The following is a 55617-nucleotide window of genomic DNA, read 5'->3' as shown; positions in this document are numbered from 1 at the left end:
AAACCACGCCTGAAAGTCCGCCCTCCCCGCCTGGGCGGCAACAAATCCATGGGCGTATTTGCCACTCGGGCAACGCATCGACCCAATGGCATCGGTCAATCGGTGGTCAAACTGGACAAGGTCGAAGCCAATCGGCTGTGGATCTCCGGCATCGACCTACTCGACGGGACGCCGATTCTCGACATCAAACCCTACGTGCCTTACGCCGACATCATCGATACGGCGTCCAACAGCATCGCCAGCGCCCCGCCATCGCTGATTCCCGTCCAGTGGACAGACTCAGCACTGCAACAGGCTCACGGCCACGCTCAGCGGCTTGATGAGCCCTTGGTCGAGCTGATCGAGCAATGCCTGGCACAAGACCCACGCCCGGCGTACCAGATTCCTACGCCAGAAAGGGAATACGGCGCGCAGTTCTGGGATGTGGATGTGCGCTGGCATTACCCGACGCCTGACCTGATCCGCGTCCTCGAAGTCATTCCCGTCTCCAATCAGGCATAAAAAAGCCCCCATTGCCTGCACAGGCAATGGGGGCTGATCATTCCCACGCTCCGCGTGGGAATGCATCCAGTGACGCTCTGCGTCACCCAAACAACGGCTTACTTCTCGACGAATGCACGCTCGATCAGGTAATCACCCGGCTCGCGCATCCGCGGCGAAACTTTCAGGCCGAAGCTGTTCAACACTTCGCTGGTCTCGTCGAGCATGCTCGGGCTGCCGCACAGCATGGCGCGGTCGTCCTGCGGGTTGATCGGTGGCAGACCGATGTCGCTGAACAGCTTGCCGCTGCGCATCAGGTCGGTCAGGCGGCCTTCGTTCTCGAACGGCTCGCGGGTCACGGTCGGGTAATAGATCAACTTGTCACGCAGCGCCTCGCCGAAGAACTCGTTCTGCGGCAAATGCTCGGTGATGAACTCGCGGTAAGCGACTTCATTGACGTAACGCACGCCGTGGCACAGGATCACTTTTTCGAAACGCTCGTAGGTTTCCGGGTCCTGGATGACGCTCATGAATGGCGCCAGACCGGTACCGGTGCTGAGCAGGTACAAATGTTTGCCAGGCTTCAAGTCATCCAGTACCAGGGTGCCGGTAGGCTTTTTGCTGATGATGATCTCGTCGCCTTCCTTCAGATGCTGCAACTGGGAAGTCAGCGGGCCATCAGGCACCTTGATACTGAAGAACTCGAGATGCTCTTCCCAGTTCGGGCTGGCAATCGAGTAAGCGCGCATAAGCGGGCGGCCGTTGGGCTGTTGCAGGCCGATCATCACGAACTGACCGTTCTCGAAGCGCAGGCCCGGATCGCGGGTGCACTTGAAGCTGAACAGAGTGTCGTTCCAGTGGTGAACACTGAGGACACGCTCGTGGTTCATGTTGCTCATGTACGTGGGACTCCTGGAGATTTGCCTGCGCCGATGATGTGCGCAATTGCATCGCATTCTAATGGCAGCGACAATATCTGTTAAATGGATTATTAAGATAAGGGTTATCGGTTATATCGATATGCGATTTACTCTCCGTCAACTTCAAGTATTCGTCGCCGTCGCCCAGCAGGAAAGCGTATCTCGTGCTGCCCTGACGCTCAACCTCTCGCAATCGGCGGCGAGCACCTCGATCACCGAGCTAGAGCGTCAATGCAGCTGCCAGCTGTTCGATCGCGCCGGCAAACGGCTGAGCCTCAACGCCCTTGGCAAACAACTGTTGCCGCAGGCGGTGGCTCTGCTCGACCAGGCCAAGGAGATCGAAGACTTGCTCAACGGCAAGTCCGGTTTCGGCTCTCTGGCGGTCGGCGCGACCCTGACCATCGGCAATTACCTCGCCACCCTGCTGATCGGCAGCTTCATGCAGCGCCATCCGGAAAGCCAGGTGAAGCTGCATGTGCAGAACACTGCCAACATCGTGCAACAAGTCGCGCATTATGAAATTGATCTGGGTCTAATCGAGGGCGACTGCAGCCATCCGGACATCGAAGTTCAGAGTTGGGTCGAAGATGAGCTGGTGGTGTTCTGTGCGCCTCAGCACCCCTTGGCCAAACGTGGCATCGCGACCATGGAGGAGCTGAGTCATGAGGCGTGGATTCTCCGCGAACAAGGCTCGGGCACACGGCTGACGTTCGACCAGGCCATGCGACACCATCGCAGCGCGCTGAACATTCGCCTGGAACTGGAACACACCGAAGCGATCAAGCGCGCGGTGGAATCAGGTTTGGGGATTGGCTGCATTTCGCGCCTGGCGCTGCGCGATGCGTTCCGCCGCGGCAGCCTGGTGCCCGTGGAAACACCGGATCTGGACCTGGCGCGGCAGTTCTATTTCATCTGGCACAAACAGAAATATCAGACATCGGCGATGCGCGAATTCCTCGAACTGTGCCGCGCGTTCACCGCCGGGGTTCAGCGCAGCGACGAGATCGTCCTGCCCACCATCGCTTAAAGCAGAATCACCGCCCACACCAGCGCGATCATGCTCAACGCCACGAATTGAGCAGCGCTGCCCATGTCCTTGGCGTTCTTGGACAGTGGATGCAACTCAAGGGAAATGCGGTCGATGGCCGCTTCCACCGCCGAATTGAGCAGCTCGACGATCAAGGCCAACAGGCAGACCGCAATCAGCAGCGCCTGCTCGACACGGCTGACGTTGAGGAAGAATGACAACGGAATCAGGATGGCATTAAGCAACACCAGTTGCCGGAAGGCTGCTTCACCGGTGAAGGCCGCGCGCAGGCCGTCCAGGGAGTAACCAGAGGCGTTGAGGATGCGTTTGAGGCCGGTCTGGCCTTTGAAAGGTGACATAAAGTAGGCAACTGACCAAAAAGGAGTGGGAAAGCTAGATGAAGCAAAGTCAAAAAAGCGTGAACACGTAGCGCCTTAGTTGCTCGAAATTGACTCAAGTTGTTGCAAGAGCAGCGCTGCCTGAGTCCGGGTCCGCACATTCAGCTTACGGAAAATGGCCGTGACGTGGGCCTTGATCGTCGCTTCGGAAACGCTCAACTCGTAAGCAATCTGCTTGTTCAGCAAACCTTCACAGACCATGGTCAATACCCGGAACTGCTGCGGTGTCAGGCTGGCAAGGCCTTCGCTGGCAGCCTTGGCTTCGGCGGAAACGCTGACCGCTTCGAAGGCCTGGGGCGGCCAGAAAACGTCGCCATCCAGCACCGCGCGTACGGCTTTCTGAATGACGCTCAAATCACTGGACTTGGGAATGAAACCGCTGGCGCCGAATTCACGGGACTTCACCATGATCGATGCTTCTTCCTGAGCCGAGACCATCACCACCGGAATCTGCGGGTACTGCCCACGCAACAGCACCAACCCGGAAAAACCGTAAGCCCCCGGCATGTTCAGGTCCAGCAATACCAGATCCCAATCGGCCTTTTCGTCCAGACGGGTTTCCAGCTCGGCAATGCTCGCCACTTCCACCAGACGGACATCCGGGCCCAAGCCCAGGGTCAACGCTTGATGCAGGGCGCTACGAAAAAGAGGATGGTCATCGGCAATCAGGATTTCGTATGTGGCCATTTTTCAAATGATCCTGTTTTTTTATGGGATGCCTGATGCATTCAGGCCTCGCCAAAACAACTCGAGGTGCAGCCACGCAGCAGCACCAACAGGGCACGTTCAACGCCAATTACGTAAAAAAAGCAGCGTTTCAAACCTTGGCCGCGCCCTAATCGGCGCCAAGCATGCCCAGCGAAGCCGGGGTGGTCAAGTTGCATGGCCCTGCCAGCAAGCGTGGTTCTTTTGCAGTATGGGCGATGCTCAGCAAACAACAGGCGCCGAGTGTTGTACGAAGGGCATCAGCTCGGCGTGGGCCGGTGTTGCAACATTCATCTCCAGCTGATGTTTAGCGTCCAGGTAATGCTGGCTGAACACATCAAAATAAGCGTCCAGCGCAGAGGCAGCGTCTGTATCACCGGCAAGATCGAGGCACAGCGCCGCCACTTCGGCCGTGCACAGGTGCTCGCTGCGAGTGGACCTGCGCAATCGGTATCGTGAAAGCTTCTCGGGAAGCAGGCTCAGAATCGGGAACGCATCAAAATAGGGACTTTTGCGGAAAATCTTCCGGGCTTCGGTCCAGGTGGCGTCCAGCAGAATGAACAATGGGCGCTTGGTGCTATCAACCTCGACGCTGTGGGTAACTCGCTCGGGCTCGACGTATTCGCCAGGAAACACCAGATAGGGTTGCCATTGCGGGTCCGCCAACAGCGCCAGCAATTGTTCATCGATTTCCGTGCGCGACCAGATGAATGCGTGGTTGTCGCGCACCACATCGGCAATCAGCCAACCGGTGTTGCTTGGTTTGAACACTTCTTTATTGGTCATGATCAGGCACACCCCGCTACGGGTGTCGACCTGCGGGCGCCAGGCGCACAGGCAGTGGCTTTCGATCACACGGCAGGCACGGCAACGGGTTGCTCGCCAGCCACGGGCCTGAATCGGCTTGATACCCTCTTCCTCTCGCTGATCGCGCAAGCGGGCTACGGCGTTGGGGGCGTGGTTCATCGTGAGCAACACCGGCAGACAGGAAAACTCGACACAAACGGCACTCGGCAAGGCAATAAAGGCCAGCAGTTTACCAGAGCGGCCAGCGCAAGCCTGTACCGTCCAGGCGGGCTCCCCTATAATTCGCCGCCACTGAACGCACAGTCACGTGGCTGGTCGAACCACCAGTCACTGAACCAGGAGAGTTTCATGCTGCGCCTTATCGTTCCCACCGCTGCCATTCTGCTGGCGTCGTCCTTCAATGCTCAGGCTGCTTCCTTGAGTGAGCAGAATCTGAACAGAGAGCTGCGAAACGTCGCCGTACAAAGCAGTGTCGGCACGCCACGGGCGATCAACGAAGACCTTCTGGATCAGGGTTATACCGTCGAAGGCAATCAGCTGATCAATCATCTGAGCGTTCAGAGCAGCCACGCCGACAAGATGCGCGCCGATCCGAAAGCCGTGTACTTCCAGCTTGGCGCCTCCGTCTGCCGAAACGACGGGTTCCGCAAGCTGATGGCCAAGGGCGCGATCATGCGTTATGACTTCACAGAAGTGAAAACCAATCGCCCGGTCGGCTCTGCAAGCTTCCAGGAATCGGATTGCCCGAAAGCCACACCGGCCAAGAAAAAGTAATCAACGGGAATTGGCGCGCCGCTGTTCATCCTCGGCGCGCAATTCTGCCAACAACGCCTGCAAGTAGCGCGAACGTCGCTCCCCGCCCTCCAGACGCCGGCAGCACTCCTCTTCGAGACTCAAATGATTGGTCTCGGCTGATAACTTCAGCAATCGATACAGTTGCGCATCGATTTCCAGAGTGACTCTGGGCATGGTTTCCCGCCTCCCTGCACGCATTGATCGTCGTTGATCACGCGAAAAATCCTTGAATTGCTTGAACGCTGCGTCCTGCCATTGACGCAAAGTTGTCGTGTCACGCCTGTAACTTAGTAAATCAGAGCGCAGGACATACGGCTTGCGTTCAGACGAGCGGTGAAAGCACCTTGCAAATCGTCAATAAGCGGTTGCCAGGAAAGACTTTGCGGCGCAATGATCAAGCAGCAAAAATCGTTGCGAGGGTCTAAATTCAAAGTGTTCATGTGGTTTTTTTCAGGGCAGAAAAGGGGCTGCCCATTGCGTGTCTTATTGTGCGAACGTTTCTTTCATTCAAGGGATAAGCAGAGCCCGTATGGATGGCTCGATTGCAATCGAGTCAGGTGGAGCGCCCAGGCAAGGGCTTGGGCAGACAGCGACACAAGGGGTGTCGCGGCGCCGACGATTGTTTTGTCGGGCCAAGGGTTCTGTGCAGAAGGAGAAGTTGAATGCCTTACCAACCGAATGACCTCCTGAGCCGTCATTTTCAAGAAAGCGGCCACGACCTCACCAGCAAGGTCGAAGAACAACTCAACCTGGTTTCACCCAACAGCCCCAACATCCCGATTTACCGCGACATGATCCTGACTGTGCTGCGCATGGCCCAGGAAGATCACAACCGCTGGAATGCCAAGATCACCCTGCAAGCCCTGCGCGAACTCGAACATGCTTTCCGTGTAATGGAGCAGTTCAAGGGACGACGCAAAGTCACTGTTTTCGGCTCGGCCCGCACGCCGATAGAACACCCACTGTATGGTTTGGCCCGAGAACTTGGCGCCGCTCTGGCGCGCTCGGACATGATGGTCATCACCGGTGCTGGCGGCGGTATCATGGCGGCGGCCCACGAAGGCGCCGGTCTGGAACACAGCCTGGGATTCAATATCACCCTGCCCTTCGAGCAACATGCCAATCCCACGGTCAATGGCACCGGGAATCTACTGCCCTTCCACTTTTTCTTTACCCGCAAGCTGTTCTTCGTCAAGGAGGCCGATGCGCTGGTCCTGTGCCCAGGCGGTTTCGGTACGCTGGATGAAGCGCTGGAAGTGCTGACCCTGATCCAGACCGGCAAAAGCCCGCTGGTGCCTGTGGTGCTACTGGATGCGCCGGGCGGCAAGTTCTGGCAAGGCGCGCTGGACTTCATTCATCAGCAACTGGAGGAAAATCGCTACATCCTGCCAACCGACATGAAGCTGTTGAGCCTGGTCTACAGTGCCGAAGAGGCTGTGGAGCAGATCAATCAGTTTTACAGCAACTTCCACTCCAGTCGCTGGCTCAAACATCAGTTCGTGATTCGCATGAACCACAAACTCAGCGACCGGGCGCTCGAACACATGCAGGAGACATTCGCCGACCTGTGCCTGAGCGACCATTTCCATCAGCACGCCTACAGCGGTGAGGAACACGACGAAGCACAGTTCAGCCATCTGGCGCGACTGGCCTTCACCTTCAACGCCCGTGATCATGGCCGTCTGCGGGAGCTCGTGGACTACATCAACCTGCCGGAAAACTGGGCCCAGTCCAAACCCCAGGCGCAACAACGCACACGGGAACCGTCCAAGGTAACGTGAGGCAAAAAAAACGGCCCGCTATCGAAATAGCGAGCCGTTCATTCAATCGTCCATCCCTCGGCCGCTGAACAAGCGGCTGATCATTTCCATGGAATACCCCCGATAACTCAGGAACCTGCCCTGCTTGGCACGTTCCCGGGGATCTATCGGTAAGTGCCCGGAGAATTTTCGCCGCCAGGTGTCTTCCAGTTGTTCCTGCCAGTTGATACCGCTCTCGCGCAAGGCGAGTTCGATATCGGTACGTTGCAGACCGCGCTGGCTCAACTCTTCGCGAATTCGCAAAGGGCCATAACCGGAACGGGCGCGGTAGGAAACGAAGCTCTCGAGGTAACGGGACTCGGACAACAGGCCCTCTTCCGTCAAACGGTCGAGTGCTGTGTCGATCATTTCAGGGAGGGCGCCGCGCTGACGCAGTTTACGCGTCAGCTCGACTCGACCATGCTCGCGTCGCGCGAGCAGGTCCATTGCGGTTCGCCGCACCGCGACGAGTGTATCGAGTACGGCGGTCATCGGATCAATCAGATATCAGCGTCAGCCAGGTCATCAGCCGTCTCTTTGACTGGCGATGCTTTGACGTCCGGCGCTGGGGTCAGCAACTTGTCACGCAGTTGCTTCTCGAGCTTGGCGGCGATTTCCGGATTGTCCGCCAGGAACTTGGCCGAGTTGGCCTTGCCCTGACCGATCTTGGTGCCTTCGTAGGCATACCAAGCGCCGGACTTCTCGACGAAACCATGCAGCACGCCCAGATCGATCATCTCACCGTTGAGGTAGATGCCCTTGCCGTAAAGAATCTGGAACTCGGCCTGACGGAACGGCGAAGCCACCTTGTTCTTCACGACTTTGACGCGGGTTTCGCTACCGACGACTTCATCACCTTCTTTCACTGCGCCAGTACGGCGGATGTCCAGACGAACCGATGCGTAGAACTTCAGCGCGTTACCACCGGTGGTGGTTTCCGGGCTGCCGAACATCACGCCGATTTTCATACGGATCTGGTTGATGAAGATCACCAGGCAGTTGGCGTTCTTGATGTTACCGGTGATTTTACGCAGCGCCTGGGACATCAAACGGGCTTGCAGGCCCACGTGCATGTCGCCCATTTCGCCTTCGATTTCAGCCTTCGGCACCAGAGCGGCCACGGAGTCGACGATGATCACGTCTACCGCGTTGGAACGCACCAGCATGTCGGTGATTTCCAGGGCTTGTTCGCCGGTGTCCGGCTGGGAAACCAGCAGGTCGTCGACGTTGACGCCCAATTTGCCGGCGTACTCAGGATCGAGGGCGTGTTCGGCGTCGACGAATGCGCAGGTCGCGCCGGCTTTTTGAGCCTGGGCGATCACCGACAGTGTCAGGGTGGTTTTACCGGAGGATTCAGGACCGTAGATCTCAACGATACGGCCTTTTGGCAGACCGCCAATGCCGAGCGCGATGTCCAGACCCAGAGAGCCAGTGGAAATAGCCGGGATCGCCTGACGGTCCTGATCGCCCATACGCATTACGGCACCCTTGCCGAATTGACGTTCGATCTGACCCAGGGCCGCAGCCAAGGCTTTCTTCTTGTTGTCGTCCATTAAAGTCCTCACGTAATCAATAAGGCCTGACGGCCAACACCTGTATAAGTAGCCAGTATTATTCCACAGCGTTTCAGGATCGCCTACCCCTGATTTGAGATTTCTCCAGCGGCATGGCGCAGCAGCCCCTCTAGCGCGGCCTTCACCGTTTGTCGGCGGACCTCGTCACGGTTACCGGGAAAGTACTGCACCTCGCTGAACACCTGCTCACCGACGCCCCAGGCCAGCCACACCGTGCCCACGGGCTTGCTCGGCGAACCACCATCCGGCCCGGCCACACCGCTGACCGCCACGGCAAAACGCGCCCGGCTTTTTTCCTGCGCGCCGCGGACCATGGCCTCGACCACCTCGCGACTGACCGCCCCGACAGTTGGAAACAACTCGGCCGGGACATCCAGTTGCTGGGTTTTCTGGCGGTTGGAGTACGTGACATAACCGGCCTCGAACCACGCCGAACTCCCCGGAATACGGGTGATCGCCTCGGCAATCCCCCCACCGGTACAGGATTCGGCGGTAGTGACGTGGGCATTGAGAACCTGCAAGCGTCTGCCAAGTTCAGCGGCCAGCTGAGTGATATCTTTCACGGCTCTCTCCTGATCGAGCGGAATGAGGCCTACCGTACACGAGCCGATCACGCTTGCAAGGTTCAGGATCGATCAAAATGTTAGCGAGCGAGGGCTCTGACATAGGCCTGACATGCCTGCAGGGCAATCAGTCCGCTATCGCCTGCGTCGGTGATGGCGATAATTCGTTGAGCATGCGCCGGGTCAAGTCGGGCTCGCGGGGCGCCATGATCCACGCCGCCGGCGCTGGAGGCGGCTGGCACTGCACAGGTTGAGGCAGCGTCGTTGGCATCAAGGAGGACTGACAAGCGCATATCAGCAGTGGCAAGACGATCGCGCAGGCGATCTTGATCACGTTCGGCATCGCTAAGCGCTCGATAATGGGATTGTTCACTGGCCGACAGCCGTTGTTCCAGAGTCAGACGCTTGTCCTGCTCGGCCTGTTGCTGGGTGGCGGCGGCCAGAGTCTGTTGGTTAAGGGTCTCGGCGTGCAGCCTGGCCTGCTCCGCCAGTTGCCGGCCGTAACGCCAATCCTGAAACTGCCAGGCCAATGACGCCGAACAACCGGCCAGCACCAGCAGACCGATCAGTCGCCAGCCGATCAGACCGAAGGCTGGCATAGCACCGCCCTCGCCCGCGCCCAGATTTCCAGACGATCCTGCAAGCCGTTCAACCCACCGTTGATACGGCGGGTGATGCTGTTGAACTGATCGCGGTCAGCCAATTCATTCAAACCGTTCTGCTCCCAGAACCATGCTGCTGATTCGGCCGCCCATTGGGGTTGTTCCAACAGTTCAGGCAGAGACAGCAGACGTTCATCGCCGAACAGACCGAGGCTGCATTGACGGTAGTTGTTGCGGCCGGTGATCTGGATCAGGCCACGGCCACGGTATTTTTGACCGTCGCCGTCGGGTTCTGGAGTGTTGCCCAAGCGGGCGGCCAGAGTGCCGGTGTCGTATTTGCTCAGGTATTGAATGCTGCCCAGTTCACGTACGTACTGCAACTGCCCCGACTCGTGACCGACTTGCGCGAGGAAGGCGGCGATGCGTTTTGGGGTGTTGATGTTGCGGTGAGACATGGCGGTGTTCAGGGCGGAAATGAAAACGCCCGCTTGGTGGCGGGCGTTGGGGAGTATCTGCAATAACTTCTGTTGGGTGAGGGACATCACTCATGCTCCGCTGAGTGTTTGTGCCAACCAATCCGGGGCCAACGGTCTACTGGTCTCTTTTGGAAAACCAGAGGTAATGGGCCAATCTCGCAACTCCTGTCGATAATTCAATAAGTCATGGAAATCATCAGTGGTCAAAGTAAGCGGCACACTAGCGGCCTCCTCGTCCCGATCCCGATCAACTAGCCATTGAGTGGCCATGAGTTGTTCATCACGCCACCTACGCGCCGATGCAATCAGCTCAAACTCGGTCGCCGGAGTGGAATCGATCAGAATCGGTAAACCATCGACATCGTGACTGCGATCTTTGCCAGGCTTCGGGTCACCAATGACTGCCAGAAAGCGCTGCTGAGTGATAGGCACCGCATCGTTTGGCATCTTCGCATGCAATCCAGACAAATAAATACAACCCGTGGATTGGCTATAAAAACGTTCCATTAACCCCCCTTAACGCCCTATAGCGATGGCACCGAAACCGCATGGCAGTATCGATGAGTACAAAGTGAACCCCGTCAGAGTCTTAGGCCCCAACGATACACTTGCCGGAGCGGAACCATTAAGGGTTGTAGGAAACACTCCAAAACAGGCATTTGGAAATGCAAGCGTAAAACTTGAATAAGCACCTTGAATGCCAAGTGTTGAAGTTCCGATCCATTGAATGATCAGACCTCCAAGCCATGATGGAAAAACGATATATCCGTTAGTCGTGAGACTGATTGCAAAACCGAAGCGCAAGTTTTTTGGCGTTACTATCGTTACATCGTTCACCCCCTCATTGGTTTGGGACTGACTTGCTATTCTCGCCACACCCGCAATGGTCTCGGTTGCCTGCTGAACATTTTTAGCGATTGCTTGAAAGACTCTTAAGGAAGTCATCCGTTTTGCATTATCGATGCCTGTCTCTGCCTCCTGTTGGGACGCGACAGGGATAATGCTGTCTGTCACTTTAATGGCGATCGCCGCGTTCAGTTGAGTGTTGTCCTGCTCATCGGGCACAAGCCCGGCAGATTGAATGACACTAATCATTTCTTCACTGACTGCATTGCCCCACTGCGCGGGAATCAATGACCCGGCCGATCCGATTATGGGGTTCTCATTCACAAACTTCCCATTCACCAAACCTGCACTGGGTACACTCTTTGGATAATCCATTCATTCGATCCTCAATTAAAACTTGAAGTTTCTGACAAAACACATGCCAGACAGCCTGGCGCCTCCGGCCGGGCCGCTATAGCTGGAAAGTTTTCAGCGGCAGGCCAGTCGCGCAACGCTTGTCGGTACTCAAGCAACTCCAAGTGCTGTTTCACCGTGAGCGTTGTAACGCGTCCAAGCTCCTGCTCATCACGATGGCGCGTCGTCAGCCATTGACTGCTCGCAAGAATGGATTGGCGCCAGTCCCGTTCCTGCGCCCATGGATCTTCGCTCTTTGTATCCGATGTATCAGCCATACCTGATGCACCCAATACAACGGGAAGCTCGAAGGTCTGTCCTATATCGCTAATCGAAGTGCCTGGCTTTACATCAACACCTTCGGGTACACGTACCATCGAGGTCAGAAAATCCGGAGCAAATAATTGGTTGATCTCGTAGTCGCCCGTATCAACCAACTCAACAATAGTCCCATCTTCTACACGTGCATAAACGGCCATTATTCGTACTCCCAGATTTCACAAAAGGCATTGCCACCGGGTCCACTCAGGCACGAGGCCGAAGCATTGGTCGAGCAGCTGCCACTGCCTCCTGAACCTCGCGCGCCGGGATTACCATTGCCGTTCACGCCCGTGAAAGAGCCACCACCGTCAAATGGACTGGCGCCTCCCGCCCCAGATAGAAGTCCCCAGTTGGTGTTGCTCATCGCATAACCACCGTGAATACCGCGAGCGTTGGCCAGATTTCCTCCTGTTACAGCCAGTCCTCCCGCGCCTCCCTGAACAAATCCGGAGGTGTTTGCTACAAACGTCAGAATTTGTCCGCCATAACCTCCCGCCGCGCTCATGTAGGACCCGAAGGAAGCGCCGCCTCCCGCAGCCCCCATCGCATTGCGCGCGGCACCTCCGGATCCCAATGTAATAGGTATCCCGGCCAACATTTCCGCGTTCACGTCATAGAGACTTTCGGCATAGGCACCTGAGCCACCACCACCGCCCAAACTTTGATAAGTCGCCGCGACAGGCGGGCAGCCGGCCCCGGAACCACCGGCGCCCACCAACCGCACGCGAATTCGTTTGGCCTTGGGATTGGGGCGGTAGACCGTGATCCCAACAGTATCGAATTGCTTGACCGCCAACAGTCGGCCTACGGCATCGGTGATGCCGTAACCACTTAATGTGGTAGGGGTATTGTTCATCTTGGTGAAATCGACCAATGCGCCAATCGCCAGCACCAATTGGTCATTTTTGGCTTCGTCAGGTGTCAGCCCCGCAGCCTTGATGACGTTCAGAATCTCTTGTGTCACGCCATTTCCCCAGGTCGCGGGAATCAGCGATCCCGGTGTCCCGACGATGGGGTTTTCATCGACAAACCAGCCATTGACCAAGCCGACGCTGGGCACGTTTTTTGGATAATCCATACGTCTTTCGTTCCTCTGAAATAACAAATGAACCGTGTCGATGCGGTGGTCGATGCAATCGCACCCACGGTCTCTTCAAAAAAAAACCCACAAATACGTGGGCCTGAACAGGGAGAAGTGAATGGCTCTCGCCTAGCTGACGAATTCACGAATAGCCACCAACGCTTCATCGCCAACACTACGGGCCAGATCCATCTTGCCCTTGGCTGCGTGCGTGCGGATTTGCGTTTTGGCCTTGAGGCGCAATGTGCGCAGGGTCAGTAAGTTGTCGCTCAGCTGCGCGGCTTTGCTCAGTATCTGCTCAGCGGCCTGCTTGGCCGTCCGGCCTTTAACGATCCATGCAGAGACGGCCAGCGGCACGTCTTTTTTCGGGTAACCCGCATCCTGAAAGGCTTGGGCGTCGACGGCGGCCTGGGCGTATTCCATGGCTTTGAGAGGATCACCGGCCAGAGCAGTGCGCGCGCTGTCTGCGGCAGCATCGACTTTGGCGCACAGGCGTTCGGTTTCCTGTTGTTCCAGCAGGGCGACTTTCGCGGCGTCCAGCACCCATTGTTCACCGTCCCAGTCATGGGCGGCAGAAGGCTGTGCAGGACGCAGACCGTCCTCGAACTGATGTAGCTCTTGAATAACGTTCATCGAATCAACTCCCAGGAAAGACTGACATTGACTGCTGCCGAGAAGTTGACCGCGATCCCAGTGGCGTAATCAGACACGGGGTGGTTCTTGATCCCCATACTGAACAGCAATTCATCGCTGACGGCGCTGGTCGAACCGAGCATGTGTTCGGCCTGATAGGACTGCCACAACGAGCGCAATTGCAAATGGTCGAAACTGGCGGTCAGGGTCGTGACCGTGGCGTCGTTGACAAAGTTATTGGTAAAGATCACGCACGGCATCGGGTTCGTCCAACCACCATCGTGATTGGAGCTTGTGGTCAGCGCCGGTGAGAGAAAGCAGTAGTTGCCACCAACCCAACCCGTTGGCGCAAACGACACCCCAGTGATCTCGGTCGCCGAAGGCGTCGGGTTCCCCACCACCAGACGTGCCGCCCGGGCATGAGGATCCAGAGGCAGGTAAACCACACCGCTGCCGTTGACGGTTTGCGTCCACGCCAATCGGTTACGGTTGTAGATCGGCCTGACGACCGGAACGGACCCTGGTGCGCCCGTCATCACCCAGGCAATGCAGATGTCCAGCGGCGTGGATTGAAAACCGCCCCCCGCTCCGCCATTGACAGCACCCTTCAGACCTTCGGGCGCAACGTCATAGATTGTTCCTCGTTGCATGTAGAACGTCAGCGCACCACCGATCACCTGCGCACGCAGGAAGTAGCTGGAGGTCGCCAACAAATCACTGCTCCACGCTTGGGTGGTAAACGTCCGCGCCCTGCCCAACTGCCCCGCGACGACTTCCTGGCCAATGCTGACCAATACCCCCGCCGGAATCGACACCCGGCCGCCGCTGGTCGAAACTGCCGCCGGGGTTACCGGCAAACGCCCATCCGCCGTAGCCACCGTGGCCGGCGGCAACGAGCCGATCGGCAATGCCGAATCCAGATTCCAGCCCTTGGCGGACACGCTCTGAATTGCTTGCAGCAACTGATCGTACTTCGTCTCGTCCGGAGTCAGATCCCCGGCCTTGATGACGTTCACAATTTCCTGCGTTACCCCATTCCCCCAGTCCGCCGGAATCAACGATCCCGGCGTCCCGGTCAACGGGTTCTCATCGACAAACTTCCCATTCACCAACCCGGCGCTGGGCACACTTTTCGGATAATCCATCTCTCTATTCCCTAGTCATAATTGATGTGCACCTTGGTATGCGCCGGTGCGCTGCGGTGGATCAGGCATTCCAGTGCCGAGCCCGGGTTCACGCCGAAGCGCTCGCCCCAATAACTCGCGCCAAAACGTCGTCCCAGCAACAATCGCCCACCTGTATTGAGCGTCCACATGAACTGCGCTTCCCAAGTGCCCCAGTGCGCCGCACCGAAACGCGAGCGCCCCATGCGCGGGGCTTCCAGTTCGGTGATGGTGGCGTTCGGGTAGCCTTGGCTTTTGGCGATTTCGAGGTAGTAGCCGACGGCCTGGCTACCGACCGCGAGCAGGCGTCGGCGTACCGCAAGACGGCGGTCGTCGAACAAAGGGGTGGCGCCCAGGCAGGGGTCGGGCAGGTTCATCACCCGCTCCCAGTCCGGCACCAGTTCGCTGACGCCGGCCGGGTCCATTTCGTTGAGCAGGTCGGCGGCTCGGGCGTCGAGTCGTGCCAATTCCTGGGCGACGCCTTCGAGCACTTCTTCAAGTTCCGGGACTCGCTCGGGGTCCCACGCCGGACCACTGGGCAGCAGGCTGCGCAGTTGGGCGTGGTATTGCGCGGCGGTTCTTATGCCCCCCATACGCAACCTCCAAAGGTCAGCAGCTCATTGCGCTCGGTTTCGACATCAGCGACAGGCGAGGTGAGTACGTGGTCGTTTTCGCCGCTGGTGCTGCTGATCGCTTCACGGATGTGACTGATCAACAACTTCTGGCCGAGGTCTGCTTCGCGGTTGTGCAGGTCGCGCAGCTGCGCTTCGACGGCGGCGCGTATGGCGGTGGTGTCGGGGGTCAGCGTCAGGTGATAGACCACTGGCACTTGAACCGGTCGCTGCACATGCACCTCGGCGGTGACCGGGCGCAGAGGCTCGATGTAGGCCTGGACTTCGGCCAGTTGTTCGTCGTTCGGCACTGGTTGCGGGTCGTCGTCACGCATGATGAACAGGCTGACTGTACCCGGCCCCAACAAACCGCCACGGCACCAGACACGGGTCACGCCGGGGCATTCCAGGGCCCAGGTTTCATAGTCTTGCGCTGAACCGCCATGAGGGATGATGCGGTAGGAGCGGATCACCCGCGAACGCAGCGATTCCAGGCTTTCCCGCGCCACACCGCCGCTGAGCCCCGGCGCCAGGACCGTGAAGCTATTGCCGACGATACCCGCAATCGGCTGCACCGGAATCAGCGTCATGCCAGCCTCGGCGTTGCCCAGGCTGCCGGCCTCGAGCGCGGCGATGGTGGTGCTGTTGAGGCCATTGCTGGTGGTGCGTGCGGCGGTCACTTTGTAGGTGCGACCGTCGCTCGACTGCAGCAGGGTGTCGACGTCCAGCACGGCACCGGCGCTGGCGGTAAAGCTGACGCTGCCGCTGGCCGCTTGTGCGGCTTTGCGCGGCTGATTCAGACGCAGTGCGGCGATCCGTTCGAGGGTCGATTCATCGGCCTTGTCCGGGAGGATCTGCTCGGCGATCCAGTCCAGATAGCCATACAGGCCATAGGCGGCACCACCGAGGGTGCGGGCCAGCACTTGCGCATCGGACTGGCGCAGCGAATCGCTGGCCAGGTCGCTTTGGGTGCGCTTGATCAGCACCGGCAGCGAAGGGGTTTCAAACGGCATAGATCACCTGCCAACTGTTATCGGGGTTGATGTCCAGGCGCTCGCCGTCGGCCAGGGTCAGGACCGTGCGCAGGTTCAGGCGCTGGGCGTCGAGGCGTTCGCTGATGATGTCGATGGCGCTGCAATGGCCGTCATCGATCAGCCATTGCAGGGCTTCGCGGGCATAGAACTCGGCGTCCATCTGGGTCTGGCGGGTCAGCTTGACCCGGCGCAACAGCCACAGCCGCGAACCGATGCGGTCGTCGGCAACGGTAGGAAAAGTGTCGCCCCACCAGCCGAAACGTTCTTCGTCGTCGAAGGCATCGTCATCGGCGGCGCGGCGCCAGGTGAACAGGCTGATCAGCACTGAACGGGTCAGTGCGGCGTGGAGGTTTTGGCTGATCAACATCATTGCCCTCCTGCCGGTACGCCGGTCTGGCCGTTGCCTGCTTGAACGCCGACATGCACATGTTTGATCTGGCTGATGCCGCCGGCAATCTGGTCGCCCTGGGAGACGATCTTGCCGGTCTGGTTGATGACCGGCGTGTCGATGTTCACCGCGCTGCTGGCGCGGATGTTCAGGGTGGCTGTTTCGATGTCGATGACCCGCCCACGCTTGAAGTGAATTTTGTCGCCTTCGTCGGTGTAGATCGCCACTTCGCCAGCGGCCAGGGACTGGAGACGGTAGCGACGGTCGGCGACCACCAGCACGATGGCATGGGAGCGATCACCGCCCAGAAAGGTGGCGATACCTTCGGCACCGGCCAGCGGATTGCTGGTGAAACCGTAGGGTTCGAAGTGCTCCATGTCGTCGTTCACTTCGCCGGCGGTGAGGCGCATTTGCAGTGATTGAAGCTTGGTGGCCGAGTTGGCGAGCACGACAGTGCCGCGCGCCAGGAGGCGTGTCAGTAGGCTCATTGGGGGTCCTTCAATGATCAAGTCGAACGCGGAAAACTGTGGGAGCGAGCCTGCTCGCGATAGCGATCTGTCAGTCAATATCAAAGGTGAATGTCAGACCGTAATCGCGAGCAGGCTCGCTCCCACATTGAGTCACCGTCGTTCACAACATGGGTATGCACATAAGGTGCGCGTCGGGCTCAGGTTTTCTTCGCAGGCTCGGGATTGGCGTCGAAGGTATGCGGCGGTGCGACTTGCAAGGTGGTGACCGAGCCTTGCGCCGACAGCGAGTAGGTCACCTTCGAGATCAGCATGTCGTCATCGAACCCGAGTACCGGATCCTTGACCCTGACCAGCGTGTTGTGGCGCCACAAGTCGCCGTTCGACTGTCGCCAGCCTTGCACCTGATAAGTGGTGGTCAACGCCTTGCCCACGCGAGTGGCGGCTTCCCAGTTGGCCCGTTGCAACGCGAGTTCGGGATTAATCTGCATGCCTTCGTTGATCACTGTGACCCGCCGACGTTTGTAGCCCAGGTCGGCGGACACCGATTCAACCTCGCTGACTGCTGCCCCGCTCTTCTTGTCAGTGCCCTTGTGCTGGCCGATCACCCGGTATTCAGAGAACACCTGGCTGTAATCCATCGGCGCATTGGCCGACAGAATATTTTTGCCCAACTCCAGCGCATCGATGGCCCGGCCACCACTGCCGGGCCGGGCCAGCACCAGCCGGCCCTGGGCATCATCGGTAGAAAATACCCGGAACAAGGTCAGCAAGCGGTCGATGGATTGAAACACCGTTTCCCCCGGCACGATGGTGTGACTGCTGAGTCGGGCGGTTTCGGGAATTTCGCTGACCACAAAGACCTTGTAGGTGATCGCCAGCGCTTCGACGATGCTCAACAGCGATTGCTCATGCCATTGGTTCGGGCGGTTGGTCGCTGCGCAATCCACCAGATCCTGGGTGCAGGAACTGCCTTCGATGTTCAGGCTGATCTGCCGTCCGTCATAACTGATCGGGGCCTTGAACACATACCCGGTCAGCACCAGATCCTGGCCGATGCGCACTTCACAGGCGTCACCGGGCTGGATCCGTTTGTCTACGGTCTGCCCCGGCCATTGCCAGGTGATGTTGAGTTTAAAGGTGCGGAACTGGCGCTCCAGATCCGCAGTGATTTCCACGCTTTTCCAGCCACCGTATTCCAGGCCGCCGACGGTCAGGGTGACCCGGTTATCCATGTCGTTCATGGTTCACTTCCCGGAAACTTTCACATCGTTGGGCGGCAGGAACAACGGATGGGCAACACCGTTGCGCTGAGTCACTTCCGTGACCCGTGTGGCATCGGCAAATTGCCGATAGGCCACAACGACGGCAGGCAAGCTCTCTTGAAAAGATTTGCTGACCAGCCGCACGCCGGACGACGCCACCGCCTTGAGGTGCGCATTCAACGTCTGCTTCACATCGTTGATGGCCTGATAGTGCGTGGGACTGGCCTTGTTCAGTGCCAGTTGGATCGCTTCGTTCAACTCCTTTTGCAACAACTGCAAATCGTCGGTGACCGGCACTTCCTGACGGGTGACCGGCTGCAGCGTCTGATGATCCAGCGACGGCTGCGAGGTCAGTTTCACCGGTGTCGACGCCACTGGCATCGAGGCGACCCATTGCGCCACCTTCACCAGCAGCATGTCTTGCACCAGATCAGCCATGGCTTGCGCCGCGGCCGTGGTGTCCTTGCCGGTGGTGAGCTTCGGTGCATCAGCCTTGCGGATGGCTTCGATCTGCTGGGAAACGTTGGCAATCACGCCACGATAGCCCTCCTTTGCGAAGTCCTTGAGTTCCTGAATGTCGCCGAGCAAGCCCTTGAATTCCGCCACCACTTCCTTGGGCAACTCCTTGACCGCTTTGACCAGCTCGCTGATCTGCCGGTACTCCTCGATCAACGGTTTGAGCTGTTCCTGGATCACTTCATAGACCCCGGTCAGGCTGTTGCGCAGATTGGCGATGCCGATCCGCGCGGCCTTGATCAGGGTCATGGCCTGTTCGAAACGCGCCACCGCCGAGCCCAGCAACGTGTCCGCCGATGACAGCAGCACCTTTTGCGTGCTGACCGTGGCGGTCGGAAATTGCAGGGGTTGATCGGGGTAGAACTTCAGGGCAAAGGTCACCAGCCCGCCGTCCTGGCGGGTGTGGGTCATGTCGCATTCACCGACCTTGACTTGCATCCGCCCCAACCACGGGTGGACCAGTTCACCACTGCCCTGCTCCAACGCCTTGAGCAACTTGTCGCGCTGCTCCAGGCAATCGGCGCCGACGATGAAGGCCGTCAGGTCGTGGATCTTCGCCTGCTGCCCAAGGCCCTCGAAAAACGGCTGGTCACGTTGTGGATACTCATGCAACTGGCCCTTGTGGCCGACCGGAGTTTTCGCCTGATCGACCCAAAAACCGACACCCCGAAAGGATGCCGGCAACAAACGGTCACGCCAGTTCATTGGAACCTCCCAGAGACAGCGAGCGATAGCCGATGCGCGAATTGAGCGACAGCCCCGGTTGATTGGTTTGCGGTTGATCGGTGCGCAGCCCGGCCGGCGCGTTTTCGAAGCGCACGGTCAGGCCGCCTTCGAGTTGCGTGCGGTTGTTGGCGGCGGTTTGCTGGATCAGGGTGCTTGAGGTTTGTGTCAGGGAACCGGAGTGCATTGGCGACTTGAGCGGCAAACTGCCGGGAGCCGTCAGCGCGCTTGAGGGGGGCTCGGAAACGTCACCAAAAAATGCCGCCGCTGGCGCAAATTCACCCTTGCCTTCGGCATTGGTTTTATTTTGCGCCTCGGTAAAGCCTTCGACCTTGCCGGTAATTTTGGCGATAAAACCACCAAAGCTCCCGCCCAGCATCTCCTGGATCGGCGCCAGAATGGCCCGGAGCTTTTCCGCTTTTTCACTGAAAAACTGAACCACAGATGCCCATGTTTCGCTCAGTGCGTCCAAGGGTGACCAAGTGAACAGGCCGCCGAGGTAGGAAAAAAACGCCTGCGCCCCAAGCTTGATTGACTCCCAGTAGCCCGAGAACATGGCCGGCACCTGATCCCAAGCCGCGGTAATGGCGTCCAGTGGAACCCAGTCGAACAGGCTGCGCAGTTTCTCCTTCACCGGCACGGTCAGTGCCATGAGCAGATCCCAGATGGCCGCGAACAAACCGACAACGGCCCCCCAGTTGTTCAGGATCATTGCGTAGGGAGTCCAGGCAAACCACGCCTTGAGGAAATCGAATCCTGCGCTCACGACTGCCTTTACTCGATCAAAAATATCCGAGAAAACCCCGCTGATCGGCAGCCAATAACTGACAACCTTTTGCCAGAGCCCGGTGAAGAACGTCGAAATCGGTTCCCAGTTGGCAATGATCAAACCGGCCGCCAGGGCGATACCCATGGCAATCAGCATGATCGGATTGGTCTTGAGCACCATGCTCATCAGATCGAACACTTGAGTCGCGCCGGTCACGGCGGTTTGCATCGCCGAGAACGCGATGGCACCTGCCGCCAGCCCTTCGACCAGCTTCGGGTTGTCATCGAGCAGACTGCCAAATCCAGCCAACAAAGGTTGAAGACCTGCCGTTACCGTAGCGACGGCAGGCTGCAAGGCCGTGTTGGCCGCGACCGACACCTGCTCCATCGATCGACTGAACACATTCATGTTTTGTGTAGCGCTTGCCGGCGCCTTCGGCAAATCAACGCCTTCGGCCGATTCGCTGACCTCGGTCAATTTGCCCTTGAACGCGTCGGATGCCTTGATGGCATCCACAAATGGCGTGATCACGCTACCGCCCTTGAACAGACCGCTGATGTCCAGTTTGCCGAGGCCGGTCAGCTCCAGGTTTTTCCTGAATCCTTCGACTTTTGCCCGAAGGGCGCCGAGTTTGGGTGACAGTTCGTCGATGCCCGTGAGCAGCACCGACGTTTTCTCTTTCTTTTCCGTGTCTGCCATCACTGCACCTGCTGCATCGCATTGATCCGTTGCGCGTGCTCCAGCGATTCGCGGAGCACATCCAGTGGCCTGGTCATCATCTGTTCGGGGTCAACCTTCCAGAACCAGGCCAGGTCATAGGCGACTGCGATCAGGTCGGTGATGGCGCCGACGCCGCACTCATGAAAAAACTCGCGACGGCCCAACTCAGCGCGTTGAGGTCAGCCAGGTCCAACTGGTTGACCGACGACGGCGGGATGCCGGCGCACACGGCGATGTATTTGGCCGCGACGTCCATGTCGAGGCTGACCTCTTCGCTCTTGTCGATCTTGTACGGCAGCGCCTTGATCGCCCGCACTTCCTGCACCGTCGGACGGCGCAGGTTGAGTTCGGTCAAGGGCTCGCCGTGGGCTTCGATCGCAACTTGAAGCTTCACGGCGTTGCTCATTGCCAGGTCCCCTTGATGCCTTCGAATTTCAGTTCGATGGTGGCGTCGTCGCCTTTGGATACCGGTTCTTCCACCAGGTAGGCGCCGGCCAGGACGTAGACTTTGCCGTTGCTGAATTCGCAGGTGACGGTCATGTCAGTGCCTGCAATCAGTTGCTTGAGCGGAAAGTCTGCGGTGTGCAGCGCCGTCACTTTGAACGATGGCGCGATGTCGGTTTCCTTGTAGAAGCCCGGCACGACGGTTTCCCGTTTAACGGCCATCAGAGGCGCTTCGCAGCCGCCGTTGATAGTCAGTTGAGCGCCGTCCACTTTGACGTAGCAGGTGCCCGCAATCAGTTGACCCATGGTGTTTCTCCCTTCAAATAAAAAGCCCACGCGAGGTGGGCCGAATTCACACAGTCAAAGGCAGCGATCAGGCTGCGTCGTCGTACTGCAGACGGAACTGGTTGAGCAGCGCGAACACGCGCAGGCCGTTGATGTAATCCGGCGGGAACAGCACGTTGACCCGGCTCGGGTCCTGCACGTCGCGCTCGACGATCAGGTGCTCGGCGAACAGCTCGGCGTTTTCCACGTGGCCTTCCAGTTCGAGCTTGGCGTACTGGGCGATCAGCTCACCGCGAATGGTGCTCGGGGTAACGATGGGCTGGCCGGCGCCGAAACGGGTGCCGTCGGAGGCCAGTTTGTGGCGACCGTATTTGCTGGTGATCACGCTTTGCAGACGACGCACGATGAACGCCGACTGGTGCATGGTTTCGCTGTCCAGATAGGAGTTATCTGCCTGGCCGTAGGCGTTCTTCTGATAGGTGGTGATCGAACGCTGAATGCGCACGTAGCCGCCTTCGTAGTACGCGGTAGCGATGCCGTAGTTGAGCAACGACTGACGCTCGGTCAGGGTGAAACGCTCGCTCGCCGGTGCCGGGTCGAGACCGGGCAGGCTGCCGCTTTGAGTCGGACGGCTGGCGTCGGCAGAGATGAATACCGAAGTACGCGCAGCCAATGCGGCGGCCTGCACCCAGAACGGTTGCGGTACGCCAGGCTCCAGCGCCTGAATGGTCATGTGCTGATCGTTACGCGCCTGACCGGCCGCCACCAGAGTACCGATGGTGCCGCGCTTGGCACTGTAGACGTGACCGAACAATTGCTTGGCCCAGGACCAACGACCGGTGCTGTCATCCATGACGGCTTGCCAGGTGTTGAGGGTCGACAGATCCGACCACGGCATGCAGATGAACTCGAACGGCTCATCGCCCAGCGCCGCCACAGCGGCCACTTGATCGGGCACACCAGCGCCGCCGGTCATGGCAGTGATGGCCGAGGTCAGGCCTGCCGGGGTTTCTTCGCCGTTGCTCTTGCCCAGGCGATTGAATTGCAGGCTGATGTCGTTGCCGCTGTCGCCAGTCCATTTGGCGCTCAGGGTGACCACACCTTCGACCGCTGCCGCGCTGACTGGCAGATCGGCGGAGGCATTGATTTTCAGTGCCAGGGCCGTGGCCGCTTGCGCCGCGGTGGCACCATTGACGATGGCCGCCTGAACACGAACGCCGCCGACGTACAGGTTGAGCACACCGCTCTGGGTCGCGGCACCGGTCAGGGTCAGCACGCCTTTGGCAATACTGCCTTCAGTGTTGTGCAGCGGCAGGCACCAGATCTCGCCGATCGGGTCGGTCTTGCGCCAGGTTTCATACATCGAGGCGAGCATCGAGCCCTGGCCGCCAATGCTTTTGGCCAGCGCCACGCTGGACACCAACACCAGTTTGCCGACATCGGCCGGCGCGATGTTGTCGTTGACCTGAGCGACGATCAGGCGGCGCACGGCCGACGACGCGCTATTGGCGGCCGAGTTGTCCATTTCGGCATAGAACAGCGGAACACGAATGTCCGCGGGGATGTTGCTGAATCCGATCGCCATTATTTGGCTCCCTGTGGTTTCGCCGCTTTCACGGCTTTGGTAGTGATATCGCCATCGGCCAGACGTCGACGCCACCAGGCGTTGTCCGGCACTTCACGGCCCTCGAGGGGCAACAGATCGCCCGCTTCCGGGTCCGGCACGACACGGCCCGGGGCCGGCAGCACGGTGATGCGTTTGCTCATGGGGTTACGTCTCCAGAGAAAGTCAGTTCCAGGCGCCCGTCGGGGCCTGGGCGTTGCAGATTGGGGTCCGCCGGATCGATCGCATCGACCCGCACGGTGACCCCGGTAAAGGACGACAAACCGTCCAGTTCACGCTCGTGCCAGCTCTCCGCCGGCTGACCCGGCAGATTGCGGCCGAGCTGGAATTCGGCAAAAAAGCGCAGGCGATACAGAACGCGGCTGCTGTTGATCGAAACCAGTTCGCCGCCGTCGTATTCGATGGCTTCGTAGTCGCTGCCGGGCTTGAAACCCACCAGTGCGCGCCATAGCTCAGCGCGTAGGTCATGCAACAGATCCAGCGCTTTTGTAGCGTCCGTGGTGTCGAGCACCAGGGTCACTTCGAAGCGGTCGCGGATGGGTTGCAGCATCAGGTTTTGCGCCAGGCTTTTGCTTGCCACATCGGCAATCGGCACCACATAGGCGCAGGGTGTTTGGAGCGGGGTGTTGGCTTGCAGTATGGCGAGGTCGATGCCGGCCGCGATGCGATTGGCCAGGGTCGGGCATTGCTCACGCAACTGCGTAATGAGGGCTGTGATCTTCATAAATCTTCACCGGGCAATAAAAAAACCCGCCGCGGCGGGTTTGAGTGAACGGTACTGGCCGTGGGAAACCCGCGTCCTTGCGGGTCAGTGCGGTTTGCACTGTGGATGACGCTCCTTCAGGTTGGGGTCTCAATGATCCTGAGGCGTATTACGCGGCGGCACTTCACAAACACCAATCCGCTTGGCAGCCCAGCGCTCATAAAGCCCGATGGCCACGTCCGCCCCGGCCATCGCCGTCAGGCAACCAAAAGCCCCTGCGGCCCAGATCGACATGCCGGCGGCGTACAGCAGCATGATGGCCGAGACCCCGCAGATCATGCAGGCACCGGAGCGCAGCGCCAGGCGCCGCAGCAGCGACCAGCCACGGGCGCCCTCCTTGTCGGCGCGCCACATTTCGCCGGACACCCCGCCCACCAGGGCGAGAACGATGACCAGCCAGATCGGCATGTCCAGCAACGCTTGTTGCTCGTTTGTCATGTCACGCCTCCTGGGGGTGATTGATGAGTGATATGTGTTGGGATCAAGCGATGTCTCTTGAGGTCGGCATTCCAAAAAGCCCGGTGGCCCAGGCTTTTCAGTAATGCGGTCCTTCGCCTTCCTTTAATCCTGTGTACAAAAAGGAAGCTGATCTTTCGGCGCTACTGGCGCGGTACGGATCGATTCAAATTGTTTTTCCGACCGCGGTCCCTGCCCGCCGGATAACTGCTTCTGGTGCTTTACGCTGCACACCCGGGTCAGTTGCCAACCCTCTGAACCGTTGAGGCCGGTTCATCGCTGCCTTTGTGGTGGAACTAAAGAGCTTCGTTTCGAGCCGCCTTGTTGGGCGGCTTGAGACAAAGAATATGCATGGATGCATATACAGTCAATGCACAAATGCATTTATTTATGCATTAGAAATGCACAGGCGCATGAAAGCCCCGCAGGCAAAGGCGTTGCCGGTTTTCGATAGGCGAAAAAAACCCGCCGGGCAGCGGGTTTTATCTGACAGCGGTGAGGTTAACGGGCGTACATGCCCCACCAGAAGACGTGACCGAGGATGACAATCTGCTCTTCCTGGATCTCCTGGAAGCTGTAGTCCTCGTCCGGATGCTCATCGCGATTGAAGCTGCGCAGGCGAATCCCTGTCGGCAGGCGATAAAGCTGTTTCACCCGCAACTGGCCGTTGTGGTTGATGGCGTACAGGTCACCGTCGACGATGTCGCCAATCCCGCATTTACCGGCATTCACCCCGACCGTGGCGCCATCGCGCAGTACTGGCAACATGCTGTTGCCGCGCACGGTCACGCATTTGGCCTGATCGAACTGCACGCCGTTGTGGCGCAAGCTGCGCTTGCCGAAGCGCAGGCTAGAGCGCTCGCTCTCTTCGATGACGAATCTTCCTGATCCAGCAGCCAATTCAACCTCGCGAAGAAAGGGGACCGACACCTCGTCGTCATCGACTGGCGTATCGTCGTCCCACAGGCTTATGTCCTTGAGTTCCGAGTGCGACTCATCGCGCCCAGCGTTGGCGGCGGACGCGACATCCGCACGGCCACGCAACTGATCGGTGCTCACGGAGAAGTATTCGGCAATCTTCGAAATATGTTTATCCGAAGGATCGACGATCTTCCCGCTGAGAATGCGAGAGAGAGTGGATTGAGGCACGCCGGTACGACGGTGAAGCTCCGTGGGGGAGATCCCGTGCTGGTCGAGCAGTGCTCTTAAGACGGTAGAAACATTGCGTTTTTGCATAACGCGCATAGTGCTTGATCTTTTTTCGGAAGACAAATGCTGATTTGCATAGATCGTGCATAGTTTGCAGAAGTGCGCCTTGGCGCTTTCATGCCTGCGTAGGTCGGACTGCCCATGTTAACCTTGCGCCCATCGCGGAAAAGCCGGGCCGATGCCCCTCCTTTGCCCTACACCTTTCAACGAGTTTTCCTGAATTTCCGATGAATAAAGCCATTTCCGATCTGTCTTCCCACACTCCGATGATGCAGCAGTACTGGCGCCTGAAGAACCAGCATCCTGACCAGCTGATGTTCTACCGCATGGGCGACTTCTACGAGATCTTCTATGAAGACGCGAAGAAGGCCGCCAAGTTGCTGGACATCACCCTGACGGCTCGTGGGCAATCGGCGGGTCAGGCGATTCCGATGTGTGGGATTCCTTACCACGCCGCGGAAGGTTACCTGGCGAAACTGGTAAAGCTCGGCGAGTCAGTGGTGATTTGTGAGCAAGTTGGCGACCCGGCCACCAGTAAAGGCCCAGTGGATCGTCAGGTGGTGCGGATCATTACCCCCGGCACAGTCAGCGATGAAGCGCTGCTGGATGAACGTCGGGATAACCTGATCGCAGCAGTGCTGGGTGATGAGCGTCTGTTCGGTCTGGCGGTGCTGGACATTACCAGCGGCAACTTCACCGTGCTGGAGATCAAAGGCTGGGAAAACCTGTTGGCGGAACTGGAGCGGGTCAATCCGGTAGAGCTGATGATCCCGGACGACTGGCCGAAAGACCTGCCGGCGGAAAAACGTCGTGGGGTTCGTCGCCGTGCGCCGTGGGATTTTGAACGTGACTCGGCGCTGAAAAGTCTTTGTCAGCAGTTTTCTACCCAAGACCTGAAAGGTTTCGGCTGCGAGAACCTGACCCTGGCCATCGGCGCTGCTGGCTGCCTGCTCAGCTACGCCAAGGAAACCCAGCGCACCGCCCTGCCGCATTTGCGCAGCCTGCGTCATGAACGCCTGGACGACACCGTGGTGCTGGATGGCGCGAGCCGTCGCAACCTGGAACTGGACACCAACCTGGCCGGCGGTCGCGACAACACCTTGCAATCGGTGGTCGACCGCTGCCAGACCGCCATGGGCAGCCGCTTGCTGACTCGCTGGCTGAACCGTCCGCTGCGGGATTTGACCGTATTGCTGGCGCGTCAGAGTTCGATCACCTGCCTGCTCGATGGTTACCGCTTCGAAAAACTGCAACCGCAGCTCAAGGAAATCGGTGACATCGAGCGGATTCTGGCGCGGATCGGCCTGCGCAATGCCCGTCCTCGTGACTTGGCGCGTCTGCGCGATGCCCTCGGGGCACTGCCAGAGTTGCAGGTAGCGATGGCCGAGCTTGAAGCCCCGCACATCATTCAACTGGCGACGACCACCAGTACCTATCCGGAACTGGCGGCGCTGCTGGAAAAAGCCATCATCGACAACCCGCCCGCCGTCATCCGTGACGGCGGCGTGTTGAAAACCGGTTACGACAGCGAACTCGACGAACTGCAATCGCTCAGCGAAAACGCCGGGCAATTCCTGATCGATCTCGAAGCGCGTGAGAAGGCCCGCACCGGCCTGTCGCACTTGAAGGTCGGCTACAACCGAATTCACGGCTACTTCATCGAGCTGCCGAGCAAGCAGGCCGAATCGGCACCTGCGGACTATATTCGCCGCCAGACCCTCAAAGGTGCCGAGCGCTTCATCACGCCGGAACTGAAGGCCTTCGAAGACAAGGCGCTGTCCGCCAAGAGTCGTGCCCTGGCTCGCGAAAAGATGCTCTACGAAGCGTTGCTCGAAGACCTGATCGCTCAGTTGCCGCCCTTGCAAGACACGGCCGCAGCCTTGGCCGAGCTGGACGTGCTGAGCAACCTCGCCGAGCGCGCACTGAACCTGGACCTGAACTGCCCACGCTTCGTCAGCGAGCCGTGCATGCGCATTACCCAGGGTCGTCATCCGGTGGTCGAGCAAGTACTCACTACGCCATTCGTGGCCAATGACCTGAGCCTTGACGACAATACCCGCATGCTGGTGATCACCGGTCCGAACATGGGCGGTAAATCCACCTACATGCGTCAGACCGCATTGATCGTGCTACTGGCGCATATCGGCAGTTTCGTGCCGGCGGCCAGTTGCGAATTGTCCTTGGTCGACCGAATCTTCACCCGAATCGGTTCCAGCGATGACTTGGCGGGCGGTCGTTCGACCTTCATGGTCGAAATGAGCGAAACCGCAAATATCCTGCACAACGCCACCGAGCGCAGCCTGGTGCTGATGGACGAAGTCGGTCGCGGCACCAGCACATTCGACGGTCTGTCCCTGGCCTGGGCGGCGGCAGAGCGTCTCGCGCACCTGCGGGCCTACACCCTGTTCGCCACCCACTATTTCGAGCTGACGGTGCTGCCGGAAGCCCAGCCGCTGGTGGCCAACGTGCACCTCAATGCCACCGAACACAACGAACGCATCGTGTTCCTGCACCACGTGTTGCCTGGGCCTGCCAGCCAGAGCTATGGCCTGGCGGTTGCGCAGTTGGCCGGTGTGCCGAGCGAAGTGATCGTGCGTGCTCGCGAACATCTGAGCCGACTGGAATCCACAGCACTGCCTCATGAAGTTCCAAAGGCCGCCAAAGGCAAACCGGTCACGCCGCAGCAGAGCGACATGTTCGCCAGCCTGCCGCATCCTGTACTGGATGAACTGGCCAAACTGGATCTGGACGACATGTCACCGCGTCGTGCGCTCGAAATGCTCTATACACTAAAGACACGGATCTAACGCACTTGCCTGCAAGCTGTTAGAATCTCGCGCGGTTTGGGATGCTGCAGGCCAATAGCCTGACCTGCAGACTATCGCTCTCAAACCTGGCGACCCCAACGTAAAGGGGCTCCGCTGCCGCCGCCTGAGGAGAAAATTAGAAATGACCTTCGTCGTCACCGACAACTGCATCAAGTGCAAGTACACCGACTGCGTAGAAGTCTGTCCGGTGGACTGCTTTTACGAAGGCCCGAACTTCCTGGTGATTCACCCGGATGAGTGCATCGACTGCGCCCTGTGCGAACCAGAGTGCCCTGCCGTGGCCATCTTCTCCGAAGATGAAGTTCCGGAAGATATGCAGGAATTCATTCAGCTGAACGTTGAGCTGGCGGAAATCTGGCCCAACATCACCGAGAAGAAAGAATCGTTGCCCGATGCCGAAGAGTGGGATGGCGTCAAAGGCAAGATCAAAGACCTCGAACGCTGATTCCCCCCGCGTTCTCGAAAAGGCCCCTTGTGGGCCTTTTTGCTTTTCCAAAGATCAAAAGATCGCAGCCTGCGGCGGCTCCTTCAGAGATTGCGCATGCTCGTGAAATCACGGGTGTACGTGGTTTGTGTAGGAGCTGCCGCAGGCTGCGATCTTTTGATTCTTGATTTTGATCTTTTGCTTTTCTGCAGGCAAAAAAAGGGGCGGTATGACCCGCCCACATTTTTTCCCTATTCCTTGTGTTCCTTTTCATCGTCCTGATGAACCGCTTCCTGCGATGTCCGTTCCCCTCTTCCTTGAAGGGCGTGTCTATCCGTCGACACAGTTCAGATACTAGAGAATTCCCCACCAAGAGCAATCGGCCTCTGTCGCTGAAATCGCCTGTCACATGCCGTTAATCTAAAAAAATAATCATATAAATCAATAAGATAAATAAACACCCCAGATTAAATGTACAACTGCCAGGGTGTAAAAATAACGAACACTTACGAAAGAGTAAGCAAAGACTTACAGCACGAGACTACAAACCTGAGGTGGTGCAAAAAAACAACGCACCTCTCATATTCCCGGCAACAAAAAGCCCCAAACCAGTTGGGGCTTTTTGTACCGGCTGAACGAATTTGCTTATTGGAACAGCGACTCGCTCGACAGGCCGTTTTTCTCGAGAATCTCCCGAAGACGCTTGAGGCCTTCAACCTGGATTTGCCTGACCCGCTCCCGGGTCAAGCCGATTTCCAGGCCTACGTCTTCAAGTGTGCTGCTCTCGTGACCTCGCAAGCCGAAGCGGCGTACGACCACCTCGCGTTGCTTGTCGGTCAGTTCCGAGAGCCACTGATCGATGCTCTGTGACAGGTCGTCGTCCTGCAACAGTTCGCATGGATCGGTCGGGCGGTCGTCGGTAAGGGTGTCCAGCAGGGTTTTATCCGAATCCGGACCCAGCGAGACGTCGACCGAAGAAACCCGCTCGTTCAGGCCGAGCATGCGCTTGACCTCGCCTACCGGTTTCTCCAGCAGGTTGGCGATTTCTTCGGGTGAGGGTTCGTGATCGAGCTTTTGAGTCAGCTCCCGCGCAGCTCGCAAGTACACGTTGAGCTCTTTGACCACATGGATCGGCAACCGGATGGTCCGGGTCTGATTCATGATCGCGCGCTCAATGGTCTGACGAATCCACCAGGTGGCGTAGGTCGAAAAGCGGAACCCGCGTTCGGGATCGAACTTTTCTACTGCCCGGATCAGGCCGAGGTTGCCCTCTTCGATGAGGTCCAGCAGCGACAGCCCACGATTGACGTAACGCCGGGCGATTTTCACCACCAGCCGCAGGTTGCTTTCAATCATGCGCTTGCGTCCGGCCGGATCGCCACTTTGCGACAAGCGCGCAAAATGAACTTCTTCCTCCGGGGAGAGCAATGGGGAAAAGCCGATTTCGTTGAGATACAGCTGCGTGGCATCAAGTGCCCGTGTGTAGTCGATGTACTTGTGTTGCTTAAGCGAAGCGGAGTGTTTGGATTTGGCGCGAACGGAAGGTGGCGCATCCCCTTCATCATTCGACATCGAATCCGTGGCGATGCCGGTCTCCATCAGGAGAACCTCATCGTCGATGTCAAACTCCGGCACTTCTTTACTGAGAGCCATTGTTATAGTCCTTTGGTGAGTTCGACCTCAAGCTCAAGCGGCGCCTTGATCCCTGGCAACGCTGGAGCCTGTTCCCTCTACGTGACGGAACAGGCTGGCTAACAAATCAACGACGTGGCAGGAATTGCAGCGGATCTACAGGTTTACCTTGTCGGCGAATCTCAAAATGCAGTTTCACCCGGTCTGTACCCGTTGACCCCATTTCGGCAATTGTCTGTCCGACTTTGACCTGCTGCCCCTCCCGAACCAACAGCCTGCGGTTATGTCCGTAGGCACTGACGTAGGTGTCGCTGTGTTTGATGATGACTAATTCGCCGTAGCCCCTTAAGCCACTCCCGGCGTATACCACCGTCCCATCAGACGCAGCTAAAACAGGCTGTCCCAAATCTCCGGCGATATCAATTCCTTTATTCAAACTACCGTTTGAAGAGAATTTACCAATCAGAATGCCATTAGAAGGCCACCCCCAGCCTGTCGGGGCCGGACCGGCAGGAGGCAGTGGCGCGGGTGCCGGCTTGTTGGCGACGGACGGTGCAAGCACTGTTGTAGTGGTCGTCGCGCCATTTGCCTGGCGCCGAATTACGGTGGTTTTACTAGACGACGAAGGCGAGGAACTGGACGAACTCACTACCGCCGTCGGCGTTGAACCGCTGCGACCGTCGAAGCGAATTGTCTGACCCGGATGGATCGTGTAAGGCGTAGGAATGTTGTTCCGTGCCGCGAGGGCTTTGTAGTCCCAACCGTAGCGAAAAGCGATGGAGAACAACGTGTCCTTGGGGCGGACAACGTACTGTCCGGTGGTCACGGCTGGACGCTGGGCGACCGCGTTGTTGCGATCGACGACGCTCGCACTACCTGATTTGGTGCTGGAACAACCAACCAGCAAGGTACTCAAGACAAGGCCAGTCACCAGACGCTGAAAGCTCGATATACCCATTCGCTGCGCAATGACTGTGAGACTCACCCGCCGCTCCCTTTGTGGTGGCTGAAAATATGGATTGCCGTGCTCAGGCACGAAATGTCGCAAGTATAACGGGCCGAACAGGCTTTACCTTTAATGAAGCGAATTCGCTTCGCGCACACGTTTGCTGCCTGACGATGAATTCCGTTTAACCAATCGATGCCGCTGTAAGACCCGGGCAATCGAAGAGAATTCAGCGTGCTTAAACAAATGCTCAGGCCAACGGCCCATTGAGCAATGGCACAAAGCGCACAGCCCCCAGAACACGTCTGGAAAAGCCCTGTTCTTCACGGATGATCAACATCAATTGTTGAACTTCACCGGAGCCGACCGGAATCACCAGTCGCCCGCCCGGTGCCAACTGATCGAGCAGTGCCTGAGGCACGTCGGTGGCCACGGCGGTGACGATGATGCCGTTGTATGGCGCCAGTGCCGGCCAGCCTTCCCAGCCATCGCCCCAGCGAAACACCACGTTGCGCAGGTTCAGCTCCACCAGGCGCTCCTTGGCCCGGTCTTGCAGAACCTTGATGCGCTCCACGGAAAAAACCCGCTCGACTAATTGCGACAGCACTGCCGTCTGGTAACCCGAACCGGTGCCGATTTCCATCACCTTGTCCAACGGACCGGCTTCCAGCAGCAGTTCGCTCATGCGAGCCACCATATAAGGCTGGGAAATGGTCTGGTTATGCCCGATCGGCAACGCTGTATCTTCATAGGCGCGATGAGCCAGCGCCTCATCGACGAACAGATGACGCGGGGTGCGGCGGATGACTTCCAGCACCTTGGCGTTGGATATTCCCTCTTCATAGAGGCGCTGAATCAGACGCTCACGGGTCCGTTGGGAGGTCATCCCGATACCGCGATGCAGAATATGGTCTTGTTCACGAGACATTAACGCAGTCCCTCCAGCCAGCCATCGAGACTTCTGAAGGCATCATTAAAGGTGCGATCCAGTTGCAGTGGCGTGATTGAAACATAGCCTTGCATCACCGCATGGAAATCGGTACCCGGGCCGCCATCTTCAGCGTCCCCCGCCGCGGCGATCCAGTAACCGGATTTACCACGCGGGTCGACCACTTTCATCGGTGCCGCGGCGCGGGCGCGATGGCCGAGGCGGGTCAGCTGGATACCGCGGATGTGCTCCAGCGGCAAGTTGGGAATGTTCACGTTCAGTACCGTGCGCGGTGGCAGATCAAGGTCCGCGTGAGCCTCTACCAGTTTGCGCGCAAAATAAGCGGCTGTGGGAAGGTTCTCTACTTGCCGTGAGACGAGCGAAAAGGCAAACGAAGGACGCCCAAGGAAACGTCCCTCGAGGGCCGCCGCCACGGTGCCGGAATACAGCACATCATCCCCCAGGTTGGCCCCCAGGTTGATACCGGAAACCACCATGTCCGGCTCGAGCTCCAGCAAGCCGTTAAGGCCCAGGTGCACGCAGTCGGTGGGTGTGCCATTGAGGCTGATAAAGCCATTGGCCAGAGTTTGCGGGTGCAACGGACGGTCGAGCGTCAGCGAGCTGCTGGCGCCGCTTTTGTCCTGGTCCGGGGCGATAACCACACATTCGGTGTAATCCGCCAGCGCAGCATAAAGCGCGGCGAGACCGGGTGCGGTTACCCCATCGTCGTTAGAAATCAGAATACGCATGGGCTGTCCGTCTGCCCCACCGGCACCAGATCGACGAGTTCACGCACCAATACGGTGGCGAAGCATCCGGCCGGCAGGACGAATTCCAGTTGCAGAATGTCAGGTTCGGGATAATGCCACGTCAACCCACCAATGGGCAGCCGCAGGATGCGACGTTCGTGGCTCATTCCGGCGTTAATCAACCAATCGCGCAGATCCGCTTCGCGCGCGGCGATTGCCTGCTCCAGTTCATGGACTGCGCCTGACGTCGGCGAGTCACCTTCGCCCCACTGCGGGCCGGTGGGGTGCAGGTCGAGAATCGCCAGACGAGGGTCGCTGCATTCGGCCTCACCGGCCGGGAAGAAACTGCGGCTGTCGGTGAACGCTAGCAGATCGCCCACCTGAGCGCGCTGCCAGGTGCCATCGGCGACGCGCGCCGCCAACACTTGATTGAACAGAAAGCTGCGTGCGGTGGAGAGCAGCCGAGAACGTACGTTGCGTTGTTCCGGCAGGGCCTTGCGCGCCGCCCAGGCACGAGCATCGACCACATTACCGCCGTCAAAGCCGAAACGCTGGGCGCCGAAATAATTGGGAATACCTTGCTTGGCGATCAGTTGCAGACGCTCTTCGATCGCCGCCTTGTCACCGGCGAACTGGGTCAAGCGCAAGGTGAAGCCGTTGGCCGAGTGGGCACCGCGTTGCAGTTTGCGTTTATGCCGACCGGTCTTGAGGATTTTCAGCGTGTCGTTTTCCGCCGCCGACAGATCAGGATCGGCCTTGCCTGGCAGTTGCACGCTGAACCACTGGCGAGTCAGCGCCTGACGGTCCTTGAGGCCGGCATAGCTGACGGTGCGCAACGGCACACCCGCCGCCTTGGCGATGCGCCGTGCCGCTTCTTCAGTATTCAGACCGCGCTTTTCCACCCAGATCCACAGGTGTTCGCCATCACCACTGAGGGGGATATCAAGCACCTCATCGACCTGAAAATCTTCCGCTGTGGCTTTCAGTACCGCGGTACCGAGAGCCTCACCATAGGCCCGGGGGCCAAGCAATTGCAGATCGTTCATGCGCGCAGCAACAGGGCAACGGAGTGCACGGCAATGCCTTCTTCGCGACCGACAAAGCCGAGCTTTTCGGTGGTGGTAGCTTTCACGTTCACTTGATCCAACTCAACTTGAAGATCCGCGGCAATCAGCGCGCGCATCGATTCGATATGCGGGGCCATTTTCGGGGCCTGGGCGACGATGGTGTTATCGACGTTGCCGACTTTCCAGCCCTTGGCGTGGATCAGTGCGACGACATGACGCAACAGCACACGGCTGTCGGCGCCCTTGAATTGCGGGTCGGTGTCCGGGAAGTGCTTGCCGATATCACCCAGCGCGGCAGCGCCGAGCAAGGCATCGCTCAAGGCGTGCAGCAGGACGTCACCGTCGGAGTGAGCGAGCAGCCCGAAGCCGTGTGCAATACGCACGCCGCCCAGAGTAATGAAATCGCCTTCAGCGAAACGGTGCACATCATAGCCGTGGCCAATACGCATAAAAAAACGCCCCGATTTTTGTCAGGGCGTGATTCTACCTGCATTAGGCGCCTAGAGCGCGCGCATGATGTTTCAGGTGGTCGTCAATGAAGCTGGCGATGAAGAAATAACTGTGGTCGTAGCCTGGTTGCAGACGTAACGTCAGCGGATGACCTGCCAGTTTGGCAGCCTGTTGCAAGGCTTCAGGCTTGAGCTGGGTGGCCAGGAAATCATCGCGATCCCCCTGATCGACCAGCAGCGGCAGCTTCTCGTCAGCCTCGGCGATCAATGCACAGGCATCCCATTCGCGCCACTTCGAACGGTCTTCTCCCAAGTAACGGGAAAAGGCTTTCTGGCCCCAAGGGCAATCCATTGGATTGTTGATCGGCGAGAACGCCGACACCGACAGATAACGCCCCGGATTACGCAACGCGCAGACCAACGCGCCGTGGCCGCCCATGGAGTGACCACTGATGCCACGCTTGTCCGATGTCGGGAAATGCGCTTCGACCAATGCCGGTAATTCCTGCACGACATAGTCATGCATCCGATAGTGTCGGGACCAGGGTTCCTGAGTGGCATTCAGATAAAAACCGGCACCGAGACCGAAGTCCCAGGCGCCATCTGGATCACCCGACACATCAGGACCGCGAGGGCTGGTGTCCGGTGCGACGATGATCAGCCCCAACTCGGCGGCCATGCGCATGGCACCGGCCTTTTGCATGAAGTTCTCGTCGGTGCAGGTCAGGCCAGACAACCAGTACAACACCGGCAGTTTACCGCCCTGCTCCGCTTGTGGCGGCAGGTACACGGCAAACACCATGTCGCAACCGAGCACGTCGGAGCGGTGCCGGTAGCGCTTGTGCCAGCCACCGAAGCTTTTCTGGCAGGAGATATTTTCCAGGCTCATGACCGACCTCAGAAATGAATGACGGAACGGATGCTCTTGCCTTCATGCATCAGGTCAAACGCCTTGTTGATATCTTCCAGGCCCATCGTATGGGTGATGAAGGTATCCAGCGGAATCTCGCCGGTCTGGGCCATTTCAACATAGCTCGGCAACTCGGTACGCCCGCGCACACCACCGAACGCCGAACCGCGCCAGACGCGACCGGTCACCAGTTGGAATGGACGGGTAGAGATTTCCTGACCGGCACCGGCCACGCCGATGATCACCGACTCACCCCAACCTTTGTGGCAGCACTCAAGTGCAGCTCGCATCAGTTGGACGTTGCCGATGCACTCGAAGGAAAAGTCGACGCCGCCATCAGTCATGTCGACGATCACTTCCTGAATAGGACGATCGAAGTCTTTCGGGTTTACACAATCGGTCGCGCCCAGTTGCTTGGCGATCTCGAACTTGGCCGGGTTGATGTCGATGGCGATGATCCGCCCTGCCTTGGCTTTGACCGCGCCAATCACAGCCGACAGACCGATGCCGCCCAGACCGAAGATCGCGACGGTATCACCTGGTTTGACCTTGGCAGTGTTGATTACCGCGCCGATGCCAGTGGTGACGCCACAACCCAGCAGGCAGACTTTCTCCAAGGGGGCTTCTTTAGGAATTTTGGCGACGGAGATTTCCGGCAGCACGGTGTACTCGGAGAAAGTCGAGGTGCCCATGTAGTGGAAAATTGTTTCGCCCTTGTAGGAAAAACGCGAAGTGCCATCCGGCATCAGGCCTTTACCCTGTGTCGCACGAATCGCCTGACAGAGATTGGTTTTGCCCGACAGGCAGAATTTGCACTTGCCGCATTCAGGGGTGTACAGCGGGATCACATGGTCGCCGACCGCAACCGAAGTCACGCCCTCGCCGATCGCTTCGACCACCGCGCCACCTTCGTGACCCAGGATCGACGGGAAGATACCTTCCGGGTCCGCGCCCGAGAGGGTGTAGGCATCGGTATGGCAGACACCGGAGGCGACTACGCGCAGCAAGACTTCACCGGCCTTGGGCATGGCGACATCGACTTCAACGATTTCGAGGGGTTTCTTGGCCTCGAAGGCAACGGCGGCGCGCGACTTGATCATGCTGACTCTCCAGTGAATAAAAACGAGACAATGAGTGTAATACAGCGCCTTACGATGAATAATCAGGACAAAAGCAAAACATTATTGCCACACAGGGATAATCCTGATGTCAGAAAACCGCTGGGAAGGCATCGATGAGTTCGTTGCCGTGGCCGAGTGCAGCCAATTCACCGCCGCGGCGGAGCGCCTTGGGGTGTCTTCCTCTCACATCAGTCGCCAAATCGTACGGCTGGAAGAGCGCCTGCAAACCCGTTTGCTCTATCGCAGCACCCGCCGGGTCACGCTGACCGAGGCCGGGCAAACCTTTTTGCAGCATTGCCAGCGTTTGCAGGACGGTCGCGAAGAAGCCTTGCGCGCTGTCGGCGACCTGACCAGCGAGCCCAAGGGCATGCTGCGCATGACCTGTGCCGTGGCCTATGGCGAACGATTCATCGTGCCACTGGTGACTCGCTTCATGGGGCTGTATCCACAACTGCGCGTCGACATCGAACTGAGCAACCGACCGCTCGATCTGGTGCATGAAGGGCTGGACCTGGCCATCCGCCTCGGTCGCCTGCAGGATTCAAGATTGGTCGCGACACGCCTGGCGCCACGGCGCATGTACCTGTGCGCCTCACCGTCCTACCTGGAACGGTATGGGCGCCCACACAGCTTGTCGGAACTGAGTCGCCATAACTGCCTCATCGGCAGTTCGGATATCTGGCAACTGGAACAGAACGGGCGGGAATTTTCCCAGCGAGTGCAGGGAAACTGGCGCTGCAACAGTGGGCAGGCGGTGCTGGATGCAGCGCTACAAGGGGTTGGGTTGTGTCAGTTGCCGGATTACTACGTGCTGGAACACCTGAAAAACGGCGAATTGATTTCGCTGCTGGAAGCCCACCAACCGCCGAACACCGCCGTGTGGGCGCTTTACCCACAGCAACGGCATCTGTCGCCGAAAGTGCGCAAGTTGGTGGATTATTTAAAGGAAGGGTTGGCTGAACGGCCGGAGTATCGGGTTTGAGATCAAAAGATCGCAGCCTTCGGCAGCTCCTACAAGGTTATGTGTACACCCGTAGGAGCTGCCGAAGGCTGCGATCTTTTAGCGGCGGTTAGCCCAACGCTGGCGCAACCATTCAAGGTCTTCGGGGCGAGTGACTTTGATGTTATCGGATCGCCCTTCAATCAAGCGCGGCGCCTGGCCTGACCATTCCATGGCCGAGGCTTCGTCGGTGACGACAACGTCCGCCACCAGACTGTCCGCCAACGCCCGATGCAACGCGCCAAGGCGAAACATCTGCGGCGTATAGGCCTGCCAGATCACGCTGCGATCCACTGTTTCCAGCACGCGCCCATGCTGGTCGACCCGCTTGAGGGTATCTCGCGCAGGCACCGCCAACAGACCGCCAACCGGGTCATCCGCCAATTCACTGAGCAACTTGTCCAGATCATCACGGCTCAGGTTCGGCCGCGCGGCATCGTGGACCAACACCCAATCCTCATCATCGGCTCCTTGCGCATGCAAATGCAGCAACGCATTGAGCACCGACCCGGAACGCTCGGCGCCGCCCTCAACCCGCTGAATTCGCGGATCGGCAGCACAGGCCAGGTTCGGCCAGTAAGGATCGTCGATAGCAAGACTGACCACCAACCCCTTCAGGGCAGGATGATCGAGGAAACAGCCTAGGCTGTGTTCGAGAATAGTGCGCCCGCCCAACTGCAAGTATTGCTTGGGACGGTCCGCGGCCATACGGGCACCAACGCCCGCGGCAGGAATCACGGCCCAGAAGGCCGGTAACGAGTTAATCATTGGGCCAACTGGTAAAGGGTTTCACCGTCCTTGACCATGCCCAACTCATGGCGAGCCCGTTCTTCAACGGTCTCCATGCCCTTTTTCAATTCGCTGACTTCGGCGTCCATCACCCGATTGCGCTCCAACAACGCCTCGTTCTCGGCGTGTTGATCCGCAATCTGCTGCTTCAGCTCGGCCACTTGCGCCAGACTGCCATTACCCACCCACAGGCGGTACTGCAGGCCGGCCAGCAGCAAGAGCAAGACGAGAAACAACCAATTGGGACTGCGCATCGAATATCAGGTATCCAGTGAAAAAAGACAGCCATGCCAAAACTTTGAAGCTTCTGATAGCACGAAGCCTGGAAGAACCAGGCTCGTGCTCTTAAGGCATCAGATTAGTGGCAAATCCATCGCTGCTGCGATTTTTCCGACACAATCCGGTGTCTTTTTATCGTTTACCACTCAGCCGCGAAACTCGCTACGACCGTTGTACTTGGCTTTGCCATTCAACTGCTCTTCGATACGCAGCAGTTGGTTGTACTTGGAAACACGGTCGGAACGGCACAGGGAGCCGGTCTTGATCTGGCCAGCCGCAGTGCCCACAGCCAGGTCGGCAATGGTCGAATCTTCGGTTTCGCCGGAGCGGTGCGAGATGACGGCAGTGTAACCAGCGGCCTTGGCCATCTGGATGGCTTCCAGGGTTTCGGTCAGGGTGCCGATCTGGTTGAACTTGATCAGGATCGAGTTGGCGATCTTTTTATCGATGCCTTCTTTCAGGATTTTGGTGTTGGTCACGAACAGGTCGTCGCCCACCAGCTGAGTCTTCTCGCCAATCTTGTCGGTGAGGATTTTCCAGCCAGCCCAGTCGGACTCGTCCAGACCGTCTTCGATGGAGATGATCGGGTAACGCTCGGTCAGACCTTTCAGGTAATCGGCGAAACCTTCAGCGGTGAACACCTGGCCTTCGCCGGACAGGTTGTACTTGCCGTCTTCGTAGAATTCGCTGGCTGCGCAGTCCAGAGCCAGGGTCACGTCGGTGCCCAGCTTGTAACCGGCGTTGGCCACGGCTTCGGAGATCACTTTCAAAGCGTCTTCGTTGGAGGCCAGGTTCGGCGCGAAACCACCTTCATCACCAACGGCAGTGCTCAGGCCGCGAGCCTTCAGTACAGCTTTAAGGTGATGGAAAATCTCGGTCCCCATGCGCAGACCTTCCGAGAAAGACTTGGCGCCGACTGGCTGAACCATGAATTCCTGGATGTCGACGTTGTTATCGGCGTGCTCGCCACCGTTGATGATGTTCATCATCGGAACCGGCATCGAGTAAACACCCGGGGTGCCGTTCAGGTTAGCGATGTGAGCGTACAGCGGCAGGTCCTGGTCCTGTGCTGCTGCCTTGGCCGCGGCCAGGGAAACGGCGAGGATCGCGTTGGCGCCCAGGGTCGCTTTGTTTTCGGTGCCGTCCAGCTTGATCATCGCGTGATCCAGCGCTTTCTGGTCGCTTGGGTCTGCACCCAGCAGCAGGTCGCGGATCGGACCGTTGATGTTGGCGACGGCTTTCAGAACGCCTTTGCCCAGGTAACGGCTCTTGTCGCCATCACGCAGCTCGAGCGCTTCACGCGAGCCAGTGGAAGCACCGGATGGCGCGCAAGCGCTGCCGATGATGCCGTTATCGAGAAGCACGTCTGCTTCCACAGTGGGATTGCCACGGGAGTCGAGAACTTCACGACCTTTGATGTCGACGATTTTTGCCATTGTTGTGAACACTCCAAAGTTGACGAAAACGACGCAGCTGAAGGAAATCTTTATCGTCGGCAAGTGACAGACAGGGGCAGGCTTGCGGACGACAAGGCTCAAGCCCGAGGGCCTGAGCGTTAAACCGTGCAGTACTTTACCGGAGAATCGGGGTTTACGCGGTTTCTACTGTCGGAAAACTTTTAACCAATTCGTCCAGTGCCTTGAGCTGGGCCAGGAAGGGTTCCAGTTTGTCCAGGCGCAAGGCGCAAGGGCCGTCGCACTTGGCGTTGTCCGGGTCCGGGTGCGCTTCGAGGAACAGACCGGCCAGCGACTGGCTCATGCCGGCCTTGGCCAGGTCGGTGACCTGGGCGCGACGACCGCCAGCGGAATCGGAGCGACCGCCGGGCATTTGCAGCGCGTGGGTCACGTCGAAGAACACCGGGTATTCGAACTGCTTCATGATGCCGAAGCCAAGCATGTCGACGACCAGGTTGTTGTAGCCGAAGCTCGAACCACGCTCGCAGAGGATCAACTGATCGTTACCGGCTTCTACGCACTTGTTCAGGATGTGTTTCATTTCCTGAGGCGCAAGGAACTGGGCTTTCTTGATGTTGATCACCGCGCCGGTCTTGGCCATCGCGACCACGAGGTCGGTCTGGCGCGACAGGAAGGCCGGCAACTGGATGATGTCGCAGACTTCAGCGACAACCGCTGCCTGATCAGGCTCGTGGACGTCGGTGATGACCGGCACACCGAAGGCTTGCTTGATGTCCTGGAAAATCCGCATGCCCTCTTCCAGGCCGGGGCCACGGTAAGAGGTCACAGAAGAACGGTTCGCTTTGTCGAAACTGGCCTTGAACACGTAAGGGATACCGAGTTTTTCGGTGACCTTTACGTACTCTTCGCAAACCTGCATCGCCATGTCGCGGCTTTCCAGCACGTTCATGCCACCGAACAGCACCATCGGCTTGTCGTTAGCGATCTCGATGCTGCCTACGCGGATGATTTTCTGTGCCATCAGGTTTATGCCTTCTTCTGGTGTTGGGTCAAAGCGGCTTTAACGAAGCCGCTGAACAACGGGTGACCGTCGCGTGGCGTCGAGGTGAATTCAGGGTGGAACTGGCAAGCGACGAACCATGGATGATCCGGCGCTTCGACCACTTCAACCAGCGCGCCATCACCGGAACGACCGGAGATTTTCAGACCGGCCTCGATGATTTGCGGCAGCAGGTTGTTGTTCACTTCGTAGCGATGACGGTGACGCTCGACGATCACGTCCTTGGCATAGCAATCGTGCACCAGGGAACCTGGCTCAAGCAGGCAATCCTGAGCACCGAGGCGCATGGTGCCGCCCAGATCAGAGGTTTCGGTACGGGTTTCGACTGCGCCGGTGGCATCTTCCCACTCGGTGATCAGGCCCACGACCGGGTGACCGCTGGTGCGATCGAACTCGGTGGAGTTGGCGTCTTTCCAGCCCATGACGTTACGAGCGAACTCGATAACGGCCACTTGCATACCCAGGCAGATACCCAGGTATGGAACCTTGTTTTCGCGAGCGTATTGAACGGCAGTGATCTTGCCTTCAACGCCACGCAGACCAAAGCCGCCCGGTACCAGAATCGCGTCGACGCCTTCCAGCAGCGCGGTGCCCTGGTTTTCGATGTCTTCGGAATCGATGTAGCGCAGGTTGACCTTGGTGCGGTTGCTGATGCCGGCGTGACTCATCGCTTCGATCAGCGACTTGTAGGCGTCCAGCAGTTCCATGTACTTGCCGACCATCGCGATGGTGACTTCGTGCTCCGGGTTCAGCTTGGCATCAACTACCGCTTCCCACTCGGACAGATCGGCGCTATCGCATTGCAGGCCGAAACGCTCGACGACGAAATCATCCAGGCCCTGGGAGTGCAGGATGCCCGGGATCTTGTAGATGGTGTCGGCGTCTTCCAGCGCGATCACTGCACGTTCTTCAACGTTGGTGAACTGCGCGATCTTGCGACGCGAAGAGATGTCGATCGGGTGATCGGAGCGGCATACCAGCACGTCTGGCTGCAGGCCAATGGAACGCAGTTCCTTGACCGAGTGCTGAGTCGGCTTGGTTTTGGTTTCGCCGGCAGTGGCGATGTACGGCACCAGCGTCAGGTGCATCAGCATCGCGCGCTTGGCGCCGACTTCGAAACGCAATTGACGGATCGCTTCGAGGAACGGTTGCGACTCGATGTCACCCACGGTGCCACCGATCTCGACCATGGCCACGTCGGCATCGCCGGCGCCCTTGATAATCCGGCGCTTGATTTCGTCGGTGATGTGCGGGATCACCTGAATGGTTGCGCCCAGGTAATCACCACGGCGCTCTTTGCGCAGGACGTGTTCGTAGACACGGCCGGTGGTGAAGTTGTTGTTCTGGGTCATGGTCGTGCGGATGAACCGCTCGTAGTGGCCCAGGTCCAGGTCGGTCTCGGCGCCGTCGTGGGTGACGAACACTTCACCGTGCTGGAACGGGCTCATGGTGCCCGGGTCAACGTTGATGTACGGGTCCAGCTTCAGCATGGTGACCTTAAGTCCCCGCGCCTCCAGGATGGCCGCCAATGAAGCCGAGGCAATGCCTTTCCCCAATGAAGAAACAACACCGCCCGTGACGAATATGTAGCGCGTCATGAAAAACCCTAGAAGTCTGCGTTAAAGCGGTCCGAGCCGCCGGGGAAAGCGAAGGAAGGCCGAAGCCCCCGATCACCTGCATTAATCACAGTGCACCTTTCAAAAAAACCGCCGCGTTGGGACAGACCGGTAGATGAAACACCGGTAGGTTGCTCGCTACACATTTTTTGGAATCGCCCAGCAAAGACTGCTTGGTAATCGGCAACTCCTGCGATTCAGGCGAATCCACAGAAGTTGTATCAAGAAGGGAGCGTAGTCTACCGGAAAGCCCCTTTCAGCTCAAACCTTGATCTTCGATCAGCGGCTGCCAATGCAAATACCAGCCACTTTGCTCACCGCCATTTAGCCCCCGCAGGTTCGCCACCGCCAGCAATTGCGGGCCTCTGTAGACCAGCGGCAATCTGCCACGGGCGAAGCCCGGCACACCGCTTTCGTTGAGTAAACGCTTCAAGTCACGATGGCCGCGATCGGGCAGCTTCATGACCTCGCCTCCCTCACGATAGCGGATCTGCAGCGGGCCAACGGGGATCTGACCGGTGAACGTGAGTACGCCATTATCCGGCAACGCCAGTAATACCGAGGGATCAGCCCAAGACACCGGAGATGGCGGAGCGCGCAGCCAGCCACCAGACAACCACCAGAGACGCCCACCCGCGCGATGCAATTCACCCGCCGCCAGCCGCCAGACCGGACGCGCATCGCCGGTCGCATCGCGTAAATTCTCCCAACCCGACCAATGGTCACTGTCCGGCAAAGTCGTCAGCGGTTTGAGCCAGTGACTTATCGCGTTGCGCTGGCGCGCATCAGACAGTTTTTCCAGTGGTGCCAGCGCCAGCGACGGCAAACCCAGCCAATCGAAATCGCTGACCGTAGCGGCATGGGCCAGATCGATTTGCGCCAATTCGTCGAGCAGTCCCTGCGCTTCGCTCAGATGCGCGGCGCTGCGAGCTATGGTCGCCACCGCTTGCGGCCAGCGCGCAGTCAACACGGGGAACACTTGATGACGCAGATAATTGCGCGAGAACTGGTGGTCCTGGTTCGATGGATCCTCGATCCAGCCCAACTGATATTCAGTCGCGTAGGCCTCAAGCTCGGCGCGAGTGACGTCGAGCAAGGGTCGCAGCAGACGCCCCCGACCCAAAGGACGCTCGCTCGGCATCCCCGACAATCCTCTCACCCCAGCCCCACGCATCAGTCGAAACAACAGGGTTTCCGCCTGATCGTCACGGTGTTGCCCAGTGAGCAGCACTTCACCAATATGAGTCGCCGCGATGAAGGCGCCATAACGCGCATCCCGCGCCGCACGCTCAAGGCTGGCGCCGGGTTCAACCTGAACACGCACGACTTCTAGCGGCACTCCCAACGCATCACAGACCGACTGACAGTGTTCCGGCCACGCATCAGCCGCAGCCTGAAGGCCGTGGTGGACATGGATGGCGGTCAGTGTCGGCAGGGATTGGGTTTTCGCAAGGTGCACGAGAAGGTGCAGCAGGACGGTGGAGTCGAGACCACCGGAGAACGCGATGCGCCAGGTTGTGGCATTGCGCCAAGGCGTAAGGCTGCGCAGGAGTCGGGTAGACAAATCAATCGTGGGCTGACTCATATCGATCACTTCGCACAAATCAAATGTGGGAGCGGGCTTGCTCGCGAAAGCGGTTCAACATTCAACACATCAGTTGACTGTTATACCGCTTTCGCGAGCAAGCCCGCTCCCACATTATTAAAGCCGAGGTCAGATCAGAGACCGTAGCTCATCAGACGCTCGTAACGACGGGCCAACAGCGCCTTGTTATCGAACTTCTTCAACATCGCCAGTTGCGAGCTCAGCTCGGCACGGATCGAGGCAGCCGCAGCGGCCGGATCACGATGAGCGCCGCCCAATGGCTCGCCGATCACTTTATCGACAATGCCCAGGCCCTTCAGACGCTCGGCAGTGATGCCCATGGCTTCAGCAGCATCCGGCGCCTTCTCGGAAGTTTTCCATAGAATCGAGGCGCAACCTTCCGGCGAAATCACCGCGTAGGTCGAGTACTGCAGCATGTTCAGCTGATCGCAGACGCCGATCGCCAATGCACCACCGGAACCACCCTCACCGATCACGGTGGCGATGATTGGGGTTTTCAGGCGAGCCATGACGCGCAGGTTCCAGGCAATCGCTTCGCTCTGGTTGCGCTCTTCGGCGTCGATGCCTGGGTAAGCACCCGGAGTGTCGATGAAGGTCAGGATCGGCATTTTGAAACGCTCGGCCATTTCCATCAGACGGCACGCCTTGCGATAGCCTTCCGGACGCGGCATGCCGAAGTTGCGGCGAACCTTCTCGCGCACTTCGCGGCCTTTCTGGTGACCGATGATCATCACCGGCTGATCATCCAGACGGGCAACACCACCCACGATGGCAGCGTCGTCGGAGAAGTGACGGTCGCCGTGCAGTTCGTCGAACTCGGTGAAGATGTGTTCGATGTAGTCCAGGGTATATGGACGTTTCGGGTGACGCGCCAGACGTGCGATCTGCCAGCTGGTCAGCTTGCCGAAGATGTCTTCGGTCAGCGTGCTGCTCTTGTCCTGCAGGCGGGAGATCTCATCGCCGATATTCAGCGAATTGTCATTACCGACCAAGCGCAACTCTTCGATCTTGGCTTGCAGGTCGGCGATCGGCTGTTCGAAATCTAGAAAATTCGGGTTCATAGGCGTCCGTCTTGGGTCGACCTCCAAGAGAGCTTGGGCCGGCCGGTTGTCTATTCGCGCCCTACCTTAAGGGACAGGCGCGTTCAGGTCGAGATTAAAAATTCGGGTCGGGGTCAGGCGCGTTCCAATGGTAAGCAATGGCACCTGACCGTCAACGGTATTGGAGGAAGACGTTGTCTCGCCCGAACTGGTCACGCAGGGCTTGAATCAAGGCATCCGCCGGATCGATCCGCCAGGTCTCGCCGAACTGCAACAAGGCCTTGGCATCGGGACTGGTGTACTCCATGGTGATCGGGCACGCGCCGCGGTGGCGCTTGAACAGCTCACCCAGCCAGCGTAGCTGATCGCCCTTCAAATCCTTGGTGTGCAATTTCAGGCGCAGGCTTTCGGCCAGGTTGGTGCGCGCATCTTCCATGCTCATCACGCGCTTGACCCGCAGCCGCAGGCCACCAGAGAAGTCGTCATTGCTGACTTCGCCCTCGACCACCACCATCGCGTCGGTCTGCAACAGCGACTGCGCAGAATGGAAGGCGTCGGCGAACAGCGAGGCTTCGATCCGCCCGGAGCGGTCGTCGAGGGTGATGAAACCCATCTTGTCGCCCTTTTTGTTCTTCATAACGCGCAGGGCGATGATCATGCCCGCGACCGTCTGCGTATCGCGAGCCGGCTTCAGATCGATGATGCGCTGACGGGCGAAGCGACGGATCTCGCCTTCGTATTCGTCGATCGGGTGACCGGTCAGGTACAGGCCCAGGGTGTCTTTCTCCCCTTTCAGGCGTTCCTTGAGGGTCAGTTCCTTGGCCTTGCGGTGGTTGACATAGACATCCGCGTCTTCCTCGACGAACAAGCCGCCAAACAGATCGGCGTGGCCACTGTCGTGGGTGCGCGCGGTTTGTTCGGCAGCCTTGATCGCCCCTTCCATCGCGTTCAACAAGACCGCACGGTTCTGGTCGATGCTGGCTTGATAGGCTTTTGGTTCGTCATGGAAATACGGGCCCAGACGATCCAGCGCGCCGCTACGGATCAAACCGTCCAGGGTGCGCTTGTTGATCCGTTTGAGATCGACACGGGCGCAGAAATCGAACAGATCCTTGAACGGTCCGTCCTGACGCGCCTCGGTGATCGCTTCCACCGGCCCTTCGCCCACACCCTTGATTGCGCCGAGGCCATAAATAATGCGGCCCTCGTCATTCACCGTGAACTTGAACTCCGAAGTATTCACATCCGGCGCGTCGAGACGCAGCTTCATGGTGCGAATTTCTTCGATCAAGGTCACGACCTTGTCGGTGTTGTGCATATCCGCCGACAGTACCGCAGCCATGAACGGCGCCGGGTAGTGGGCTTTCAGCCAGGCGGTCTGGTACGACACCAGGCCATACGCGGCGGAGTGGGATTTGTTGAAGCCGTAACCGGCGAATTTTTCTACCAGGTCGAAGATGTTACCCGCCAGGTCGGCGTCGATATTGTTGGTGGCGCAACCCTCAATGAAACCGCCGCGTTGCTTGGCCATTTCTTCGGGTTTTTTCTTACCCATGGCTCGACGCAGCATGTCCGCACCGCCAAGGGTGTAACCAGCCATGACCTGGGCAATCTGCATCACCTGTTCCTGATACAGGATGATGCCGTAAGTCGGCGCCAGGACTGGCTTGAGGCCTTCGTACTGGTAATCCGAGTGCGGGTACGCGAGTTCCGCGCGACCGTGCTTACGGTTGATGAAGTCGTCCACCATGCCCGATTGCAACGGGCCCGGACGGAACAGGGCCACCAGTGCGATCAAGTCTTCCAGGCAGTCGGGCTTGAGCTTTTTGATCAGCTCTTTCATGCCACGCGACTCGAGCTGGAACACCGCGGTGGTTTCAGCTTTTTGCAACAGCGTGTAGGTCGGTTTGTCGTCCAGCGGGATAAAGGCGATATCCAGCGGCGGCTCGTTGACCTTGGCGCGATCGCGGTTGATGGTTTTCAGCGCCCAGTCGATGACCGTTAGCGTCCGCAGCCCCAGGAAGTCGAACTTCACCAGACCGGCCGCCTCAACGTCATCCTTGTCGAACTGGGTTACCAGGCCATCGCCCGCTTCGTCGCAATAAATCGGCGAGAAGTCGGTCAGCTTGGTCGGCGCGATTACCACACCACCGGCGTGCTTGCCGACGTTACGCACAACGCCTTCGAGCTTGCGCGCCATCTCCCAGATTTCCGCAGCCTCTTCATCGACCTTGATGAAGTCGCGCAGGATTTCTTCCTGCTCGTAAGCCTTTTCCAGGGTCATGCCGACTTCGAACGGAATCATCTTCGACAGACGATCCGCCAAACCGTAGGACTTGCCCTGCACCCGCGCCACGTCGCGGACCACGGCTTTCGCCGCCATGGAACCGAAGGTGATGATCTGGCTAACCGCGTTACGGCCGTATTTTTCGGCCACGTAATCGATCACGCGGTCACGGCCGTCCATGCAGAAGTCGACGTCGAAGTCGGGCATGGAAACCCGTTCCGGGTTAAGGAAACGTTCAAACAGCAGGTCATATTCCAGCGGGTCGAGGTCGGTGATCTTCTGCACATAGGCCACCAGCGACCCGGCACCCGACCCACGACCCGGACCCACCGGTACGCCGTTACTCTTGGCCCACTGGATAAAGTCCATCACGATCAGAAAGTAACCGGGGAAGCCCATCTGGATGATGATATCCAGCTCGAAATTCAACCGGTCGACATAAACCTGACGCTTGGCTTCGTAGTCTTCAGTGGTGTCCTTGGGCAGCAGAACGCTGAGGCGCTCTTCCAGACCGTCGAAGGAAACCTTGCGGAAGTACTCGTCGATGGTCATGCCATCGGGAATCGGGAAGTTGGGCAGGAAGTGTTTACCCAGCTTCACCTCGATGTTGCAGCGCTTGGCGATCTCGACGGTGTTTTCCAGCGCCTCGGGCAAGTCGCTGAACAGCTCGGCCATTTCCTCGGCGCTTTTGAGGTATTGCTGATCGCTGTAATTCTTCGAACGCCGCGGATCGTCGAGGGCGCGCCCTTCACCGATGCACACGCGGGTTTCGTGGGCCTCGAAGTCTTCCTGCTTGATGAAGCGCACGTCGTTGGTCGCCACCAGCGGCGCGCCGATTTTCGTCGCCAGGGCCACTGCGCCGTGCAGTTGCTCTTCATCATTGGGGCGGCTGGTGCGCTGGACTTCCAAATAGAAACGATCCGGGAACACCGCCATCCACTCGCGAGCCAGGGTTTCGGCTTCGTCCGGGTTGCCACTGAGCATGGCCAGACCGATCTCGCCCTCTTTCGCCGCCGACAGCATGATCAAACCTTCGCTGGCTTCAGCTACCCACTCACGCTCGATGATGACCGAGCCATTGCGCTGGCCGTCGATGAAGCCGCGGGAGATCAGTTCGGTGAGGTTGCGATAACCCACGGCGTTCATCGCCAGCAGGCTGATCCGGCTCAGAGCGTTATCCGGATCCTTGTTCGCCAGCCACAGGTCGGCGCCACAGATCGGCTTGATCCCCGCACCCATGGCAGCTTTATAGAATTTGACCAGGGAACACATGTTGTTCTGGTCGGTGACCGCCACGGCAGGCATGTTCATGCCGACCAGGGTCTTGACCAGCGGCTTGATCCGCACCAGACCGTCGACCAGGGAATATTCAGTGTGCAGGCGTAGATGAACGAATGAAGCCGGCATAGTGATCCTGTCTAGAAACTAGAAACGTGAAGACAACAAGGCCCGGATTGTACCGGGCCTTGAGTAAAACATCAGCCTGCGGCTAACGCTCGATCAGGTTTTCCCGCGCTTCATACGCCAAGCGTACCGGGGCGAACGAGCGGCGATGGATTGGGGTCGGCCCCAAGCGGGCCAGCGCTTCCAGATGAACGGGTGTCGGGTAGCCTTTATGGCCTCCGATCCCGTAACCCGGATAAATCAGTTCGAATGCCGCCATTTCCCGATCACGGCTGACCTTGGCCAGAATCGATGCCGCGGCAATGGCCGGTACCTTGCCGTCGCCCTGGATCACCGCTTCGGCGCGCATCGAGAGTTTCGGGCAACGGTTACCGTCGATCATCGCCAGTTTCGGCTGAATATGCAGCCCTTCGACGGCACGCTGCATGGCCAGCATGGTGGCGTGAAGAATGTTCAGTTCGTCGATTTCTTCTACTTCAGCGCGAGCGACATACCAACTCAGGGCCTTTTCACAGATTTCGTCGTAAAGCGCATCACGGCGAGCTTCGGTAAGCTTCTTCGAGTCGTTGAGACCCAGGATGGGGCGGCTCGGATCGAGGATCACTGCCGCCGTCACCACGGCGCCACACAGCGGGCCGCGACCGACTTCATCGACACCCGCCACCAGATCTTCAAGCTCATCGACTAGCATAAAATCCAGGCCCAGCTGCTTGCTTGCTTTGCTCATTATGCTCTGCCAATCAGGTTCAGTACCGCGTCCGCTGCCTGATTGGAGGCGTCCAAGCGCAGGGTTCGGTGGATTTCGTCAAAGCCTCGGGTCTGCTCCTGGCCACCTTCGATCAGTGGCGACAGGGTCTGGGCCAAGGCTTCGACCGTCGCATCGTCCTGCAACAATTCCGGCACCAGCAAACGCTGGGCCAATAGATTCGGCAAGGAGACGTAGGGACTCTTCACCATCCGTTTGAGAATCCAGAACGTCAGCGGTGCCAAGCGATAAGCGACCACCATTGGTCGCTTGTATAGCAATGCTTCCAGCGTAGCCGTTCCCGAAGCGATCAACACCGCGTCGCAAGCCGCCAGGGCCAGATGGGATTTGCCGTCGAGCAAGGTCAGCGGCAGATCGCGACCGGCCAGCAGCTCTTCAAGCTGGGCCCGGCGCTGCGGGCTCGCGCATGGCATGACGAACCGTACGCCCGGGCGCATGGCCCGCAAGCGCTGGGCGGTGTCGAGGAACAGCGCACCAAGGCGCCCGACCTCACCGCCACGGCTGCCCGGCATCAGGGCGACCAGCGGCCCATCCGGCAAGCCAAGTTCGGCCCGCGCTGCGGCGCGATCAGCCTCAAGCGGAATCGCATCGGCCAGGGAATGCCCGACAAACCGCACCGGCACACCCTTCTCTTCATAAAATTTGGCTTCGAACGGGAACAGCGTCAGCATCAGGTCGCAACCTTCGCGAATCTTCAGCACCCGCTTCTGCCGCCAGGCCCAGACCGACGGGCTGACGTAATGCACGGTCTTGATCCCGGCCTGACGCAGTTTGAGTTCGATATTGAGGTTGAAATCCGGGGCATCGATACCGATGAACACGTCCGGCTTCTCGGCGATCAGGTCCGCGACCAGTTTCTTGCGACGCGCCAACAGCTCGCGCAAACGGCCCAGCACTTCCACCAAGCCCATGACAGAAAGACGTTCCATCGGGAAATACGACGTCAGGCCTTCGGCCTGCATCAGCGGACCGCCGACACCGATGAACTCGACTGCCGGATGCCGAGCCTTGAGCGCGCGCATGAGACCAGCACCCAGAATGTCACCGGAAGCCTCTCCCGCCACCAGCGCAATACGCAGATTGGCCATGCTTAACGGGTGATGCCGCGGGTCGAAGACTGGATGGAGTCACGGAACACCGCGACTTCCGGGAACTGAAGCGAGGGTTCGACCAGCTCGGCAAGCGCCTGTTCGACCGTCAGGCCCTGGCGGTAAACCACCTTGTAGGCACGACGCAAAGCGTGAATCGCGTCCTCGCTGAAACCGCGACGGCGCAGGCCTTCGAAGTTCATGCTGCGGGCTTCGGCCGGGTTGCCGAAAACCGTGACGTAGGCTGGAACGTCCTTGCCAATGGCAGTGCCCATACCGGAAAAGCTGTGGGCGCCAATGTGGCAATACTGGTGAACCAGGGTAAAACCGGACAGGATCGCCCAGTCCTCGACATGCACATGGCCCGCCAACGCGGTGTTGTTGACCAGAATGCAGTGGTTGCCGATAACGCTGTCGTGACCGATGTGGGCATAGGCCATGATCAGGTTGTGATCGCCCAGGGTCGTTTCCGAACGGTCCTGAATGGTCCCGCGGTGAATCGTCACGCCTTCGCGAATGACGTTATGGTCACCGATGACCAGACGGGTTTCTTCGCCCTTGTATTTCAGATCGGGCGTGTCCTCGCCTACCGAAGAAAACTGGTAGATGCGGTTGTGCTTACCGATTCGGGTCGGGCCCTTGAGAATCACATGCGGCCCGATCACTGTCCCCTCGCCGATTTCCACACCTGCGCCGATGATCGACCAAGGGCCGACTTCGACGTCGTCGGCCAGAATGGCCGTCGGATCGATGATTGCGCGAGGGTCAATCAAACTCATAGTTTGCGTTCCGCGCAGATGATTTCAGCGGAGCAGACTGGCTTGCCATCGACCGAAGCCTGGCACTCGAACTTCCAGATCTGACGCTTGCAGCTCAGGAACTTGGCTTCCAGGATCAGCTGATCGCCTGGCAGCACAGGCTGGCGGAAGCGCAGCTTGTCGGAGCCGACGAAGTAATAAAGCGTGCCGTCGGCAGGCTTCACGTCGAGCATTTTGAAACCAAGGATCCCGGCAGCCTGAGCCATCGCTTCAATGATCAATACGCCCGGCATGATTGGATGCGCAGGGAAGTGACCATTGAAGAACGGTTCGTTGATGCTGACATTCTTGTAGGCGCGAATGCGCTTGCCTTCCACATCCAGATCCACGACCCGGTCCACCAGCAGGAACGGGTAACGGTGAGGCAGGTATTCGCGAATCTCGTTGATGTCCATCATTTCGGGGGGAAGCCTATGTAAAGATTGGGAGCGCGCGACTGACGCGCACTCCTCTAGCAAATCAAGGAGGCAGTCTAGCGGCTGTGCACACTTGATATGGAAATGGTATCAGCCATCTGATGAAGCATTACCGTCAGGGGTCACGTCCCCTACACGCTTTTCCAGCTGTCGCAGTCGTCGCGCAATGTCATCGAGCTGACGGATACGTGCCGCGCTTTTGCGCCATTCGGCTGCCGGTTGCATCGCCGTACCGGAAGAATAGGAACCCGGCTCGGTAATCGAGTGGGTCACCATGGTCATCCCGGTCAGGAAAACGTTGTCGCAAATTTCGATATGCCCCACCAGCCCTACGCCACCGGCGAGCATGCAATGCTTGCCGATTTTGGTGCTGCCGGAGATCCCCACACACGCAGCCATGGCGGTGTGGTCACCGACCTGGACGTTGTGAGCAATCTGAATCTGGTTGTCGAGCTTCACACCATTGCCGATAACGGTATCGGCCAGTGCGCCGCGATCGATAGCGGTATTTACGCCTATTTCCACGTCATCGCCGATCGAAACACCGCCGACTTGGGCGATTTTCTGCCAGACACCTTTCTCGTTGGCAAAACCGAAGCCTTCACCGCCGAGCACGGCACCGGATTGAATCACCACCCGTTTGCCGATGCGCACGTCGTGATACAGCGTGACGCGCGGGGCCAACCAGCCGCCCTCGCCGATTTCGCAGCGCGCACCGATGAAGCAATGAGCCCCAACGGTCACACCTGCGCCAATACGCGCTGCACTTTCGATCACCGCAAAAGCACCGATACTCGCCGCCGGGTCGACCACTGCATCCGCTGCCACCACCGCTGTCGGATGAATACCGGCAGGCGCCTTGGGCTTGGGATCGAACAGGTGGGAAACGCGCGCGTAGGCCAGGTACGGATCCGGCACCACCAATGCATCACCGGCAAAACCTTCAGCGTCAGCGGCCTTCAGCAATACAGCTGCGGCCTGACTGCCAGCCAGGTATTTACGGTATTGAGGATTTGCCAGAAAGCTCAACTGAGCTGGGCCAGCCTCTTGCAAAGTGGCTAGCCCAGTAATTTCTTTCTTCGGGTCGCCACGCAAGGTGGCGCCGAGGAACTCGGCCAACTGGCCGAGCTTTATAGTCGCTGTCATGGGTTACTTCAGCTGATTCATGCGCTCGATAACCTGGCGAGTGATGTCGTACTGAGGCTTGACATCAATCACTGCGCCACGCTCGAAGACCAGGTCAAAAGCACCTTTCTTGATGACTTCTTCCACAGCGCTGTCCAGTTTCGGCTTGAGCTGTTTCAGCATTTCACGGTCGGCAACGGCCTTGGCTTCGTTCAGTTCCTTGGACTGGAACTGGAAATCACGAGCCTTTTGCTTGAACTCAAGCTCCAGACGCTCACGTTCGCCTTGTTGCATTTTGTCGCCGCCAGCCATCAGACGGTCCTGGATACCCTTGGCGCTGCTTTCCAGGCTTTTGAGCTTGGTCAGTTGCGGGCCGAATTTTTTCTCGGCATCCACGGCGTATTTTTTCGCCGCATCGGATTCCAGCAGTGCCATCTGATAGTTCAGAACGGCGATTTTCATGTCGGCAAAAGCCGGGCCTGCTACCAGTACGGTCGCCAGGAGAACCAATTGAGTCAACTTACGCACGATGCACTCCTACAAAATCCATTGTCGTTATCTTGGGTCAGACGCTTAGAACGTCTGGCCGAGGGAGAATTGGAACACTTGAGTCTCAGCGTCATCCGGTTTCTTGATCGGCATGGCCAACGCGAAGCTCAAAGGACCCAGTGCGGTAACCCAGGTCACGCCGACACCGACGGAGCTGGCCATGTTGCTCAGGCTGATGTCGTTGCACTGCGTATTGGACTTCGAACCGTCAGCGTTCCTGGTCTCTTTGCACGTCGAGTCGAACACGTTACCCACGTCCCAGAATACCGAAGTACGCAGGGAACGCTGATCCTTGACGAATGGCAGAGGGAACAGAACCTCAACACCGCCCTGGATCAGGACATTACCACCGAACGGCAGCGGATCCTGATCCGGGTCAACTGACGTACCCGGGTTTTTACCGGTACTTGGTGTACTGCGAGGCCCCAGAGTACTGTCCTTGAAGCCACGCACCGAGTTGAAACCACCGGCGTAATAGTTTTCATAGAACGGCAAGCCATCGGTCGAACCGTAACCATCGCCATAGCCCAGCTCTGTGTGCAGACGCATGGTGTAGTTTTCGGACAATGGCTGGAACAACTGGCCACGGTAATCGAGCTTGAAGAACGACAAGTCGCTGCCAGGGGTGGTGGCTTCCAGAGTCAGGCTCTGGGAACGACCACGGGTCGCCAATACACCTTTGTTCAGCGTGGACTCGGACCAGCCGGCCGAAGCCTTGAAGTTCAGGTAGTTGTCGCCCTCGCGGTTAACGAAGTCGAAAATCTCGTCAACGGTGTACTGACCGGTCTTGATCTTGTCCTGCTGTGCAGTTAGACCGAAGGTCAGGCGCGAAGTCTCGCTGATCGGGTAGCCGACGCTCACGCCCGCACCCAGGCTGTCTACGGCATAGCTGGCCACGTCGACATCGAGGTCGTCATAGTCGGTGGTGCGGTAGAAAGCGTTGTAACCCAGGCTCACACCGTCAGCAGTCCAGTAGGGGTCGACATAACCGAAGTTATAGCGGCTCTGGTATTCACTGCGGGTCAAACCGATGCTGACCTTGTTACCGGTACCCAGGAAGTTGTTCTGGGTGATCGAACCACCGAGGATCAGACCGGCACTCTGGGCGAAACCGACGCTGGCGGTAATCGAGCCGGACGCCTGCTCTTCAACGCTGTAGTTCACATCAACCTGGTCGTCTACGCCCGGCACCGCTGGCGTTTCGACGTTGACTTCCTTGAAGAAGCCCAGACGCTCCAGACGGGTCTTGGATTGATCGATCAGGTAAGTCGAAGCCCAGCCGCCTTCCATCTGACGCATTTCACGGCGCAGCACTTCGTCTTCGGACTTGGTGTTGCCACGGAAGTTGATGCGGTTCACGTAAGCACGCTTGCCTGGATCGACAGCGAACGTGATGTCGACCGTGTGGTCGTCATCGTGAGGCTGAGGCACGCCGTTGACGTTGGCGA

At 58.6% G+C, this 55617-nt stretch carries 60 protein-coding genes and 1 pseudogene (1 of these 61 only partly in view); 7 read left to right on the top strand and 54 right to left on the bottom strand.

Features of this window, described 5'->3' with window-relative positions:
* Nucleotides 1-501 carry the 3' portion of a tRNA (N6-threonylcarbamoyladenosine(37)-N6)-methyltransferase TrmO gene (gene tsaA / locus PMI18_RS01770; protein WP_007907290.1) on the top strand. It extends 204 nt beyond the left edge of the window, so 501 of the gene's 705 nt are visible here — the last part of the coding sequence; its start codon lies beyond the left edge, outside the window; its stop codon occupies nt 499-501.
* A gap of 98 nt (nt 502-599) precedes the next feature.
* Here tsaA and fpr read toward each other — a convergent pair whose 3' ends face one another.
* A complete protein-coding gene (fpr, locus tag PMI18_RS01775) occupies nt 600-1379 on the bottom strand; it encodes a ferredoxin-NADP reductase (protein WP_003443014.1) in 780 nt (259 codons plus the stop codon).
* Between the two features lie 121 nt (nt 1380-1500).
* On the opposite strand from fpr, the gene PMI18_RS01780 reads away from it, so the two are divergent.
* Entirely contained in the window at nt 1501-2427 is a 927-nt protein-coding gene (locus PMI18_RS01780; protein ID WP_007907288.1) for a LysR family transcriptional regulator, read from the top strand.
* Here the strand turns inward: PMI18_RS01780 and PMI18_RS01785 are convergent.
* The 3 genes from PMI18_RS01785 to PMI18_RS01795 form a co-directional block, all read right to left on the bottom strand.
* A complete protein-coding gene (locus PMI18_RS01785; RefSeq protein ID WP_007907286.1) occupies nt 2424-2786 on the bottom strand; it encodes a diacylglycerol kinase in 363 nt (120 codons plus the stop codon). The genes PMI18_RS01780 and PMI18_RS01785 overlap by 4 nt on opposite strands.
* 75 nt (nt 2787-2861) lie before the next feature.
* The gene (gene erdR / locus PMI18_RS01790) at nt 2862-3512 is read right to left on the bottom strand and encodes a response regulator transcription factor ErdR (protein WP_007907284.1); all 651 of its coding nucleotides are present in this window, start codon (nt 3510-3512) and stop codon (nt 2862-2864) included.
* A gap of 240 nt (nt 3513-3752) precedes the next feature.
* Nucleotides 3753-4496: a tRNA-uridine aminocarboxypropyltransferase gene (locus tag PMI18_RS01795; protein WP_007907283.1), complete on the bottom strand. Its 744-nt coding sequence runs from the start codon at nt 4494-4496 to the stop codon at nt 3753-3755.
* Between the two features lie 189 nt (nt 4497-4685).
* Here PMI18_RS01795 and PMI18_RS01800 point away from each other — a divergent pair, with 189 nt between their 5' ends.
* Nucleotides 4686-5111, top strand: a complete 426-nt coding sequence (locus PMI18_RS01800; protein WP_007907279.1) for a PA3611 family quorum-sensing-regulated virulence factor — start codon at nt 4686-4688, stop codon at nt 5109-5111.
* Here the strand turns inward: PMI18_RS01800 and PMI18_RS01805 are convergent, their stop codons facing one another.
* The gene (locus tag PMI18_RS01805) at nt 5112-5306 is read right to left on the bottom strand and encodes a hypothetical protein (RefSeq protein ID WP_007907277.1); all 195 of its coding nucleotides are present in this window, start codon (nt 5304-5306) and stop codon (nt 5112-5114) included.
* 488 nt (nt 5307-5794) lie between these two features.
* On the opposite strand from PMI18_RS01805, the gene PMI18_RS01810 reads away from it, so the two are divergent.
* Nucleotides 5795-6913 (top strand): TIGR00730 family Rossman fold protein, encoded by a 1119-nt coding sequence (locus tag PMI18_RS01810; protein ID WP_007907275.1) that lies wholly within the window; start codon nt 5795-5797, stop codon nt 6911-6913.
* Nucleotides 6914-6955: 42 nt separating this feature from the next.
* Here the strand turns inward: PMI18_RS01810 and recX are convergent, their stop codons facing one another.
* The 26 genes and pseudogenes from recX to PMI18_RS01935 form a co-directional block, all read right to left on the bottom strand.
* Nucleotides 6956-7423 carry a recombination regulator RecX gene (recX, locus tag PMI18_RS01815; protein ID WP_007907272.1) on the bottom strand — a complete coding sequence of 156 codons (468 nt, stop codon included), beginning with the start codon at nt 7421-7423 and terminating at the stop codon, nt 6956-6958.
* Between the two features lie 8 nt (nt 7424-7431).
* Nucleotides 7432-8484: a recombinase RecA gene (gene recA / locus PMI18_RS01820; RefSeq protein WP_007907270.1), complete on the bottom strand. Its 1053-nt coding sequence runs from the start codon at nt 8482-8484 to the stop codon at nt 7432-7434.
* An 83-nt stretch (nt 8485-8567) separates the two neighbouring features.
* Nucleotides 8568-9068 carry a CinA family protein gene (locus PMI18_RS01825; protein ID WP_007907266.1) on the bottom strand — a complete coding sequence of 167 codons (501 nt, stop codon included), beginning with the start codon at nt 9066-9068 and terminating at the stop codon, nt 8568-8570.
* 80 nt (nt 9069-9148) lie between these two features.
* Nucleotides 9149-9667 (bottom strand): lysis system i-spanin subunit Rz, encoded by a 519-nt coding sequence (locus tag PMI18_RS01830; protein ID WP_007907264.1) that lies wholly within the window; start codon nt 9665-9667, stop codon nt 9149-9151.
* Nucleotides 9649-10212 carry a glycoside hydrolase family 19 protein gene (locus PMI18_RS01835; protein ID WP_007907262.1) on the bottom strand — a complete coding sequence of 188 codons (564 nt, stop codon included), beginning with the start codon at nt 10210-10212 and terminating at the stop codon, nt 9649-9651. Before PMI18_RS01835 ends, PMI18_RS01830 begins: the two co-directional genes overlap by 19 nt.
* Nucleotides 10213-10215: 3 nt before the next feature.
* Nucleotides 10216-10653 carry a phage tail assembly chaperone gene (locus tag PMI18_RS01840; RefSeq protein WP_007907260.1) on the bottom strand — a complete coding sequence of 146 codons (438 nt, stop codon included), beginning with the start codon at nt 10651-10653 and terminating at the stop codon, nt 10216-10218.
* A gap of 9 nt (nt 10654-10662) precedes the next feature.
* A complete protein-coding gene (locus PMI18_RS32070) occupies nt 10663-11091 on the bottom strand; it encodes a gp53-like domain-containing protein (protein ID WP_443200882.1) in 429 nt (142 codons plus the stop codon).
* Nucleotides 11092-11169: 78 nt separating this feature from the next.
* A pseudogene (locus tag PMI18_RS30970) lies at nt 11170-11367 on the bottom strand (hypothetical protein); the annotation flags it as partial.
* An 11-nt stretch (nt 11368-11378) separates the two neighbouring features.
* Nucleotides 11379-11864, bottom strand: a complete 486-nt coding sequence (locus PMI18_RS01850) for a phage tail assembly chaperone (protein WP_007907257.1) — start codon at nt 11862-11864, stop codon at nt 11379-11381.
* Complete coding sequence (locus PMI18_RS01855; protein WP_007907255.1) at nt 11864-12784, bottom strand: glycine-rich domain-containing protein; 921 nt, start codon at nt 12782-12784, stop codon at nt 11864-11866. Before PMI18_RS01855 ends, PMI18_RS01850 begins: the two co-directional genes overlap by 1 nt.
* A gap of 132 nt (nt 12785-12916) precedes the next feature.
* Complete coding sequence (locus PMI18_RS01860) at nt 12917-13420, bottom strand: hypothetical protein (RefSeq protein WP_007907253.1); 504 nt, start codon at nt 13418-13420, stop codon at nt 12917-12919.
* Nucleotides 13417-14565 carry a hypothetical protein gene (locus PMI18_RS01865; RefSeq protein WP_007907251.1) on the bottom strand — a complete coding sequence of 383 codons (1149 nt, stop codon included), beginning with the start codon at nt 14563-14565 and terminating at the stop codon, nt 13417-13419. Before PMI18_RS01865 ends, PMI18_RS01860 begins: the two co-directional genes overlap by 4 nt.
* A gap of 11 nt (nt 14566-14576) precedes the next feature.
* Nucleotides 14577-15176: a YmfQ family protein gene (locus PMI18_RS01870; protein WP_007907236.1), complete on the bottom strand. Its 600-nt coding sequence runs from the start codon at nt 15174-15176 to the stop codon at nt 14577-14579.
* Entirely contained in the window at nt 15164-16207 is a 1044-nt protein-coding gene (locus PMI18_RS01875) for a baseplate J/gp47 family protein (protein WP_007907233.1), read from the bottom strand. The genes PMI18_RS01870 and PMI18_RS01875 overlap by 13 nt, the downstream gene beginning before the upstream one ends.
* On the bottom strand, nt 16197-16595 hold the full coding sequence (locus PMI18_RS01880) for a phage GP46 family protein (RefSeq protein ID WP_007907231.1): 399 nt from the start codon (nt 16593-16595) through the stop codon (nt 16197-16199). The genes PMI18_RS01875 and PMI18_RS01880 overlap by 11 nt, the downstream gene beginning before the upstream one ends.
* A complete protein-coding gene (locus PMI18_RS01885; RefSeq protein WP_007907229.1) occupies nt 16595-17104 on the bottom strand; it encodes a phage baseplate assembly protein V in 510 nt (169 codons plus the stop codon). The genes PMI18_RS01880 and PMI18_RS01885 overlap by 1 nt, the downstream gene beginning before the upstream one ends.
* A gap of 179 nt (nt 17105-17283) precedes the next feature.
* Entirely contained in the window at nt 17284-18327 is a 1044-nt protein-coding gene (locus PMI18_RS01890; protein WP_007907228.1) for a phage baseplate assembly protein, read from the bottom strand.
* Nucleotides 18328-18330: 3 nt separating this feature from the next.
* Nucleotides 18331-19569: a DNA circularization protein gene (locus PMI18_RS01895; protein WP_007907227.1), complete on the bottom strand. Its 1239-nt coding sequence runs from the start codon at nt 19567-19569 to the stop codon at nt 18331-18333.
* Nucleotides 19556-21055 carry a hypothetical protein gene (locus tag PMI18_RS01900; RefSeq protein ID WP_007907225.1) on the bottom strand — a complete coding sequence of 500 codons (1500 nt, stop codon included), beginning with the start codon at nt 21053-21055 and terminating at the stop codon, nt 19556-19558. The genes PMI18_RS01895 and PMI18_RS01900 overlap by 14 nt, the downstream gene beginning before the upstream one ends.
* Nucleotides 21056-21185: 130 nt before the next feature.
* Nucleotides 21186-21482 (bottom strand): phage tail assembly protein, encoded by a 297-nt coding sequence (locus PMI18_RS01905; RefSeq protein ID WP_007907223.1) that lies wholly within the window; start codon nt 21480-21482, stop codon nt 21186-21188.
* On the bottom strand, nt 21479-21826 hold the full coding sequence (locus PMI18_RS01910) for a phage tail tube protein (protein WP_007907215.1): 348 nt from the start codon (nt 21824-21826) through the stop codon (nt 21479-21481). Before PMI18_RS01910 ends, PMI18_RS01905 begins: the two co-directional genes overlap by 4 nt.
* A 67-nt stretch (nt 21827-21893) precedes the next feature.
* Nucleotides 21894-23390, bottom strand: coding sequence for a phage tail sheath subtilisin-like domain-containing protein (locus PMI18_RS01915; protein WP_007907213.1), 1497 nt, complete (start codon nt 23388-23390; stop codon nt 21894-21896).
* The gene (locus PMI18_RS01920) at nt 23390-23572 is read right to left on the bottom strand and encodes a DUF2635 domain-containing protein (RefSeq protein WP_007907211.1); all 183 of its coding nucleotides are present in this window, start codon (nt 23570-23572) and stop codon (nt 23390-23392) included. Before PMI18_RS01920 ends, PMI18_RS01915 begins: the two co-directional genes overlap by 1 nt.
* Nucleotides 23569-24153, bottom strand: coding sequence for a phage tail terminator protein (locus PMI18_RS01925; protein WP_007907209.1), 585 nt, complete (start codon nt 24151-24153; stop codon nt 23569-23571). The genes PMI18_RS01920 and PMI18_RS01925 overlap by 4 nt, the downstream gene beginning before the upstream one ends.
* Nucleotides 24154-24282: 129 nt before the next feature.
* Entirely contained in the window at nt 24283-24630 is a 348-nt protein-coding gene (locus PMI18_RS01930; protein ID WP_007907207.1) for a phage holin family protein, read from the bottom strand.
* A gap of 519 nt (nt 24631-25149) precedes the next feature.
* Complete coding sequence (locus PMI18_RS01935) at nt 25150-25884, bottom strand: XRE family transcriptional regulator (protein WP_007907205.1); 735 nt, start codon at nt 25882-25884, stop codon at nt 25150-25152.
* 212 nt (nt 25885-26096) lie between these two features.
* On the opposite strand from PMI18_RS01935, the gene mutS reads away from it, so the two are divergent.
* A complete protein-coding gene (mutS, locus tag PMI18_RS01940; protein WP_177319042.1) occupies nt 26097-28664 on the top strand; it encodes a DNA mismatch repair protein MutS in 2568 nt (855 codons plus the stop codon).
* Between the two features lie 142 nt (nt 28665-28806).
* Nucleotides 28807-29130, top strand: coding sequence for a ferredoxin FdxA (gene fdxA, locus PMI18_RS01945; RefSeq protein ID WP_003222178.1), 324 nt, complete (start codon nt 28807-28809; stop codon nt 29128-29130).
* Between the two features lie 624 nt (nt 29131-29754).
* Here fdxA and rpoS read toward each other — a convergent pair.
* The 8 genes from rpoS to PMI18_RS01985 all read right to left on the bottom strand — a co-directional run bounded on the left by rpoS (nt 29755) and on the right by PMI18_RS01985 (nt 36890).
* Nucleotides 29755-30762: an RNA polymerase sigma factor RpoS gene (gene rpoS, locus PMI18_RS01950; protein ID WP_007907200.1), complete on the bottom strand. Its 1008-nt coding sequence runs from the start codon at nt 30760-30762 to the stop codon at nt 29755-29757.
* Between the two features lie 106 nt (nt 30763-30868).
* The gene (locus PMI18_RS30805) at nt 30869-31726 is read right to left on the bottom strand and encodes a peptidoglycan DD-metalloendopeptidase family protein (protein ID WP_007907198.1); all 858 of its coding nucleotides are present in this window, start codon (nt 31724-31726) and stop codon (nt 30869-30871) included.
* A gap of 211 nt (nt 31727-31937) precedes the next feature.
* Nucleotides 31938-32573: a protein-L-isoaspartate(D-aspartate) O-methyltransferase gene (locus tag PMI18_RS01960; protein ID WP_177318845.1), complete on the bottom strand. Its 636-nt coding sequence runs from the start codon at nt 32571-32573 to the stop codon at nt 31938-31940.
* A 41-nt stretch (nt 32574-32614) separates the two neighbouring features.
* Nucleotides 32615-33364 (bottom strand): 5'/3'-nucleotidase SurE, encoded by a 750-nt coding sequence (gene surE / locus PMI18_RS01965; protein ID WP_007907194.1) that lies wholly within the window; start codon nt 33362-33364, stop codon nt 32615-32617.
* Nucleotides 33352-34410 carry a tRNA pseudouridine(13) synthase TruD gene (truD, locus tag PMI18_RS01970; RefSeq protein ID WP_007907192.1) on the bottom strand — a complete coding sequence of 353 codons (1059 nt, stop codon included), beginning with the start codon at nt 34408-34410 and terminating at the stop codon, nt 33352-33354. The genes surE and truD overlap by 13 nt, the downstream gene beginning before the upstream one ends.
* Nucleotides 34407-34880, bottom strand: a complete 474-nt coding sequence (gene ispF, locus PMI18_RS01975) for a 2-C-methyl-D-erythritol 2,4-cyclodiphosphate synthase (protein WP_007907189.1) — start codon at nt 34878-34880, stop codon at nt 34407-34409. Before ispF ends, truD begins: the two co-directional genes overlap by 4 nt.
* A 43-nt stretch (nt 34881-34923) precedes the next feature.
* Nucleotides 34924-35769, bottom strand: a complete 846-nt coding sequence (gene fghA / locus PMI18_RS01980) for an S-formylglutathione hydrolase (protein WP_007907187.1) — start codon at nt 35767-35769, stop codon at nt 34924-34926.
* A gap of 8 nt (nt 35770-35777) precedes the next feature.
* The gene (locus tag PMI18_RS01985; RefSeq protein ID WP_007907184.1) at nt 35778-36890 is read right to left on the bottom strand and encodes an S-(hydroxymethyl)glutathione dehydrogenase/class III alcohol dehydrogenase; all 1113 of its coding nucleotides are present in this window, start codon (nt 36888-36890) and stop codon (nt 35778-35780) included.
* A gap of 106 nt (nt 36891-36996) precedes the next feature.
* On the opposite strand from PMI18_RS01985, the gene PMI18_RS01990 reads away from it, so the two are divergent.
* Nucleotides 36997-37893, top strand: coding sequence for a LysR substrate-binding domain-containing protein (locus PMI18_RS01990; RefSeq protein WP_007907183.1), 897 nt, complete (start codon nt 36997-36999; stop codon nt 37891-37893).
* Nucleotides 37894-37971: 78 nt separating this feature from the next.
* On the opposite strand, the gene ispD is transcribed toward PMI18_RS01990, so the two are convergent.
* The 15 genes from ispD to bamA form a co-directional block, all read right to left on the bottom strand.
* A complete protein-coding gene (gene ispD / locus PMI18_RS01995; RefSeq protein WP_007907181.1) occupies nt 37972-38679 on the bottom strand; it encodes a 2-C-methyl-D-erythritol 4-phosphate cytidylyltransferase in 708 nt (235 codons plus the stop codon).
* A complete protein-coding gene (gene ftsB, locus PMI18_RS02000) occupies nt 38676-38954 on the bottom strand; it encodes a cell division protein FtsB (RefSeq protein ID WP_007907178.1) in 279 nt (92 codons plus the stop codon). Before ftsB ends, ispD begins: the two co-directional genes overlap by 4 nt.
* A 171-nt stretch (nt 38955-39125) precedes the next feature.
* Nucleotides 39126-40415 carry a phosphopyruvate hydratase gene (eno, locus tag PMI18_RS02005; protein WP_007907175.1) on the bottom strand — a complete coding sequence of 430 codons (1290 nt, stop codon included), beginning with the start codon at nt 40413-40415 and terminating at the stop codon, nt 39126-39128.
* A gap of 154 nt (nt 40416-40569) precedes the next feature.
* A complete protein-coding gene (gene kdsA / locus PMI18_RS02010; RefSeq protein ID WP_007907173.1) occupies nt 40570-41415 on the bottom strand; it encodes a 3-deoxy-8-phosphooctulonate synthase in 846 nt (281 codons plus the stop codon).
* Nucleotides 41416-41420: 5 nt separating this feature from the next.
* Nucleotides 41421-43052, bottom strand: coding sequence for a CTP synthase (locus PMI18_RS02015; protein WP_007907172.1), 1632 nt, complete (start codon nt 43050-43052; stop codon nt 41421-41423).
* A gap of 274 nt (nt 43053-43326) precedes the next feature.
* Nucleotides 43327-44655 carry a tRNA lysidine(34) synthetase TilS gene (tilS, locus tag PMI18_RS02020; RefSeq protein ID WP_007907169.1) on the bottom strand — a complete coding sequence of 443 codons (1329 nt, stop codon included), beginning with the start codon at nt 44653-44655 and terminating at the stop codon, nt 43327-43329.
* Between the two features lie 134 nt (nt 44656-44789).
* On the bottom strand, nt 44790-45737 hold the full coding sequence (locus PMI18_RS02025) for an acetyl-CoA carboxylase carboxyltransferase subunit alpha (protein ID WP_007907168.1): 948 nt from the start codon (nt 45735-45737) through the stop codon (nt 44790-44792).
* Between the two features lie 151 nt (nt 45738-45888).
* Complete coding sequence (gene dnaE, locus PMI18_RS02030; protein ID WP_007907166.1) at nt 45889-49410, bottom strand: DNA polymerase III subunit alpha; 3522 nt, start codon at nt 49408-49410, stop codon at nt 45889-45891.
* Between the two features lie 82 nt (nt 49411-49492).
* Nucleotides 49493-50134, bottom strand: coding sequence for a ribonuclease HII (rnhB, locus tag PMI18_RS02035; protein ID WP_007907164.1), 642 nt, complete (start codon nt 50132-50134; stop codon nt 49493-49495).
* On the bottom strand, nt 50134-51261 hold the full coding sequence (gene lpxB, locus PMI18_RS02040; RefSeq protein WP_007907162.1) for a lipid-A-disaccharide synthase: 1128 nt from the start codon (nt 51259-51261) through the stop codon (nt 50134-50136). The genes rnhB and lpxB overlap by 1 nt, the downstream gene beginning before the upstream one ends.
* 2 nt (nt 51262-51263) lie before the next feature.
* Nucleotides 51264-52040: an acyl-ACP--UDP-N-acetylglucosamine O-acyltransferase gene (gene lpxA / locus PMI18_RS02045; RefSeq protein ID WP_007907159.1), complete on the bottom strand. Its 777-nt coding sequence runs from the start codon at nt 52038-52040 to the stop codon at nt 51264-51266.
* Nucleotides 52037-52477, bottom strand: coding sequence for a 3-hydroxyacyl-ACP dehydratase FabZ (gene fabZ, locus PMI18_RS02050; protein ID WP_007907157.1), 441 nt, complete (start codon nt 52475-52477; stop codon nt 52037-52039). The genes lpxA and fabZ overlap by 4 nt, the downstream gene beginning before the upstream one ends.
* Nucleotides 52478-52585: 108 nt before the next feature.
* The gene (lpxD, locus tag PMI18_RS02055; protein ID WP_007907156.1) at nt 52586-53641 is read right to left on the bottom strand and encodes a UDP-3-O-(3-hydroxymyristoyl)glucosamine N-acyltransferase; all 1056 of its coding nucleotides are present in this window, start codon (nt 53639-53641) and stop codon (nt 52586-52588) included.
* Between the two features lie 3 nt (nt 53642-53644).
* Complete coding sequence (locus PMI18_RS02060) at nt 53645-54148, bottom strand: OmpH family outer membrane protein (protein ID WP_007907155.1); 504 nt, start codon at nt 54146-54148, stop codon at nt 53645-53647.
* Nucleotides 54149-54193: 45 nt separating this feature from the next.
* Nucleotides 54194-55617, bottom strand: a 1424-nt coding sequence (gene bamA, locus PMI18_RS02065; protein ID WP_007907154.1) for an outer membrane protein assembly factor BamA, incomplete at its 5' end; no start/stop codon positions are given.

The organism is Pseudomonas sp. GM102 (genome assembly GCF_000282555.1).
GTDB lineage: Bacteria > Pseudomonadota > Gammaproteobacteria > Pseudomonadales > Pseudomonadaceae > Aquipseudomonas.
Note: the sequence above shows the minus strand (reverse complement) of the source record. Positions and strands in the feature narration are given on the sequence as shown.

Excerpts from the sequence above, each read along its gene's own strand:
- fpr (WP_003443014.1), bottom strand. The coding sequence starts at position 1,379 with ATGAGCAACATGAACCACGAGCGTGTCCTCAGTGTTCACCACTGGAAC.
- PMI18_RS01780 (WP_007907288.1), top strand. The coding sequence starts at position 1,501 with ATGCGATTTACTCTCCGTCAACTTCAAGTATTCGTCGCCGTCGCCCAG.
- PMI18_RS01785 (WP_007907286.1), bottom strand. The coding sequence starts at position 2,786 with ATGTCACCTTTCAAAGGCCAGACCGGCCTCAAACGCATCCTCAACGCC.
- erdR (WP_007907284.1), bottom strand. The coding sequence starts at position 3,512 with ATGGCCACATACGAAATCCTGATTGCCGATGACCATCCTCTTTTTCGT.
- PMI18_RS01795 (WP_007907283.1), bottom strand. The coding sequence starts at position 4,496 with ATGAACCACGCCCCCAACGCCGTAGCCCGCTTGCGCGATCAGCGAGAG.
- PMI18_RS01800 (WP_007907279.1), top strand. The coding sequence starts at position 4,686 with ATGCTGCGCCTTATCGTTCCCACCGCTGCCATTCTGCTGGCGTCGTCC.
- PMI18_RS01805 (WP_007907277.1), bottom strand. The coding sequence starts at position 5,306 with ATGCCCAGAGTCACTCTGGAAATCGATGCGCAACTGTATCGATTGCTG.
- PMI18_RS01810 (WP_007907275.1), top strand. The coding sequence starts at position 5,795 with ATGCCTTACCAACCGAATGACCTCCTGAGCCGTCATTTTCAAGAAAGC.
- recX (WP_007907272.1), bottom strand. The coding sequence starts at position 7,423 with ATGACCGCCGTACTCGATACACTCGTCGCGGTGCGGCGAACCGCAATG.
- recA (WP_007907270.1), bottom strand. The coding sequence starts at position 8,484 with ATGGACGACAACAAGAAGAAAGCCTTGGCTGCGGCCCTGGGTCAGATC.
- PMI18_RS01830 (WP_007907264.1), bottom strand. The coding sequence starts at position 9,667 with ATGCCAGCCTTCGGTCTGATCGGCTGGCGACTGATCGGTCTGCTGGTG.
- PMI18_RS01835 (WP_007907262.1), bottom strand. The coding sequence starts at position 10,212 with ATGTCCCTCACCCAACAGAAGTTATTGCAGATACTCCCCAACGCCCGC.
- PMI18_RS01840 (WP_007907260.1), bottom strand. The coding sequence starts at position 10,653 with ATGGAACGTTTTTATAGCCAATCCACGGGTTGTATTTATTTGTCTGGA.
- PMI18_RS32070 (WP_443200882.1), bottom strand. The coding sequence starts at position 11,091 with ATGACTTCCTTAAGAGTCTTTCAAGCAATCGCTAAAAATGTTCAGCAG.
- PMI18_RS01850 (WP_007907257.1), bottom strand. The coding sequence starts at position 11,864 with ATGGCCGTTTATGCACGTGTAGAAGATGGGACTATTGTTGAGTTGGTT.
- PMI18_RS01855 (WP_007907255.1), bottom strand. The coding sequence starts at position 12,784 with ATGGATTATCCAAAAAACGTGCCCAGCGTCGGCTTGGTCAATGGCTGG.
- PMI18_RS01860 (WP_007907253.1), bottom strand. The coding sequence starts at position 13,420 with ATGAACGTTATTCAAGAGCTACATCAGTTCGAGGACGGTCTGCGTCCT.
- PMI18_RS01865 (WP_007907251.1), bottom strand. The coding sequence starts at position 14,565 with ATGGATTATCCGAAAAGTGTGCCCAGCGCCGGGTTGGTGAATGGGAAG.
- PMI18_RS01870 (WP_007907236.1), bottom strand. The coding sequence starts at position 15,176 with ATGGGGGGCATAAGAACCGCCGCGCAATACCACGCCCAACTGCGCAGC.
- PMI18_RS01875 (WP_007907233.1), bottom strand. The coding sequence starts at position 16,207 with ATGCCGTTTGAAACCCCTTCGCTGCCGGTGCTGATCAAGCGCACCCAA.
- PMI18_RS01880 (WP_007907231.1), bottom strand. The coding sequence starts at position 16,595 with ATGTTGATCAGCCAAAACCTCCACGCCGCACTGACCCGTTCAGTGCTG.
- PMI18_RS01885 (WP_007907229.1), bottom strand. The coding sequence starts at position 17,104 with ATGAGCCTACTGACACGCCTCCTGGCGCGCGGCACTGTCGTGCTCGCC.
- PMI18_RS01890 (WP_007907228.1), bottom strand. The coding sequence starts at position 18,327 with ATGAACGACATGGATAACCGGGTCACCCTGACCGTCGGCGGCCTGGAA.
- PMI18_RS01895 (WP_007907227.1), bottom strand. The coding sequence starts at position 19,569 with ATGAACTGGCGTGACCGTTTGTTGCCGGCATCCTTTCGGGGTGTCGGT.
- PMI18_RS01900 (WP_007907225.1), bottom strand. The coding sequence starts at position 21,055 with ATGGCAGACACGGAAAAGAAAGAGAAAACGTCGGTGCTGCTCACGGGC.
- PMI18_RS01905 (WP_007907223.1), bottom strand. The coding sequence starts at position 21,482 with ATGAGCAACGCCGTGAAGCTTCAAGTTGCGATCGAAGCCCACGGCGAG.
- PMI18_RS01910 (WP_007907215.1), bottom strand. The coding sequence starts at position 21,826 with ATGGGTCAACTGATTGCGGGCACCTGCTACGTCAAAGTGGACGGCGCT.
- PMI18_RS01915 (WP_007907213.1), bottom strand. The coding sequence starts at position 23,390 with ATGGCGATCGGATTCAGCAACATCCCCGCGGACATTCGTGTTCCGCTG.
- PMI18_RS01920 (WP_007907211.1), bottom strand. The coding sequence starts at position 23,572 with ATGAGCAAACGCATCACCGTGCTGCCGGCCCCGGGCCGTGTCGTGCCG.
- PMI18_RS01925 (WP_007907209.1), bottom strand. The coding sequence starts at position 24,153 with ATGAAGATCACAGCCCTCATTACGCAGTTGCGTGAGCAATGCCCGACC.
- PMI18_RS01930 (WP_007907207.1), bottom strand. The coding sequence starts at position 24,630 with ATGACAAACGAGCAACAAGCGTTGCTGGACATGCCGATCTGGCTGGTC.
- PMI18_RS01935 (WP_007907205.1), bottom strand. The coding sequence starts at position 25,884 with ATGCAAAAACGCAATGTTTCTACCGTCTTAAGAGCACTGCTCGACCAG.
- fdxA (WP_003222178.1), top strand. The coding sequence starts at position 28,807 with ATGACCTTCGTCGTCACCGACAACTGCATCAAGTGCAAGTACACCGAC.
- rpoS (WP_007907200.1), bottom strand. The coding sequence starts at position 30,762 with ATGGCTCTCAGTAAAGAAGTGCCGGAGTTTGACATCGACGATGAGGTT.
- PMI18_RS01960 (WP_177318845.1), bottom strand. The coding sequence starts at position 32,573 with ATGACCTCCCAACGGACCCGTGAGCGTCTGATTCAGCGCCTCTATGAA.
- surE (WP_007907194.1), bottom strand. The coding sequence starts at position 33,364 with ATGCGTATTCTGATTTCTAACGACGATGGGGTAACCGCACCCGGTCTC.
- truD (WP_007907192.1), bottom strand. The coding sequence starts at position 34,410 with ATGAACGATCTGCAATTGCTTGGCCCCCGGGCCTATGGTGAGGCTCTC.
- ispF (WP_007907189.1), bottom strand. The coding sequence starts at position 34,880 with ATGCGTATTGGCCACGGCTATGATGTGCACCGTTTCGCTGAAGGCGAT.
- fghA (WP_007907187.1), bottom strand. The coding sequence starts at position 35,769 with ATGAGCCTGGAAAATATCTCCTGCCAGAAAAGCTTCGGTGGCTGGCAC.
- PMI18_RS01985 (WP_007907184.1), bottom strand. The coding sequence starts at position 36,890 with ATGATCAAGTCGCGCGCCGCCGTTGCCTTCGAGGCCAAGAAACCCCTC.
- PMI18_RS01990 (WP_007907183.1), top strand. The coding sequence starts at position 36,997 with ATGTCAGAAAACCGCTGGGAAGGCATCGATGAGTTCGTTGCCGTGGCC.
- ispD (WP_007907181.1), bottom strand. The coding sequence starts at position 38,679 with ATGATTAACTCGTTACCGGCCTTCTGGGCCGTGATTCCTGCCGCGGGC.
- ftsB (WP_007907178.1), bottom strand. The coding sequence starts at position 38,954 with ATGCGCAGTCCCAATTGGTTGTTTCTCGTCTTGCTCTTGCTGCTGGCC.
- eno (WP_007907175.1), bottom strand. The coding sequence starts at position 40,415 with ATGGCAAAAATCGTCGACATCAAAGGTCGTGAAGTTCTCGACTCCCGT.
- kdsA (WP_007907173.1), bottom strand. The coding sequence starts at position 41,415 with ATGGCACAGAAAATCATCCGCGTAGGCAGCATCGAGATCGCTAACGAC.
- PMI18_RS02015 (WP_007907172.1), bottom strand. The coding sequence starts at position 43,052 with ATGACGCGCTACATATTCGTCACGGGCGGTGTTGTTTCTTCATTGGGG.
- tilS (WP_007907169.1), bottom strand. The coding sequence starts at position 44,655 with ATGAGTCAGCCCACGATTGATTTGTCTACCCGACTCCTGCGCAGCCTT.
- PMI18_RS02025 (WP_007907168.1), bottom strand. The coding sequence starts at position 45,737 with ATGAACCCGAATTTTCTAGATTTCGAACAGCCGATCGCCGACCTGCAA.
- dnaE (WP_007907166.1), bottom strand. The coding sequence starts at position 49,410 with ATGCCGGCTTCATTCGTTCATCTACGCCTGCACACTGAATATTCCCTG.
- rnhB (WP_007907164.1), bottom strand. The coding sequence starts at position 50,134 with ATGAGCAAAGCAAGCAAGCAGCTGGGCCTGGATTTTATGCTAGTCGAT.
- lpxB (WP_007907162.1), bottom strand. The coding sequence starts at position 51,261 with ATGGCCAATCTGCGTATTGCGCTGGTGGCGGGAGAGGCTTCCGGTGAC.
- lpxA (WP_007907159.1), bottom strand. The coding sequence starts at position 52,040 with ATGAGTTTGATTGACCCTCGCGCAATCATCGATCCGACGGCCATTCTG.
- fabZ (WP_007907157.1), bottom strand. The coding sequence starts at position 52,477 with ATGATGGACATCAACGAGATTCGCGAATACCTGCCTCACCGTTACCCG.
- lpxD (WP_007907156.1), bottom strand. The coding sequence starts at position 53,641 with ATGACAGCGACTATAAAGCTCGGCCAGTTGGCCGAGTTCCTCGGCGCC.